Below are 57,671 nucleotides of genomic sequence, written 5' to 3'. Positions count from 1 at the left end.
AAGCGTTCACGTGTATTCACGGTGTTCACGTGCGCCGAACGTGAACACTTGCTCCATGTGAGATCGGATGGCCCTCCGGCTAAACGATATTCAACGGGTTTTTCTTGGCGTACGCTATCTTAAACTCAAACATTTCGGCCATTTTACCGGCCCTCCACTTGGCTTCGTCAGCCTTTTCACCGGTGAACAGTTCGTCAACAGTGTTTGAGAACAGTGCCAGCCAATGAGCAAAGTGCTGATGATCTACCGGTAATTTTGCATGAGGCGGAAAAGGGCTCCCAAAATAAGTGTGCTCGCTCAATAATACAGTTTGCCAAAAGCGGTACATTTTTTCAAGATGTTCCGGCCATCTGCCTTCAATACGCTCGTTAAATATTGGCCCTATCAAATCATCTGCCTGTACGCGTTGATAAAAGGTATCAACAAGCAGCTTAATATCATCAATGGTCAATATTTCTGTTTGGGCTTGCATACTGTAAAGTTAAGTAATAACATAAAGCGCTGCGTGGCCAAAAAGTCCGGAAAATGTAAAGTTTACTATCCTATGCAGTCGATCGGCTCCAGCCGAGTGACCCTTATTATAAGGCCTCCGGCCGCATAAAGCTATGATCGGCGGCAAGATGCCGCCAAATATTCGTCACTCGGCTGGGAGCCGGGCGACTGCGGTATAACGTTACGGTCGGCGGCAAAAAATATCTACAGCTTCTTTATCTCAACATTCCTGAACCACACATCGGCGCCATGGTCCTGTAAAGCTATACGGCCTTTTTTGTAAGTACCAAAGCCGGGCCATTCTTTAAATTTGCTGCCGGCCACCAGTTTTTTCCAGTTATCATCCCATAGGGTGGTCGATAGTACTTTTTCATCGTTCACCAGGATATCCAGTTTACCGTTGTTAGCGATCACTTCGGTTTTATTCCACTCGCCGGCTGGTTTAACTACATCTTTTGATATTGATATCAGGTCGTACAGGTCTCCCGCACGATGCTTGATCAGCTTGCCGTCTTCGTTTTCCTTGTTATCGGCAATCTGGGTTTCGGGGCCGGTTTGCCACGGGTACTGGTATTTGGCGGTATCTTCATGCACATAAAACATAATGCCGCTATTTCCCGCGCGCGATATTTTCCACTCAACCTTCAGGTCAAAGTTTTCGTACTCCTCATTCGTTACAATATCGCCGCCATCGGCGCTTTGCCAGTCGGCTTTTTTAGACGCATCAAGGTGCAATACGCCGTCCTTTAGTTTCCATGCCTTACCCACGGTAGCCTTGCCGTAAGCATGCCAGTTGCTCATGGTCGAATCCTGCAGTAGTGCGGTGTAATCGGTTGTAGTGCTGTCGTTGCGGACGGTGGTGGTATCAGCAGCGTTATCGGCCTTTTTAACCGATGAATTACAGGCGGCTATGGTTACAGCGCCGGCAAGCAGCAAAAAGTTTATTTTTTTCATATTTAAGTTGATATCGATTATAAATTTCCTTGTTTTATTTCGTTCGCGGCAAAAGTTGCAGCCCGGGCAGTTAGCGCCATGTACAATATCGACGGGCTTTGGTTGCCGGTGCTGGTCATGCAGGCGCCATCGGTAACAAATACATTTTTACAGGCATGCAATTGATTGTTAGCGTTTAACATCGATGTTTTTGGATCCTTACCCATGCGTACGCCCCCCATTTCGTGTATGTCAAGTCCCGGTGCTTGTTTGTTGTTATATTTGCGGATGTTTTTAACGCCCGCTTTTTCCAGCATTTCGGCGGTTTGCGTTAAAAAGTCTTCAATCATCAACTCATCATTAGGGTGATACTCTACCGAAGTAACCAGCAACGGAATACCCCATTGATCTTTTTCTGTTTCGCTAAGGCGTACGTGGTTGCTCTCAACCGGTACGGTTTCCCCTTGCAGGTAAGCAAATACGTGCCAGCCGCCTGGTTCGCACAGGGCGTCTTTATATTGGGCTCCTACCTGTCCTGCATCGGTATCGTTAGGGTGCTGATCGCGGTAGGCGTTCATGAATGTAGTGTAACCGCCATAAAAGTTGGTATCGCGTTTATGCAAATTGCGGAAATTAACCAGTATTAGGTCGGTGGGGTTACGGCCATAGTAATATTTATCCAGGTACCCATCTAAAGTGCCCGAAACTGATGCCCGGTAGTTGTGGAACGCGATGTATTTGCCCAGCACGCCGCTATCGTTACCCAATCCATTAGGGAAACGCTTAGACTTTGAGTTGAGCAATATCAAATTAGTATTTAAGGCCGATGCATTCAGGAAGATAACTTTTGCGTGAAAATCGATGGTTTCCTTGGTATTGGCATCGATGATGCGCACGCCTGTAGCCTTCCCAAGTTTTTCGTCATAAATAACCGAATGCACTACCGAATGCGGACGGATAGTGAGGTTGCCGGTTTTTTCGGCCCAGGGCAGGGTAGATGAGTTTGAACTGAAGTACCCACCGAACGGACAGCCGCGCATGCACATGTTACGCGCCTGGCATTTGCCGCGGCCCTGGTCAAGGTGTACCTGTTTAGGGTCTGTTAAATGCGCCCAGCGGGCATGTACCAGGTGGCGGTCGGTGTAGTTATCTTTCAGGGTTTGTTTGATGTGCTGCAGCGGTACATTCATTTCAAACGGGGTTTGAAATTCGCCGTCGGGCATAGCCTCCAGGCCGTCCTTGTTACCGCAGATGCCGATAAATTTTTCGACGTGCGAGTACCAAGGCGCAACATCTTTATAGCCAATGGGCCAGCCAATGCCATAACCAAAACGCTCGGGTGCAGTAAATTCAAATTCGCTCCAGCGCTGCGTTGCACGCCCCCAGGTAAGCGATTTGCCGCCAACCTGGTAGCCGCGTATCCAGTCGAAAGGTTTTTCCTGCACGTATGGGTGGTCGGCGTCCTTCACAAAAAAGTGATCGCAGTCGTCGCCGTAGCCCGCTGCCTTGGTGATGAGCGGGTTCTCTTTGTATTGTTTAAGGCTGACGCGCCCCCTGTACGGAAAACCCCAGGGCGGGGTGGTGGCGGTTGGGTAATCTTTAAGGTGTTTTACATCGCGGCCACGCTCTAAAACAAGGGTTTTCATCCCCTGCTCGCAAAGCTCTTTGGCAGCCCAGCCGCCGCTGATACCCGAACCAATAACAATAGCATCGAAAGCGTTCGCGGCAGTATTGCCCGGATTAGAATTTTCAGAATTTACCGACATGAAGTTTATAATAATTGGTAGCTTAAAGATGCGAAAATTATTGGTGAAAGAAAAGCTTTTTCGTGGTTGTTAGCGTGATGTCAACAACCACGAAATAAGAAAGGGTTTTGCGATTCCCTCCCAACGGGAGGGCGCAGGGAGGGGTTTAATAAAGCGGACTAAACCCCTCCCTGCCACTACACCGCCAGCCGCACCCCTCCCCAAGGAGGAATTTGTTTTTTTGCCGTCCCTTTTTTGCCCTTGTTGGTGTTGTCACCAACAAGCCGCCATGCAGCCGGAAATCTACCGGTAACCGTTTTGATGTTGTTGGTGACAACACCAACAACGGCGGGGAACAACGACAGAGTAGGCTATTGCTCAGAAAAATAACTTGCTAAAGCCGCTATCCCCGGGCTTTCGCCGGTGTTCATGTAAATATTTGAGGTAGCATTGGCCAGTATCAGGCATTCACCGGTAGCTAAGCCAAGCAACTTACCCATGCAATACCCGGCGTTAAAGTTATCCCCCGCGCCGGTAGATATTTTTGGATCGGCTATAAAAGCAGGCTCGGCTACATAGGTACCGTCGCCATCCCAGGCTACAGAAATTTTGGCGTTATGAATGATGAGCGTATCGATAGCAAGCGTCGTAAAAAGCTTATTGCCAACGGCCTGCAGGTCGGCAGGAGGGGTATCGGTTATCAGCGTTTTATAAAGGATATTTGCTTCGTTGCGGTTTAGGCTTAGTGTGGCTTTACCATATGTGCCAAATTGTTCGATGAGTTTTATGGCCGATGATATAGCCTCGTGGCTTCGTTTGGAGCAATCTGAAAGATCAAAAAAGAAGTGTTTCTGACCGGATAATATGCCCGGTAAAATATCCGTAAGCAGGCCGTGCCACATGCTGTTGCTGTGGTCCAGCTCGCTCCAGTTAACCAGGCAAACAAGATCAGCAGTGCCGAATATCGCCTTAAGGTTCGCCAGCCCAACCGTTTGTTTAATGATAAGCCAATCGGCGTGGTTCAGGTCGGTCATTTGCGCCAGCATGATCTTGCCGTCGGTAAACTCCATAGCTGTAGTAAAACCAGGATTGGTATAGCTATATAACATGCAATTAGCATGCATACCTGCGAAGGCGGGCGCCACATGTGGTACCCCGAAGGCGCCTACACAATTTACACTCGTCCCCATACCAGCCATGGCATTGACCATAATAGGCATATTGCCGCCCAGTTTTTGCACCAGTTCCTCGCTTTCCAGGCTAAAGCCCGAACCGCTTTTACTGCTTATATAACTACCAAACTCGCCAATGGTGCGAAAAAATACGGTGCCTGCATTGTCGGTTTTATAATTAACCACCTTGACGATCGAATCTACAAAGCCATCAAAGCCTGCGGCTACCTTTTTGCCGGCCAGTAATTCAGGGGCGTTTTGCAGCGCCTCTTGTATTTGCCTTATCTTTTCACTCATACTACGACGCGTGTTCCAGTTGCGATGCGGCATCTTTATCAAGCAACACTATGGCATTGGGCAGTTTTTGCAGGATAGATGCCGGTACTTCGGTGCTTACTGTTCCCTGCAGGCTTTCGGCAATAATGCCAGCCTTTTTCTCGCCAGATGCGATCAGTACCGCCTTGCCTGCTTCTGAAAGGTGCCTTAAACCCAGCGTTATCCCTTCGGTCAACACTGTTTCTTTATCAAAATACTTTTGTCCAACTTGTACGGTTACCGAATCAAGTGCCGAGCGGTGGGCATACAGGTCAAAGGGTGTGCCGGGCTCGTTCAAGCCCAGGTGACCATTCATTCCAATACCCACCATCATGATATCCAGCCCGCCTTTGCTGCTGATGAAGTTGTTGATGCGTTCGCATTCGGCATCCAGATCGGCAGCCTTGGCATCAAACAAGGTAACATTGGTTAGTTTGGTATTCAGCTTATCAAAAAAGTTTGTTTTAAGGTAATATTTGCAGCTGCCCTGGTCGGTCTCGTCCATACCAACCCACTCGTCGAGCCCTATGAAAAAACATTGGCTCAGATCGATCTTGCCTTCGTTAGCCCATTCAACCAGATATTTTAACGTACCGGTAGGCGAATCGCCCGAAGGGAAACACACTACGGATGCAGGTTTTTCTGCTAATTGCTGCGCAACCAGTTCGGCTGCTGCTCTCGACATATCGTCGTAAGTCTCGTATACTGAAATTTTCATATTATTCTTGTTTGGGATTAAGCCAAAGGTCAATGGGGCGGTCAACTTTTGGGGTAAAAGGCAGGCTTATCTTTTTGCCTTGCCCGGCAGATGCATAAGCAGCATATAGTATCTCTAACACCGCGCGGCCATCTTCGCCGGTTACCAGCGGGGTTTTATTTTCGCGTACACATTCTATAAAGTGTTTCAATTCGTGCGGGTAGCCCTGGTTATACACTTCCTCAAAAATAGTAAAGCTCCACCCGGCAGAAGTATCGGCTTTTTCCATCGCGTAACCATAGCCTTCGCGACTATAAGTAAGCGCCGAGTTGCCCATAAACAGGTCGGCATAAATAACACCGCCCTTGCCGTATATCTCGCAGCGGTCGTCCATGCCGCCATGTTTGGCCCAGCTATCCTCGGCAACGCAGGTAACGCCGTTCTCAAACTCTACTATCACCACTGCGTTATCTTCGCCTTTGGTGCGGCCGGTATGGTAAACGGTGTTCATGGTTGCATAAACGTCTTTCACTTTTGCGTTGCCAAGCATCCAGCGAAACCAGCCCATAGCGTGGCAGCCCATATCCATCAGTACGCCGCCACCCGCCAGGTTTATATCGTAAAACCAATCGGTATGCGGGCCTGAGTGTTTTTCGGCTTGTTTAAGCATGTATACTTCGCCAACGGCGCCTTCCTTAACTACCTGCCGGGCGCGCTCGTATTTTGGCGCGAAGCAAAGCTCTTCGGCATACATCAGTTTTACGTCATTGGCTTTGCAGGCGGCTATCATTTCGTCGGCCTCTTCTAAAGTAACGGCCAGCGGCTTTTCAATAATAACGTGCTTGCCCGCATTAGCGGCTTTAATAGTGTTAACGGCATGGAGGTAATTAGGTACGCAAATATCTACCACCTGGCAATCGGTTTCGGCAAGCAGTTTATCCACCTCATCAAAATATGCGGGGATGTGGTGTTTTTCGGCAAATGCCTTTGCCTTATCAAGGTTACGGGCATATACAGCCACGATCTCGGCCTCGGGTATAAAACGATGGTATGATTCTACGTGGATGTCTGATATAAATCCGGCACCCAGGATGGCCACTTTAGTTTTGGTCATGGTTTATAATGGATATTAGTTTGTTAGCTGAAAAGATTTTTCTAATTTGATATTGTTTGATGCACCGCCTATCATCAGTTTAAATTCGCCGGGCTGGGTAATCAGTTCCAGGTTGTCGTTGTAAAAGACCAGTTTTTCTTTGTCGATCGTAAAGCTGATATGTTTTGTTTCGCCGGGGGCAAGCATCACTTTTTTAAAACCCTTTAACTCTTTTACCGGCCTTAAAGGGCGGGCCACCATATCGCGTATATAAAGCTGCGCTATCTCTTCGCCGGCCACCGTACCGGTGTTTTGGAGATCGAACGATACCGTCAGGCTTTCGTTCTTTTTAATGGCGGTTTTACTGATGCTGATATTACTGTATGCGAAGGTAGTATAGCTTAAGCCGTAACCAAAAGCATATTGCGGCGTGTTAGGCAGATCGATATACGACGAGCGATAGAACGTATCGTTATCGCCCTGCGCGGGCCTGCCGGTATTAAGATGGTTATAATAGATAGGGATCTGGCCCTCGCTGCGCGGAAAGGTGATAGGCAGCTTGCCCGCCGGGTTGTAGTTGCCAAACAGCACATCGGCTACCGCGTTACCCATCTGGCTGCCCAGCCACCAGGTATAAACAATGGCGGGGGCGTGGTCGGCCGTCCAGTTAAATATCATGGGCCTGCCTGCCATTAACAGCACCACAACAGGTTTGCCGGTAGCCACCACGGCCTTTATCAGATCTTCCTGCACCCCGGGGATGTGGATATCAGCCTTGCTGCGCGCCTCGCCGGTCATAAAAATATCTTCGCCCACGGCCATCACTACCACATCGGCTTTTTTGGCGGCTTCAACGGCCTCTTTAAAATCGGTAGCTACGCTATCCTTTATCTTGCAGCCTTCGGCGTAATAAATTTTGGCACCGGGCACTTGTTTCTGGACGCCTTCATATATGTTAACCACGTTGTCGTTAGGGTCAACATCGGTAGACCACGCGCCTTTCAGGTACCATTTCTCTTTAACCAGGGGACCTATTAGGGCAATGCTCTGTATGTTTTTAGATATTGGTAAGATGTTTTTTTCGTTCTTTAAGAGGACGATACTTTTGCGTCCCATATCCCTTGCAGCTTCGATGTTTTCCGGCCGGTTCATGGTAGCCTTTTCGCGGGCCGGGTTAATAAATTTATACGGATCATCAAACAAACCCATCTCAAACTTTTTGGTAAGGATGCGCCTAACTGCCTCGTTAACCAGGCTGATGCTCACTCTGCCATCCCTAACCAGCTTGGCCAGGTTGCCAATGTAAGCCCGGCTTTCCATATCCATATCGTTGCCTGCCTTTATGGCAACCTCGGCAGCCTCGTAATTATCCTTTACAAAGCCATGCGGTATCATCTCGCCAACCGAGTTCCAATCGCTTACTACAAAGCCCTTAAAGCCCCATTTGCCTTTTAGTATATCGCGCTGAAGGTAGCTACTGCCGGTGGCGGGTGTGCCGTTCAGGTCGTTAAACGAGTTCATGAACGTGGCGGCACCTGCATCTAAAGCCGCTTTAAACGGGGGTAGGTAAGTTTCCCAGAGCGTGCGCCTGCTCATGTCAACGCTGTTATAATCCCTGCCGCCAATGGCAGCGCCATACGCCGCGAAGTGTTTTACGCAAGCCATCACGGCATCTATATTGCCCAATCCCTTTCCCTGAAAACCTTTTACACGCGCCGCGGCTATCAACGAGCCAAGATATGTGTCCTCTCCGGCACCTTCCATTACACGGCCCCAGCGCGGGTCGCGGGCAATATCAACCATAGGCGCAAACGTCCAGTGGATGCCTGCCGCGGCGGCTTCTGTAGCGGCAACACGCGCCGAACGCTCCATGGCGGCTATATCCCAGCTCGCGGCTTCGGCCAGCGGGATAGGGAAGGTAATGCTGTAACCATGGATCACATCCTGCCCAAAAAGCAAGGGTATCTTAAGCCGCGACTGCATAGCCGCTTCCTGGAAAGCGCGGGTGTGGTTGGTGCCCATAATATTAAGTACAGAACCTACTTTACCCTGTTTTATCTCTTCTAACTTGTTGCCCACATCCTTAGTGATCGGTCCCGTTGCTTCCCAGTCGCCATTTAGCTGGTTCATCTGTCCAACTTTTTCCTCAAGGGTCATTTTGGCCAGCAATGCCTCAACCTTTGCGGCAATTGTTTTTTGCTGCGCGAAGCAAGACACGATGTTGAAAAGCACAACAAAACCAATAAAAAATGCTTTAAATTTCTTCATATTTTTAAAGATATTTCATCTTTTTGAGGTATGCCACCCAAACTACGTAAGCCTCGGGTTTAAGGTGCAGGCCCTCAAAGGTGTATTTGGCATCCAGCCGGTTTTGCGCATCTGTAAACAGCGGCTGCAAATTAATGTAAGTATATCCCAAACTTGCCGCTTGTGCCTTTAGCATGGCATTCACCCGTGGGATGTGCTCGCCCTTATCGTAATGCTGCGGGAAGTTTTTAATGGTAGGGTTTATAGGTAAAACGCTTTCCACATATATTTGGGTAACCGGGCTTTTAGCCTTCACCTGTTTTATGATCTTAAAATAATTATAGGCGATAACCGAGTCGGGGATATCTTTGCCAATATCATTTATACCCAAAAGGATGAACAGTTTTTTGGGCTGGCGGTTGATGATATCGTCCAGGCGTTTAAGTACCCCGTAAGTAATATCGCCGCCGATGCCTCGGTTTATTACGGTGGTATCGTTCAGCAGCTTTGCCCAGTTGCCCATTTCGGTAATACTGTTGCCTAAAAATATAATGCCGCCCTGTGTGATGGGTTCTTTTTTAAAAACTTCCAGCCGCTCCGTAGTATGGTCGGGGATAAAGGGGATGGTATCAAACAGGTTTTGGTTCGATGGCCGGGTTTGCGCATGTGCAAAAGCAGGCAGCAATAAAAGCAGCAATAGGTACTTCTTCATTAGTTTATGTTGGTGGTTAAAAATACAATAATTGTGTGAACCGGGGCTAAACGGATTGCCGCGATCGATAAGATTTTTTTAACTATGGTCACGCGCCTCAACATCCACAAATCCTAAAATCTGTCAATCCGGGTCAAAACACAATCCATTTGCTAAACGTTATTCGCTTAACAGTAACCAATATGGAATCAATAACCGTAATTGTAGAAACGCCTAAGGGAAGCGGCCTTAAGTATGATTATGAGCCGAAATTAAAAGCCTTTAAGCTAAAAAAGGTGTTGCCTGCGGGAATGGTCTTCCCTTTCGACTTTGGGTTTATCCCGGATACCAGGGGAGACGATGGCGATCCGCTGGATGTGGTGGTTATAGCTGAGCAGGGTACCTTTACCGGTTGTTATGTAGATTGTCGAATTATTGGCGCTATAAAAGCCAGCCATACTGAACGTGATGGCAGTACTATGCGTAACGACCGCTACCTGGCCGTGCCGGAGGTATCAAACCTGTTTAAGGATGTTAGCTCGCTGATGCAATTGCCTGATGCTATCCTAACGCAGCTGGAAAGCTTTTTCGCGAACTATAATGAACTGGCCGGCAAAAAATTTGAAGTGATAGAAAGGGTGGGGGCAGAGGAAGCTTATCAAACGATAAAGGGCTAAACTCTTTACAAATAATAAACAATCTTAAATACAATAATGTTGCATTTGTGATTATATTTGCAGCATGATATCACGGTTAAAAGCAATAAAGCTGGATAATGTGGGCATGACGGCCTCTACGCTTTGTGCTATACATTGCGCGGCGGTGCCTGTATTTTTTACCAGTCTGCCTTTAATTGGGCTGGGGTTTTTGGCCAACCCATGGGTGGAGTGGATCATGATCATTATTGCCTTGGTGGTAGGTATATCGTCCATTGGTACATCTTATTTTAAAGAGCATCACCGTGTTTTGCCGCTGTTGCTCATGCTTGCGGGCTTTGTCACCATTATTATCGGCCATTTGTTTATCACCGGCTGGGCAGAGGCTATTGTGGTTCCGGCGGGCGGATTTACCATAGCGGCGGCGCATTTTATCAATTATAAATACGCGGGCACCTGCAATGCCGGCGATAGCTTTTTCCACCTGAAGCACGGTCATGATCACGGCAAAAACAAAACTGTTTAGTGGTTTTTTATAAATTTGAAACAAAATGGCACAAGTAAAAAATAATTACCAGTTTGAGGATATGCTGCAAAAGCATAACCTAAAAAAAACCGCGCCAAGGTTAAGGGTGTTGTCTATGATGTATTCAAAAAATACGGCCACCTCGCAGCCTGACCTGGAAAGCGTGATGAACGATATTGACCGTGTAACGCTTTACCGTATATTAAACGTGTTTGAAGAAAAGGGCATTATTCATAAAGTGTTCGATTTGAACGGAACGGCAAACTATGCTGTTTGCCACTCAGATTGCCAGGAGAACCACCACCACGACGAGCACCTGCACTTTAATTGTACCCTATGCAAAAATGTGTACTGTATAAACGAGCTGAACATGCCGCATTTAACCCTGCCTGCGGGTTTTCAGGCGCAGGGCTTTACCCTTTATGCATCGGGCCTATGCCCTAAGTGCAGTAAAAAGGGCGCGGTTAAAATAAACTAACTTATTGCAACTACATTGCTTTTTTTGCTGCTCCATCAGGCGGCTTTTTTAATCCGATATTCTATGGAAACCCGCGAAATAATTACCATCACCATTGTATTAGCCGCCTTATTTGCCTACATCAATCACCGATTTATTAAGTGGCCCCCTACCATTGGGATTATGGCCTTATCGCTTATATCATCGGTATTACTTGTTTTATTAGGAAATTCCCGGTCCCTGCTTTCAGAAAAAGCAATACAATTGGCCAACTCGGTAGATTTTCAGGATGTACTGATGAACTTTATGCTGAGCTTTTTACTTTTTGCGGGAGCTATTCATATAGATGCCGGTAAGTTGAAAAAAGAACGCTGGCCGGTATTGCTGCTGGCAACGATCGGGATTTTGATATCGACTGCCTTAGTAGGCGTGATGACATGGGGTTTGTTTCAGCTGTTTGCCCTGCCCATTCCGTTTATTTATTGCCTGCTGTTTGGCGCATTAATATCTCCAACCGACCCGATAGCCGTAATGGGGATATTGAAGCAAGCCAGGATACCATCCTCACTGGAAATAAAGATAGCCGGAGAATCACTTTTTAATGATGGGGTTGCCGTAGTGATCTTTATCAGCATTGCGCAGATAGCCCGCTCTGTAGGCGGTGATTTTTCAGCGGCCGACGTTGGCAAACTTTTTTTACAAGAGGCTGTTGGTGGATTAGTGTTTGGCGCATTGCTCGGTTACCTGGGTTTTCTGGCGCTACGGTCTATCGATGATTATAAAGTAGAGGTTTTGCTTACGCTCGCCCTTGTTATGGGCGGATATACGCTGGCATCTCACCTGCATGTTTCAGGGCCATTGGCGATGGTAGTGGCAGGTATTATTACCGGTAACAAAGCAAAAGAGGAAGGCATGTCTGATGAAACGCGTGATTACCTCGATAAATTCTGGCATATGATAGATGAAATATTAAATGCGGTGCTGTTTCTGTTTATCGGCCTGGAGATGCTTATCATAAAGATCAATTCAACAGTGATGATCATTGGGGGGATCACCATTTTGATCGTGCTGTTAGCACGCTGGCTTTCGGTTGTTTTCCCGGTAATGCTGCTTCGGTATAAGATCAAATTCGAGAATAACGCCATCGCTATTTTAACATGGGGCGGTTTAAGGGGCGGTATTTCCGTTGCGCTGGCGCTCTCTCTCGGCAGTAACATGTACCGAGACGAATTTGTACTTATAACCTATATTGTTGTAGTGTTTTCGATACTGGTTCAAGGGTTAACAATAGGCAAGCTGGCACAAAAGCTACAGGCAAAAAGCGTGAAATAATTATGAGTGATTTTTTACACCGCATCAGATATTTTCTTACCCATAGGTTTAACCTGCAGGAGGATAAGGCTGAGGAGCAGGATATTATTTCATCTATACGTAAGAATATAGATTTTCGCGGTGCAAACCTTTGGGCGCTGATCTTTGCCATATTTATCGCTTCTATAGGGCTAAATGTAAATTCTACCGCTGTTATTATTGGCGCTATGCTAGTTTCGCCAATAATGGGGCCGGTAATGGGTATTGGCCTGGGGGTGGGCATCAATGATCTTGAAATGGTTAAAAAGGGCGGGAAAAACCTGCTGGTAGCAACCATCATTAGTATTATTACTTCCACTATTTACTTTTCTATAACCCCGCTTCACGACGCGCAATCTGAATTGCTTGCCCGCACCTCGCCGTCTATTTGGGACGTATTTATTGCACTATTTGGTGGTATGGCCGGAATGGTAGCTGCTTCAAGGAAAGAAAAAAACAACGTTATACCAGGTGTTGCAATAGCTACAGCCTTAATGCCACCTTTATGTACAGCGGGATTTGGGCTTGCCATGGGCAACTGGTATTTCTTCCTGGGGGCTATCTATCTTTACTTTATTAACAGCGTATTTATCGCTATTGCCACTTTTTTAATGACCAGGTATCTAAAAATGCGCAAAAAAGCGTTTGACGACCCCGGGGCGGAAAAGAGAGTAACAAGATACGTTGTGATAATAGTTTTGGTAACCTTATTACCGAGTATTTATATGGCTTACCGCATTGTAAATAAAAGCATATTTGAAAATAACGCGCGCAGATTTGTAGAGCAGGAGTTTGATTTCAAAAATACACAGGTGGTTTCTAAGTCATTTACCTATACGGCCAAGCAACAAAAAATCGACCTGCTGCTGATAGGTGCCGTGCTTAAAAAACCTGTTACAGATTCTCTGAGGCACCTGATGAAAAAGTATCGCCTGCAAAATGTGCAGTTAAATATCAGGCAGGGGCTAAATGCAAAACAGGAGCTTGATCTTTCCCAGATCAAAGCAAGCATACTTGAAGATGTTTACAGTACAAAGTTAACAACCGATACTGTTAAAGTGCCACAAAGAAAAATCAATTTAGACAGTTCGGTACTTACAGAAATAAAAGCGCTTTACCCGGCGGTACAATCTTTTGGCGTAAGTAAAATTGCTGTATTACGCCCCGATACAACATTGGTAGATACGCAGAAGGTTGCCCTGGTGCGTTTTGCAAAACCGCTAAACAAACCGGATGTTGTGAAGTTGCAAACGTGGTTGCAAAAGCGTTACCAGTCGCCACAACTAAAACTAATTTCGCAATAGCCCGATTATGGCAGGTAACTTTGCTTACTGTTAAGAAAATAAAATATTGTAGCTGTTAAGCTTTAGTGAGATATTTTAGTCACTATAAAGTATTAGCTTATTATTTTTGCAGGCTAATACGTAGGTAGTTAAATTAGCGTTCCCTGATTATATAAATGAATAAAAAATATTTCGGCCCGGTATTTACTGTTGGCATTTTATGTTTCTATATGCTGCTTTGTTCGTTTACGCCTGCGGCAGACACCCTTAAAAGTAGCGGCTTTAAGCTAAAAAAAATTATTATTGATGCCGGCCACGGCGGCAAAGATGCCGGTGCAAAGGGGTTGTCATCGTTAGAGAAAAACGTAGCCCTGGCCATCGCCAGGAAACTGCAAGCGGCTATACAAGCGCAAATACCCGATGTAGCTACAGTAATGACACGTTCTGACGATACTTTTATCGAGTTAAGGCGCCGCTCGGATATCGCCAACAAATCGCAGGGCAATTTATTCATATCAATTCACTGTAACTCATCTGCCGAAGGCACCGCTTACCGGGCGCGTAAGCAAAGCGGTGTTATGTTATTAGTTTATGGTTTAAAGCGCGCCGGCGAGCAGCTGGAGGCGATGCGCGAGAACGCGTCTATCCTGATAGAGCAGGACCAGCAAAAATATGAGGCGCTTGACGCCACCGACCCCGCTAATGCTATTATCCTGGATGCTTTTACCAAAAAATACCGCAAACAAAGTATCCACTTCGGCGAATTTTTAAATCAGGAATTTACCGAAACAGACGGTCGCCCTTCGATAGGCGTGCGCGAGCAAAGCCTTTACGTGCTGGCCAACAGCGCTATGCCCGCTGTACTTATCGAAACCGGTTTTATCAATAACCCTGAAGAAGAAACGTACTTGAATTCGGAAGAAGGGCAGCAACAGATCGTGCAAAGCATTATCCGCGCTATAATGGCCTATCGTGCAGCACTTACCATTCAATAAAAGGCGTCTGCCACCTTTTCTGAAGATTATGGTCCTCGAGTGGTACAAAAGTAGTTTATTGCTTAATTCCCTCCCTGGGGAGGGGTGTGTAGGTATGTGAAGTGGCAGGGAGGGGTTTATTTGCCCTGCTTACGCCAAACCCCTCCCTGCACCCTCCCGTTGGGAGGGAATCGCACAACCCAATGCTTATGTTTATTATATTATTTTCCTTATGAAAAAGGGCAGGGTGAGGTTAAACAAGTAAGTGAGGTGAGGCCTCATACAATAAGCTAATACAAATTTCACTACTTTTTTAAAACTAATAAGCATAAAAGGCATATATTAGTTAACGGCCGGCTTGCCGGCTTTTAAACCGTATATACCTGCTAATGCCTTACTATCAGCACTATTCATTTGACCTTTGGTTAACACTTATCAAATCAAACCCGCAGTTTAAGATACAACGCGCGCATTTTTTTCATCAAAATTTTAATAATACCGGTAAGTCCGTTGACGATATCGCCTTGATCTTTCGGCAGGTTGACCTGATGTGCAACGCCGTGAACGAAAAGACCGGCAAGAACATCGACGCTGATGAAATGTACCTGATGGTGATCAGCCTTATCAATGGCAATCGGTTAAATATTGATGATATCGACTATGCACAACTGCACCTGCAAATGGAGGAATTGCTGTTTACCTATCCGCCGCAGCCCTATTCAGATGTAACAATTGAAGCGCTGCAGCATCTAAAACAAAAAAGCGGGGCAACTTTTAGTTTGTTGAGCAATACAGGATACATCACCGGGAAAACTTTACGAAAGGTATTGGCACTTTACGGGCTTGATAACTATTTCGATTTTCAGCTTTACTCTGACGAGGCTGGCATGTCAAAACCAAATCACGATTTTTTTAAGCTGATGCTAAACAATATTGATATATGTAATGCCGGCAAAAATATCCCCTTAACCAATATCATTCATATAGGCGATAATGCTAAAAATGATGTAAAACCTGCTCAGGAAATTGGAATAAGCTCAATGCTTGTTAATGTAAACAGTGCCACTATATTAAGCCTTGTAAGTTAATGACAACTAACACATACTCTTTGCACCATATACACCACGACACTACTTTTGGCTTTAATGCCGACGATTATAGTCGCTTTAAATTTGGCGACGGCGCAGTATCCAAAGATTTTGGTACCGCACTGGCCGAGGGGTTTATTAACGATTACCTTGCCGATAACCCTATATCACAGCAGATAGTGGTGATTTCAAGCCCCTATTCGTTTATCCCGACGGCGACTTTTGCCATGAAGGATTGGTTTGTTTACAGCCTTAACCACTGGCTGGCCGGGCAGGGCCTGCCCGTTGTGCAGGAAACCAAGGTGCATCGTACCATTACTTATAAAGAAGACTATGGCGAACTGAATGCCGAGCAAAGGATGAACCTGATAGGTAACGATCAGTTCCATATCGATAAAGTTTTTTTACAAGGTAAAACGCTGATATTTTTGGATGATATACGCATTACCGGCAGCCACGAGCGCATGATCATGAAAATGGCTAAGGCGTATGGTTTGGATAATGATATCCACATGCTGTACTTTGCTGAACTGATTAATACGGATATTCACCCCAATGTAGAGAACTACCTGAACTACCACCAGGTGAAAACGATTTTTGACCTGGAAGGGATTATTAAAAGCATCGATTTCCGGATCAACACCCGTATAGTTAAATATATTTTGAACTATAGTTTTGATAGCTTTTGCGTGTTTATTCAAAACCAGTCGGTGCAGTTTACAGAGCAGCTTTACAATATGGCATTAGGCAACGGTTACCATACCATTGAAGCGTATGCGCAGAACCTTAACTTTATTAAAAAACTTTTACTTTTAGATAATTATAAACTAATACAATATGGCAATTAATCTTCAAAAGGGGCAGCGCGAAGCTATCGACGCTCCTAAATTTACAATAGGTTTAGGCTGGGATACCAACACATCATCAACCGGGGCGAGCTTTGACCTGGACGCATCGGTTTTTGTGATGGGCGATAATAAAAAGATATTGAGCGACGAGCATTTTGTGTTTTATAACAATTTGAAATCGCCTGATGGCGCTGTTGAGCATACCGGCGATAACCTTACCGGCGCTGGCGACGGCGATGATGAGCAGATCAAGATAGACCTGACCAGAATTGACCCGCGCGTAACCGAAATATGCGTGGTAGTAACCATACACGAAGCCGAAAGCCGCCGCCAGAACTTTGGCCAGGTACGCAATTCGTTTGTTCGCATATTTGATGCCGCTACCAATACCGATATACTGAAATACGAACTGGAAGAGGATTTCTCGATAGAAACAGCCGTTGAGTTTGGCCGCATTTACAAACGCGATAACAAATGGAAATTTGAAGCGGTGGGCGTGGGCATGAAAGGCGGCCTGCAGGATTATTTAAATAAATACAATTAAGCTGAAAGGCTAAAGCAGAAAGCTAAAAACGGAAAGAACACAAAGGGCTTTTAGCTTTAGACTTTCTGCTTTCAGCTCTTAACTAAATTAAAAAGCAATGGCAATAAATCTTCAAAAGGGGCAACGCATAAGCCTCGAAAAAAGTAACGGCAGCAAGCTGCAAAACGTTTGCGTAGGTATAAACTGGGGCGCTATAGAAAAGAAAGGTCTGTTTGGTTTCGGAGGCTCAAAAGAAGCGGTTGACCTTGATGCCAGCTGCGCTTTGTTCGACGAGAACAAGAAACTGATAGATGTGGTTTATTTTGGTAATTTAAAATCAAAAGACCAGGCAGTACGCCACAGCGGCGATGACCTTACCGGCGATATGGGCGGCGACGACGGCCTGGATAACGAGGTGATCACGCTTGATTTTTCGGCACTTAACCCTGCGGTAAAACATGTAGCTTTTGTGCTGAACAGTTTCAGGGGACAGGATTTTGGTACTATCCCTTTTGCGTCTATCCGTATTTACGAAGGCACGCCAAAGCGGGTGAACGAGATATTTGCCACCTATGATATTGCTAACGGATCGAATTTCAGGGGCCATGTATCAATGGTGATGGGAATATTTTACGTAAAAAACGACGAATGGAAATTTAACGCCATTGGCGAACCCACCAAAGACCGCAAGCTGGAAGAAACCGTTAACACGGTGATGAGGAATTATTTATAACTTAAAGCCTCACCCCAACCCCTCTCCAGAGGAGAGGGGCTTTAAGAATTTTTAGAACCCTCTCCTTTGGAGAGGGCAGGGTGAGGCCTCACATAAAAAAAACTAAAAACAATGGAAACCAACCTAACCAACGAGGGTGCGGGCCTGCCTGATTTTACGCCGCCACCTGCTACGGCGCCAAACGCTAACGCCCCGGTTAAACTTGATAAAGAAGGCAATGTTGATTTAACCAACATTACCCCTGCCGAGGTACAGAAATACAGCGAAAAAGCTAAAGACCTGAACCCGGCCGATGTAAACTCCATACTAAACTATGGTGCCGACCTGCAACAGGGGATGGAACGTTACAGCAATACTTTCCTGTCATCCGTACGTACGTTTGATGCGGGCGAGGTGGGTACGCTGATAACCGACCTGCTGCACGAGTTGAACTACATTGATGTAGATGAGCTGGAGCAAAACGCCTTTATGAGGGTGTTATCGCGTATCCCGATTATCCGCAGCCTGGTTATGGATACTAAAAAAATGTTTGCCAAATACGACCTGGTGGTGAGCAATGTAGATAAGATAGTAAATAAAATAAAGGCCGGCCGCGTAAACTCCATCAAGGATAATGCATCGCTGCAAACCATGTTCGACAGCAATGTGGACTTTATCCACCAGATGGAAGAACTGATCATAGCGGGTCAGTTAAAATATAAAGAGCTTAACGAGCAGTTAGCCGTTATGGACGGCAATCCATCGGCCTACCAGGATTATGAAATTGCCGACCTGCGCGATTATGTTAACCGCCTGGATAAACGCCTTGCCGACCTTAAAGTGGTACGCTTCATTATGTTGCAATCGCTGGCGCAGATTCGCGTAGTGCAAAACAACAACACCACCATTGCCGAAAAGGCACAGTCGATAGTATCAACCACCATCCCGGTTTGGAAAAATCAATTGACCATAGCCGTGGCATTGAACAGGCAAAAGGCCAATGTTGAGATGCAGAAGAAGATATCGGACACAACCAACACCATACTGCAAAAAAATGCCGAACTGCTTAAGCAAAACAGTATTGATGTAGCCCGCGAGAATGAAAAAACTGTGGTATCTTTGGACACTTTAAAACGTACCACACAATCGTTAATTGAAACCTTAACCGAAGTTAAGCGGATACACGACGAGGGTACACAAAACAGGAAAACGCTTAATACGGAGTTGCAAACTTTAGAGACCGAGCTCAAAAAGAATGTAACCAATACACGTTAACCGGCATATGGATGAAAACAGGTTAAACATATTAAATGCATCAACACGGGTTATCAGCAAACTGCAGCTGTTATCGGTGTTTTTTAATAACGATGTAATTTATAAGATTTACCTGCGCACCCAAGTACTGCACCAGCTATTTCAAACAAATCCCGAGCTTGATATTAACCAACTGGAGATGTTTCATCTCCAGTTTACACAAACCCTTATCGATCTGCTTAAAAAGATCAAGAAGAACAACGAGGCCCAGGCCGACCTGCTGCTTGATGAGGTTGCCTTAAACAACCAGCTGATAGACCAGATGGACGATTCGGTTTACACCGAGCAAAACTACCAGAACGATAAGCAGCGGCAGGCGCTTAAAATGAGCCAGTCGTTACGTAAGCTGTTCCAGGTGCTTTCTGATAATTCGGCAGAGTACCCGTTTGTGGGCAATATCAACAAGTTTAGCTCGCATTTTTCGGGCGATTACTTTTTTAGCATCTCTACTAAACTGGTTTATGAGCTGCTGCAATACAACCCGGCTGATGTTTATACAAACGAATATGCCACCATTCAGCGCAAGCTGATGGGAAGCCTTTGTAAGTATGATTTTAAGGTTGATTTTTATTGCGGCCTGCGCGCCAACGATATTGTGCTGGAAATTTACCGGTTTAAGGATGTAAACAAATACTTCCTGTTTTCGCCGCTTAACAATGTGCTGTTGTTTTGCGATGTAGCCAAACTGGGCGACCTTGACCTGAAGAACACCGTTAGCAAACGCGAGCGCATGATGCGCGAGCTGCGCGATAAAAATGTACAGCTAACCGGCAAGGCCGGTTTATTAAAAACCCATCTGCCCGAAAATATCATAACCTTGCTGGCCGAGGACTATAAGAAAATAGCCGACGTGAACTTTTTAGCCCATATGAACACGTTTGACGTGCAGGCGAATATTTTAAAAACCATGTTAAATACAGATATAATTTAAACACTGATTACAAATGGACCTATTACATACACTACTTGGCGAGGATATAAAGGCCGGCCTGTTGGTTGTGCTGAACCTTATTGTTATCGAAAGCCTTTTATCGGTTGATAATGCGGCTGTACTGGCCACCATGGTGCTCGATCTGCCAAAGCATCAGCGCAGCCGCGCGTTGCGTTATGGCATAATAGGCGCGTATGTTTTGCGTGGCGTATGCTTGTTTTTGGCGGCGTGGCTGGTAAAAATATGGTGGCTGAAACCATTGGGCGGTTTGTACCTGCTGTACCTGGCTTTCGATTATTTTAAAAAGAAATTAGCGGCTAAAAACGATGACGGCGGAGAAGAAAGCGTTGATAAAAGCAAAAATTGGTTATACAAATCAACCGTCGGTTTAATAGGCACTTTTTGGGCAACCGTAGCTTTGGTAGAGCTGATGGACCTTGCCTTTTCCATAGATAACGTATTTGCTGCCGTGGCCTTTACCGATCATGTGTTCCTGATCTACACCGGTGTTTTTATCGGTATATTAGCTATGCGTTTCGTAGCGCAGGCGTTTGTTAAGCTGATGGAGAAATTCACCTTTTTAGAAACCGTTGCCTTTTTGGTGATAGGGGTGTTGGGTGTTAAGCTGACGGCATCCTTATACGTGCATTTCTTCCCGGAAGCTGGCTTTTCCAATTTTATGGAAGGCGAAACCGCGGATATTGCCGTATCGGTATTTACCGTTGCGGTATTTATTATCCCGGTACTTACCTCTATCTTTTTTAACTTCCCTAAAAAGAATATCATCAAACCCGAGGTTGCAGAAGATGCCGAAGGCGTACTGGATAAAAGCTAATAAATGTGCAGATTTCAGATATGCAGATGAAGATCACTATCCCGATAGCTATCGGGACAATATTCACTAAATCAATAATTAATTGAAACTTATCGCATCAATTTTCGGGATAGGGTATGTAAAGGGGGGCGGCACGCTGGCCGCTATTGTTACCTGTCCGTTTATTTGGCTTTTATGGCAGCAGCCGGGTTTGCAAAGCCCCTGGTACCTGGTGGCAATAACCGCAATAATAACCTTGTTAGGCATTTATGTGGGTGATAAGGTTGAGCCTTTTTGGGGAAAAGACAGCTACCGTGTAGTGATAGACGAAGTTGCCGGCATGCTGGTTACCATGCTTTTTATACCGCCTCATTTATATTATCTGCTGATAGGGCTGGTACTGTTCCGCTTTTTTGATATTGTAAAGCCGCTCGGCATCCGCAAAATGGAAGCCCTGCCCGGCGGTACCGGCGTAATGATGGACGATGTGGTGGCAGGTGTGTATGGTAATATTGTATTGCAGATAATAGCGCATTTTATTAAGTTTTAAGACGTTTACAACTACTTATTAAGTATAATTATTACCTTAGTTTAAACTTAAAACTTTTATCAGGGTATGCATTTTTTTACCTATCTCGCGCTCTTCTTGCTTGCAATGCGCCTGCGCAAGTCAATAAAGTTAACCCCAGCCGCTTCAAAATGGAACATGGCTTTATATGGTGTAGCTTTAGGCACTGTAGGCTTGTTCTTTTTGCTTGACGATTTTATACCAAGCGATGAAGTTAACGGAATTGTGATTGCCCTTGTATTGTTAGGGGTAGTGCAATTTCTGAAACGCGAACCGGATTTTGAGCGTTTCAGGGTTTTAATAAATGCACACTACCCTTTAATAGTAGTAGCTGTTGTAGCCAATGCCGTTGAACTGGCAACCCAAAATTTTGAGTTTTCTCACAACTACGATAACTATTGGCAAACCGCTCAATTGGTCGCTTTCGGATGGATATTTCTGCGTGTCGCAACGTCCAAAAAGCAACAAAGCGAGCTCAAGCGCATAAGCGAACGTAAAGATGAGCTGGAGATACTGGTAGCCGCACGCACCGCAGAAATAACCCAACAGCGTAACGAACTGCAGGAAACCGTTAAAGAATTACAGGCTACGCAGGCCCAGCTGATACAACAGGAGAAGCTGGCATCGTTAGGAGAGCTTACCGCCGGTATAGCACACGAGATACAGAACCCGTTGAACTTTGTAAACAACTTCTCGGAAGTAAGTATGGAACTTATCGACGAGATGGAAGAAGAAATGGCAAAAGGCGATATAGAAGAGGCCAATGCCATCGCGGCTGATATTAAGCAAAACCTCGAAAAGATCCGTCATCACGGCAAGCGTGCCGACGGTATTGTTAAAGGCATGTTGCAGCACAGCCGCGCCAGCAGCAACGTGAAAGAGCCAACCAACCTGAACACCATAGCCGACGAATATTTTCGCCTGGCATATCATGGCTTGCGTGCCAAAGATAAATCGTTTAATGCAGAGCTGGTATCAAATCTGGACCCCAACCTGCCATCCATCAATATGGTATCGCAGGATGTGGGCCGTGTGCTGCTGAACATGTTCACCAACGCGTTTTACGCCGTGCATCAAAAACAAAAGATCATTGGCGGCGATTTTAAACCACGCGTAGAGGTTTCAACCCGTACCATAGTAACCCCTAAAGGACAGGAGGCCGAGATCATGATAAAAGATAATGGCAGCGGTATACCCGATGCCATTAAAGATAAAATCATGCAGCCATTCTTTACCACCAAACCGGCAGGCGAGGGTACAGGGCTTGGCCTTTCTTTGAGCTATGATATTATTGTAAAGGCGCATAAAGGCCATATCAACATTAATAGCAAAGAAGGCGAAGGGTCGGAGTTTATTATAACTTTGCCCATTGCCTGATGAATATGTAAATAAATCAATCACAATCCTGATGGCTATCGGGACACTAAATCAATAATTATTTTCGCATGAAAATATTAGTCGTAGACGACGAAGCAGACGTTCAGCCGCTTTTTTTACAGCGTTTTCGGAAAGAGATCAGAAATCACGAGGTGGAGTTTGACTTTGCGCAATCGGGCGAGGAAGCGCTTGATTACCTTAAAGATAAACACTCCGAAGTCGTGCTTATCCTGTCGGATATTAATATGCCGGGCATGAGCGGTATCGAACTGCTTACACACATTCGCGAGGATTTCCCCACGCCGCCGCCGCCCGTGGTAATGATGATAACCGCCTATGGCGACGACGAAAATTACAAACAGGCGATGGATAAAGGGGCGGATGACTTTTTGACCAAGCCTTTGGACTTTAATCTATTAAAGGAAAAATTAAAAACGTTATAGTGTGCAGATTTAAATTTGCTGAACAATAAATCAATTAACTGATAAATCAAAATGGCTAAGATACTGGTTGTGGATGACGAGGCTGACCTGGAGATACTGGTAAAACAAAAGTTTCGCCGTAAGATCAGGGAGGGCGAATATGAATTCATCTTCGCGCAAAACGGCGAAGAAGCTTTAGCGCGTGTTAAGGAAAACCCCGATCTGGATATCATCCTGTCTGATATTAACATGCCGGTGATGGACGGCCTTACGCTGCTCACTCATCTGCCCGAAGCCAACCCTACACTTAAAGCCGTTGTTGTATCGGCCTACGGCGATATGCAAAACATCCGCACCGCCATGAACCGCGGGGCCTTCGACTTTATCATGAAGCCGGTGGATTTTGACGACCTTGATGTTACCATGCAAAAAACCATATCGTATGTAAGGCAACTGCAGGAAACCTTAAGGGCGATTAAAGAAAACAACATCCTGAAGATGTATGTGGACGAGAACGTGCTGAATTTTATGACGCATAAGGAGTTTGAAGGCAGCCTGATGAAGAACGAGCTGCTGGAAGCTACCGTAATGTTTGTAGATGTTTGCGGTTTTACGGCCATTACCGAGCATGTTGCGGCTAATACTGTTGTTACCCTGCTTAATGGCTTGTTTGATAGGATAGTTAAAGAAATTATAACACAGGGGGGCCATGTTGATAAATTTATGGGCGATGCTATTATGGCAGTATTCCGTGGCGAATTTCACCTTGACAGGGCCATTGATGCCGCCCTTTCAATTAAGTCGCAGCTATCAAACGAACCTGAAATTGACGCCGGCAACGGCAAAAAGTTCAAGCCTCAGATATCTGTGGGTATCAATAGTGGCGAAATGGTGTCCGGCAATATCGGATCAGCATCGTTAAAACGATTAGACTACACTGTCATAGGCGATTCTGTTAACCTGGCGCAACGCCTCCAAGGCATAGCCAAAGCCGGACAGATCATCATCACCGAGGAGGTTTACCATAAAACCAAAGAGTCGTTCAAATGCCGCGAAAACGGCGAGTTTACCCTAAAAAACAAGCTAAAGCCGGTTATTACTTACGAGGTGATTGAATAGTATTGAGTATTAAGTCGAAAGTCTCAAGTTGGAAGTGAAAAAATTCGCCTTTGTTGGTGTTGTCACCAACAAACCGCAATGCTAATCAATCTCCGCTGTAATGCCTTACGCCTTTGTTGGTGTTGTCACCAACAAACCACCATGCATCCAACCTTGCAAATTAGCCATCGTAATAATAGTTGTTGGTGTTTTCACCAGCAAACCACCATGCATCCAACCTTGCAAATTAGCCATCCTAATAATAGTTGTTGGTGTTGTCACCAACAAACCGCAATACTAATCAATCTCCGCTGTAATGTTTAAGAAAATCAAACTCATCTATTCCGCATTCATAAAACTTAGCTGACGAGTACCTATATTCCTCAGGAAATTTTGCTAAACGCCATTTATCCTGTAAAGGATTATTATGAATATAATCCAATTTCTGCAAAAATACTTCAGGATTCCACAAATCGATACTTAATGCATTTCTTTCCCAAAATTGATACTTCCTATCCTTAGCATTGGTTAAGAATGACGACAGCCTCACATCTTTGGTGTCTATTAACCTGAATTTCATTTGCTGCGCAGTAAATTTCAAGAACCGCATCTGAATAACATCTTGTTTAAATCCATCTTGTATCTGCCATATCAAATGAATATGGTTTGGCATTATCACAAAGCCGTATACCACAACGCTTTTTTCTATAGATAAAAAATGAAGGCTTTTTATAATAATATTTTTAAAAGTGTCTTCTTTTAACAGCGGTTTCCACTCTAAGATAGTTGCGGTAAAAAACTGGGGATGATGATCGAAATTGATATGGCCATTCATAACTAATATCGTGCATGTTCATTGCATATACAATAGTTGTTGGTGACAACACCAACAACGGCGGCGAGACTTATCTAATGCGTCTTAAGTCGAAAGTCTCAAGTTGAAAGTGAAAAAACTAAAGGCTACCGACTTTTAACTTAAGACTTATCTAATGAGTCTTAAGTCGAAAGTCTTAAGTTGAAAGTGAAAAAATTAAAGACTACCGACTTTTAACTTAAGACTTATCTTAGTGCCTTGCTCTGCGTTTTAGAACCCCGCCTGCGGCTTCTTTAATGATGCTGGTAAAGATGAACGCCTTCGGGTCTATTTCGTGTACCATGTTTCTCAATCGCCTAAGCTCTAAGCGGGTAACCACGGTAAATACTATATCCACAGGGTGGCTTACATCAAAACTTTCTTTCAGAAAACCGCGTTCGCCTTTATAAACGGTAATGCCCCGACTAAGCTGTTTCACCAGCATCTCTTTAATTGCCGCATTTTGGCCGGATATAATGGTTACACCGGTGTACTCCTCTAAACCTTCTATTACAAAATTAATAGTGCGCGACGCGGTATAATAGGTAATAATGGAGTATAATGATGTAGGCAGCCCTACCTTAACCGCCGCTATCAGGAAAATAACGATGTTGATACCCAGGATGATCTCGCTGATGGTGAAGCTGATGCGTTTGCCGGTGTAAAGCGCCAGTACTTCGATGCCGTCAAGCGCGCAGCCGCCGCGTATGGCCAGGCCTATGCCCGTGCCCATGAACACGCCGCCGAATATGGATACCAGCAATTTATCAGATGTTATTTTTTCGGGATAAGGGATATAAAGCAGGCACAGCGCCACGCCCACTATAGCCAGGAAAGTTTTTACCGCGAAGGATTTATTCACCTGGAACGCCCCCATGATAATAAAAGGGATATTCGCCAGGATGATAACGTAAGCAATGTTTATGTGATAAAGCTCATGTATCAGCAGCGAAATACCGGTTACCCCGCCATCAAAAAAAGCGTTTGGTACCAAAAAGCTTTTTAAAGCAAACCCACAAAACAAAATGCCCGCAAGAGTATAAACGGTATCTAAGAGGCCTATTTTTATAGCGTTGTTACTGGTCATTAAGGTTGAAGTTTTGTTTTGCAAAGTTCGTAAATTTTCGTGTTTTTTTGGCTCCCGGTTATTTACTGATGTACTGGTGAAGTAGTGGTGACCTTGCAGGAACCTTACCTGCATTTTATCCCACTCTTCCGCGTTGTTTATGATGCCGAACGCCTGCATTTCGCTAAACAGCCTGCTGCCGGTTGAAATAAAGTCTTCCCTGCCCAGGTAATCCAGATCGGCGTCGCAAATGATCTTTTCCAGCAGGGTGGTTGGTTGCTGGGGTAACTGCGTAGCCATAATCAGCGTACATATCTTTTCTATATCATCCGCGTTGTAACCAAATTGGGGCAACGCGTGGCGTGCAATGTTACACGATGCCTGTTCATGCTCATGTATTTGCTGTATGTAGCCGCAATCGTGGTAAAGCGCAGAGATTAGCAGTATTTTGGTGTCAGCTTCGCCGATACCTTCCTGAGCGGCAATAGCGTTTGCCGAGTGGTAAACATCAAGGGTATGATCAGTATTGTGATAGCTGAACTGCACAGGCAATTCGCGCTGCAACCTCTCTAATATGTATTTGCCTTCGGGGCTGTCAAGCATAATAAACGCTGAGTTTGGTACCGCTAAGATATCAATTTGAAGAGAATAGTGGTATTAACCCCTCTTAGCAATTTTACTCACCTCGATACCGATCGCTATCGGGGCAAGCCTGTCTACCCCCTATACTGCGCAAAGAGGGTGGGTATTAAATAAAGAAAGTTTATTCCTCTTGCCGCTGCAGACGAAGAAAGAGGGCCGCGCACGAAGTGCCGCGGGGTGAGTAACTCACCAGTTTGTAAACCTATTATTCCTCTCCATCACAGAAGGGTCTTAGTGAAGCCTTTTGTCACCATTCCCTGATTAATGTACCCGCCGCGTCATATAACCACTTATAAGCCGCATCAGGTGTTTTTAGCACTAATTTTGAACAACATCTAATAAAAACGGATGTTATCAATCAACTTATGCAATAATTATGAGCGCAAATAAATTATCAGATATAAAATACTCCGTATTAGACCTGGCCACTGTTGTTGCGGGTAGTACTCCGGCCGATAGCTTCAAAAAAAGCATGGAAGTTGCGCAGCTTGCCGAAAAGGTTGGCTACACCCGCTATTGGTTTGCTGAGCATCACAACATGATGAACGTAGCCAGCTCTGCCACGGCCATATTAATAGGCCATATAGCAGGCGGGACCTCAAAAATCAGGGTAGGTTCGGGCGGTATCATGCTGCCAAACCATTCGCCGCTCATAGTGGCCGAGCAATTTGGTACGCTGGCGTCTCTTTATCCGGGCAGGATAGATCTTGGTCTCGGCCGCGCCCCCGGTACCGACCAGACAACCGCCTTAGCCATCCGCGGCGAAAATTTTAACGCCGCCCATAATTTTCCGAGGGATATTGTGAAGCTTCAAACCTATTTCTCTGCCGACAACGTTAATAGTAAGGTAAGGGCCATCCCCGGCGAAGGATTGGATATACCTATATGGGTATTAGGCTCCAGTACTGATAGCGCCAGGGTGGCGGCTGCTATGGGCCTGCCGTATGCTTTTGCAAGCCATTTTGCGCCGACCTATTTTTTAGAGGCCATCAAAATATACCGCGACAATTTTAAACCCTCGCAACATTTGCAAAAGCCCTATGTAATGGCCTGCGTTAATGTGGTTGCCGCCGACACTGATGGCGAGGCCGAATACCTTGCAACGTCTGTGAAGCAATTTTTTTATGGGGGTGGTAACGGGCAAAAGGCAATTGTTGCCGCCGCCTGTAAAAAGTATGGATGCGGTTTGGAATGTATTTGAAGAAGAGGCCGTAATGCAAATGCTTGCCTATTCGTTTATTGGCGGCCCCGACAAGATCAGGGCCGAATTAAGCGCCTTTACAGAGCAAACGGAAATTGACGAAGTGATGGCTACCACGCATATCTTTGATCATCAATCCAGGATGTACTCATACAAGGTTTTTGCCGATGTGATACGCACATCCGCGTATGCTCCCTTATCTTAAACAGGCTTATATAATATGAGGCCCGCTTTCCATCCCCGGTATAGCGGGCTTTTTTGTGGATTATTGTTATTATTCTTATAATACCTACAACAAACAGGCGTATTAAATGTAATTTAGTCTGTAATATATGATTTTCGGCACAATATCTACAAATGAGTAAAGTATTTACAATAACAGAGGGACTGGAAAACTTAGGAGCCATGAGCACTGGCGGGCAGGGATCGGTATATAAAGGCCGGCGTATGGGGCCTGTTTACACGGCCATAAAGCTGCTGCCGACACCTATCCACACCGAAAGCGAAGACGATAGAAATTTCCGTAGTTTCCGTAACGAGGTAAGTAAGCTGCAAAAGGTTAACGAGCAGCCTAACCCCAATGTAGTGAAGATATTAAGCTCGGGCATTACCGATAGCGGGTCGTTCCCTTATATCGAAATGGAATATATTGAAGGGCCTGATCTTTGCGAGCTGCTGAAAGCCCCGCACGACAAGATATTTATGCTTAAAGAGGCTATTCGTGTGGCCGACCAATTGGCAAGTGCGCTGGCTCATTGCCATAAGGTAGGCGTAAAGCATGGTGATATTAAAAGTAATAACGTAAAGTATAACATTCATACAGGTAATTACGTACTGCTGGATTTTGGCCTCGCTATCCTGACGGACGAACAGCGCCGCACCAGCATACGCCATGCCGGGGCAATTGAATTTATGGCCCCTGAACAGCACGAAGGGAAAATGCTGCCGCAGACCGATATTTACAGTTATGGCATTATTTTATACGAGCTGCTTACCGGCGGCGTCCCATTCCCGCTGCGGGGCGGTGGCGATGCCGGCCGTAACGCGGTGATGCTGGCGCATATTGAATCGCCGGTTCCCGATCTGCTCGATGCCAGGCGGGCCGCTTTGCCCGATAGCTGGAATGACGAGAAAAAAGCACGCGAGATGCAAGTGCCTCAGTGGTTGATAAAACTGATAGAGAAATGTTTGGAAAAAGACCCGGCAAAAAGGTTTACCGACGGTACCAAACTGCACGAGGCTATCGTAACAGGCAGTTTAACAGGAAGCGACAGTTTTGATATTGCAGGCGGCTTAAGCAATGCCGCATTGCGCAGCGAGAATGAACGCCTGCATAATCAACTGATGCAATACCAGCAGGCCGGCCCGCCACCTGTGCCGGCAGAGCCAATAGAAGACGGATCGCGGGTTTCGTTATCAAAGCCGTATTATTATACAATAATGATATTGCTGGTAGTATTTATGGGTTTTTCGGTTTATGCTACTTTCTTAAAGCGGCAAAGTAATCCTACCGGCCAGGTTAAACAGGATTCCACCGAAACAAAGCCGGATACAAGCTCCGGTACGCCAGATTACGGCTCAAGGTTCCCCGCTGACAACGCTGCTGAGCAGGACACAACGCCTGTAAAGCGCGATTCGGTAGTTAAAAAACCGGTAGTAACCCCGCCCAACCCGGCACCCGACAGCAGCGGCGCCAGCGAAGCGGATACCGTGTTAAAATCTGACCAGTACACTAATTATCCCCAGCAGGATACGGATCAATAATATCAAACATCTGCAATGAAATTGTGTTCACTTATACATAATTGTGGCAGCTTTAGAAAAAATTAAATGGCATCAACACCAAATTTTTGGCAGCGCATTGGCATACAAGACTGGTTTTTAACCAACGAAAGCACCGAGAAGGCAAAAGCCAAAGCACTTACGCCCGATACAGTTTACAGTTACATCGTAGAAAAATTTAAAGATTCGATAAAAGACCTTTCCTTTGCGGACAGGGTAGTATTTTATCACGAATTTATCATCAGTTTTAATGCCGACGATTACAAAGAGTTTGTTGCAGATAAGCAAGGTATCTTCGGGCTTATAGTACAGGAAACGGTAGCCAAGTTTTATGAAATACTAAAAGAATATCGCGTAGCGGGTAAAACTGTAAAACCATCGGGTTCAAAGTGGGTGTTTCGCCTGGTATCACACCCTGACTATGCCAGAGGCGATAAGGGCTTTATTGGCAAATTACTGCCGGATAATAATCAAAAAGAGCAAAACCTGCGGGTAACCTTTATCCCACGACAAACCGGTATTGCCCAAACGTTTGATGTAAGCCAAGAGGCCTTAAAGGGCTTTACTTATTACAGCGAAGGTTATTTTGAAATACCATATGAGGAAGAACTGGAGCCCGAAGAACAAAAGGCAGCCAAAGCCCAAAGTGTTATTGCCCGCCTGGAAACCATTATCCCCGACCAGCAGTTTGCGGGTAAAAAAGTAGAATACCTGATGAAGGACGACGATATTATTATATCGGGCAGTGAGGAAACGCGCGAGGCTTCAAACATATTCACCATCCCGAGCGACTGGGTGAATGCGCCGCACCTGCAAATACGCTACAACAAAGCCGATGGTAAGTTTTACCTGGCATCATTTGGCGAAATAACCACACTAAATGAAGTAACTATTCAGCGAAGCGATGTAAACTCGCCCCAATGGGTAGAGTTGCCGGTAAATTCGCGCATGCTGCTCAATGGTATCATCGGGTTAAACCTGTTTAAAGCATAGATATTCATGTCACAAATATTATCCATAAGCTTATCAGTAATTGGTTTCTGCCTGCTGGCAACCCATTTTATTGATATTAAAAATTCAGGTAAACGCAATGGCTGAAAACTATTTTGGATTAACCGATACCGGTAAGGTGCGCAGCAATAACGAGGATGCCTTTATTGCCCAGCCAGTTATGAGTAACCGCATGGTGCTTGTTGCCGTAATTGATGGTGTTGGCGGCTATAACGGGGGCGAAGTGGCTGCCGCTATAGCCAAAGAGGTGTTTATTGACCGTTTGAACGGATTGCAGGGCGAGATAATCCCCGCCATGATTGACGCTTTTAAGCTGGCCAGCCAGCAAATAGCTGATAAAAAGCTACAGGATAAAGATCTGGAGAGCATGGCTTGTGTAGCCACTATGGCTTTGGTTGATGTAGAGAACAACCAGTTTTTTTATGCCCACGTAGGTGATACCCGCTTGTATTTGCTGCGCGATAACTCATTGGTTAAAATATCTAAAGACCACTCCTTTGTAGGTTTTCTGGAAGATAGTGGCCGCCTTACCGAAACGGCTGCCATGAACCATCCAAAACGCAACGAAATAAATAAGGCCCTGGGCTTTACCAACCAGATAGATACCGACGAAAGTTTTATAGAGACAGGTCAGTCGCCTTTTTTACCCGGCGATATGCTGCTGCTTTGCAGTGATGGCCTTACAGATATGGTAGATAAGGCCGGCATATTAAATATCATCACTCAAAATGCATCATTACAGCACAAAGCCACCGAATTAATAGCCGCTGCCAATGCCAACGGAGGAAACGATAACGTTACCGTGGCGCTGGCGCTAAACGATAAGCCGCAGCAGCGCGCGCAGGCCACTATGCCTGCACCATCGCAAGCAAAACAGGCAGATGACGGTACGGATGGTATTAAACCAACCCGGCAACGGCAATATATAGAAGAAGAAATATCAACTAAACCAAAAATGGGCTCTAATAAAAATACAGGCTTAATTTTAATATTGAGCTTTTTGTGTCTGCTTTTTCTGGCGTCAACCATTTGGCTATACTTAACCAAACAACGACAGACAACCCCGCTTGAAAGCGCAGCCCCGGCTGCCCAAAAGATGCGCAATGCTGAGGAAATTAAACTCCAGGATGCCATTGACGCCTTTAAAGGCGATACCCTGGTACTTTCTGACACCTCATTTAAACAACCCATTGTTATCACTGATACGCTGCATATCGATCAGGATACACTATACATTAAGGTAAGAGGCAATATTACCCTGCAGCGCGATACCACTTTTAATGGGCCGGCCTTGTCAATAGCTCCGGGCAACAAAGCAGTGGTGCTGGAGAACTTGAAATTTAAGGATTTCGCTATCGGTGCCGAATTGGGGAATAGCAGCCTTACGCTAAAAAACGTTGAGTTTATTAATTGCAGGCTGCATATTCAGCGTAAATATAGATTGCCCGATGGCAAACCGGTAACGGCCGATCTGCCGGTTGCAAAAGTAGATACTAACGTTAAGGCATCAACAAAAACCCCTGCTAATGCAAATGGAAGCCGATAAAGTACAATCTACAGGCAGGTGGAAGGAACGCGTGTTCCTGTTATTAATAAGCGTATTGCTGGTGTTCTTGTTCTTCAGGCTATATTCGGTTTTGCAGTTGCGCTTTGCCGATGTGGATACCCGCCTGCAGGACGGCACCATGATAAACCTGAACGCTAAAGATCCTGCCGGCCAGCTCAAAAAGTTACTTACCAAAGGTTATTATTTTGAGGATAAACGCGATATAGACCTGATAACGGCTACTGTTGCCGGCAACATAGGTACAGGCCAAAAAATTGATAATATAGGCGAACTGAATAAACGCAAGTACTTTATTATAGCCGATGATGCTTTTGAAAAAGGGGGCGAATCATTTAAAAGCAGGGTAAATGCTTCCAGGGCCTTGTTGGGTTATACCGGCGATGATTCGGTAACATTTGTTCGCGAAAGAACAAACCCGCTGCAGGTACCTTCGTCTACAGACTTAGGTATGGGCGGGTATAGCATTACAGGTGCTATCACCGAAAAAAAACAACCCGTGGCTGGTGTATTGATACGCCTTGAAATGATATTACCGCAGGATAGCATTTATAACGACGAAGAAGTTGAGGATATTAAGCTTATTACCGAGAACGGTAACGGCTTTAAAAAAGTTTACCTGCCCGATAGCGCCGGAAAGCGCCATTTACAAGAGCTAACCGCTTATGCCCGTACCAACCAGCAGGGGATAGCCGAGTTTAAAAACCTGCCCGCAGGTAAGGCTTTTAAATTATTGCCGTTACAGCCCGGCTATCAATTTGGCAGATCCCAAGGGGTGCAAAATTTAGATGAGGACGTAAGCCTGACATTCAGCCGCCAGCCGCACACCATCAGGTTGTTTTCTACCAGGGATTTTAATATTCTGAAAAAAGAAAGATCGTTGATCGTTAGAACGCCGGCAGAATTTAACCAATGGTTCCTGATCATAGCAGGAAGCTTTATAGGTGCATTTTTATTCGTGCATTTGCTGCTATCGTGGAAGTATCGGGCTTCGGACCAATTGATACTGCCGGTGGTAATGATACTTGCCGGGCTGTCGTTCCTGACGCTATTGAGCCTGCAGGACCCTTTACGCGACAGGTTTTTAGCAAAGGACATGCTGGTTTACCTGGGCATTGGCCTGGTAGCCATGCTGGTGATGCTGCAATTTAAGCTGCGCCGCTTTACGCCTGACTCTTGGATATACCGCATGCTGGTGTTTAAACATAACCGCAACGCGGCAAACGGCTGGCCCTGGGTGGTGTTGGCGGCTACGCTGCTAGCCATGACCATCAAGTTTGGTACCGGCCCCGAAGGCAGTGGCGTAAAGGTAAATTTGTTCGGGTTTCAGCCCAGCGAAATTGTAAAGTACCTCATCATACTTTTCCTGGCGGGATTTTTTGCCGCTAACGAAAAGTTGATCAGCGAATACAGCAGTTGGAGCAAACGCTGGCAATTCTTCTCGTTCGCGCTGATAGCCATATTGGTAACCCTGCTACTGTTCCTTCTGCTGGGGGACCTAGGCCCCGCTATGGTAGTGTGCTTCACCTTTATTGTGCTGTTCTCGTTCTCGCGGGGCGATTTTATGTTCATGGCGGGGGCGGTAGTACTATATGTCATCGTATCGTGGGTGGTAAAAAACGTTTGGTTATCGGCATTGATAACTGCCGGTATAACCGCCCTGTTCATGCTGTTTAAACGCCGGTCGCTAAGCGAGTCGGCTATCATGGTGCTGGTAATCATGGCGGCCTTTTTAACTATCGACCAGATACCCTATTTAGGAAAGCTGTTTCCCGGTCCCGTGCAACGACTGGTAGACCGTAAGGCCATCTGGCAGGATGCCTGGAACAACGAGGTTTACGGCGGCGATCAGGTAGCTAACGGCCTTTGGGCCATGAGCAGCGGAGGCGTAAGCGGCCAGGGAGTAGGCGAGGGCTTTGCGAAAACCATTCCCGAAGCACATACCGATATGATATTGCCATCGATGGGCGAGGAGTTCGGATGGACTGGGATCGTCTGTATCTTCCTGCTTTTTTTGGTGTACCTGCACCGCGCCATCATTATAGGCCGGCGAACGGGAACGCCGTTCCTGTTCTACCTTTGCGCGGGGATAGGCATATCAACCTTTGTACAGTTTATGCTGATAGCCGGCGGCTCTACGGGGGCGTTGCCACTGTCGGGGGTATCGCTGCCGTTTCAGAGTTATGGCGGGTCATCGTTGGTGGCCAATTTGCTTGCATCTGGCTTTTTGCTTTCCGCATCGCTGGTACAGGGTACGCCTGTGCAAATGAGTTACATATCGCGCCAGCAGGATAAAAACCTGGTACCCGCGCTTATAGCGGCCTGCGTGGCTATTACCCTGCTAACCGTTAATGTATCGCGCTATCTTTTCAATAATAAAAAATGGGTGGTGCAGCCCGCGCTTGTAGCCGATAAAAGCGGCATGCGCATGTTTAGCTATAACCCGCGTATTGCCATATTAATGAACCGCCTGCAAGCGGGTAACCTGTACGACAGGGATGGCGTAGTGCTGGCAACCAGCAAGCCCGAGCTTATTAAAAAGCAACACCGCGAATTGGTAAAGGCGGGCGCTATTGGTTACAACATTGATTCGGCTATGCATAAGCGACTTGACAGATATTACCCTTTTGACGAGCAAATGTTTTTTTGGACGGGCGATGCCAATACGGGCGTTTTTAACGGCAGTCCCAACGGGTACTTTGCGGAATATGAACATGCTGCCGAACTGCGCGGCTTTAAAATGCCGACCGAAAAATTCAACGTTACGGCCAACCGCTACCAGGAAGACCGCTTTTTGGCGCGCGGTGTAAAGGAAATGACGGTGGTGAAAAAAGATTACAGCGCTATTGCGCCGCTGCTTATCGCCGGCATAAACAGTAAGGAGGTGGAAGCTTTTAAAAACCGTAACCGCGATGTAAAACTGACCATGGATGCAGGCTTGCAAACCAGTATCCAAAACTCCATAGCCCAGGATACATCGCTGCTGGATAACCGGGTATCGGTGGTGGTGATGGAATCAAATACCGGGGATGTATTAACCTCAGCCATGTACCCTTTACCCCCGGTACACGATTGGGAAAAGCTGACTATGAGCTACTACGACCAGAACCAGTTAGCCGGGTGGACAACCACGCAGGACTTGGGCTTTACCCTGGCTACCCAGCCAGGCTCAACAGCAAAGTTGGCTACCTCCATCGCGTCGTTCAATAAATTGGGTTTGGCTGCCGCCGATAAAAAATACAATGTAGCCAGTTATGAACGCATCCGTACCAAAGGGTTCGAACCCGATGAAACGGGTCTGATAACATTGGAACGCGCTGTAGCAAAATCAAACAACGTTTACTTTATAAAGCTGGCCAACCAGGAACACCTACAGGAAGATATGGCTACCGTTTACCTTAAAACCGGTATGTTTTTACATGGCGTGGGCGGTTACTATTATGGTCGCGATAAAGAGAATGCCGCCCAGGAGGAAAAATGGCGCGAGCTTTGGCGCAAAACCGAGTTTAATACCAGGCCGCGTTACGATCCTAATAATATCCGAAAAACAAGGGCCAAGGGCATTTCGGGTATGGCTTGGGGGCAGGGCGAGCTGATCGCTACGCCTGCATCGGTTGCGCGCATGGCTGCTGGTATAGCCAATCACGGTGTTATTTTGCAAAACCGTTACGTGCTTAAGGTAGCCGATTCGACAATATCCGTAAAGCCAGGCGTTAAACTAACCAACGACCCTAAGTATGCTGCACTGCTGCGCCAGTATATGATAGAGCAAAGCGCGCCAAAGGAATGGACGCTTGGTATTGCCGTTGCCGGTAAAACCGGTACGCCGGAGCGTATCTGGAAAAAACAACAGATAAACGATGGCTGGTACGTTTTCTTTGCACCAAAGGCTAATGGTGTAGGCAATATGGTGGTTTGTATCCGTATAGAATCTACAAAGGGATCGTCGGACGCGGTAAAACTGGCGGGGAAGCATGTAATTCCATTCCTGCGCGAAAAAGGCTACATTAAAAGCATCAAAGAGCAAACAAGTGAATAAGGCTGTGGTTTAGCATAATATAAAAGTTATAAACTCGGGATCTGTGCGATTCCCTCCCAACGGGAGGGTGCAGGGAGGGGTTTAACGAAGCGAGAAGCAGTATATTAAACCCCTCCCTGCCAACTGCGCAGGCGGGCACACCCCTCCCAAGGGAGGGATTTGAGAATTATAAGTAAATGAACATGTTCAATTTGTTTAAAAGTGATAAGGAAAATAAACCGGCGGATGTAAAAAGTATCCGCTACGAATTGCTTCAGTTTATTAAGCATGAATTGCAAAAGGCCGAGGGCGGCGAGGGCGGAAATATTAAAGGGCTTAATCTTTACATTTCCTGCCCGGCATCAGAATGCGCGGTGTACGAGGCGGCTGTTTACGCTGAAGCCCCCGAGGTTTTTAAAGACGAAATACAGCGCATTGCTGATGATTACGCAGTTAACCTGCCCGAAAGCTGGCAAATGGATGTGATATTGAACGAGGGCTTTCCGCCTGAGGCTGTACGCGCCACGAAGTTGGATGCCGCCTTTTTTATTAAAACAAGCAAGAATTTTATTAAACAAAGCGCGGTGGCTTATGTGAGGGCTTTGAGCGGCGAAACAGATAAGCCTGAGTACAACATCACCTCGGAAGATGAGAAAATAAACATTGGCAGGGATAAAAAAGCGCAGGCCGATGATGGTTTTTTCCGTACTAACCATATCGCTTTCCCCAGCGACAGTGCGAACGAAAGTAATAAGTATGTGAGCCGGCAGCATGCTCATATCGAGTGGAATAATGATGCCGGCAGGTTTATGATATTTGCCGACGAGGGCGGTGTGCCACCACGTAATAAAATTAAGATCCGTTCGGAAAAAAGCGAGGACGTAATAAAGCTGAGCTCGACCCACATTGGGCACCAATTGCTTGAGGGCGACCAGATCATCCTGGGCGAATCGGCGGTTTTAGAGTTTAGTTATCAACCGGCAACGAATGAGTAAAGTTTTTACCATAACAGATGGACTTGAGAACCTTGGAGCCCTGCGAACGGGCGGACAGGGATCGGTGTATAAAGGCCGCCGTATGGGGCCGGTACTTACCGCTATTAAGCTACTGCCTACTCCCATACACTCCGAGAGCGACGACGACCGCAATTTTCGCAACTTTAGTAACGAAGTGGCCAAGCTGCAAAAGGTTAATGAAGAGCCCAACCCAAACGTAGTAAAAATATTAAGCTCGGGCATTACCGATAGCGGCTCGCTGCCGTTTATCGAGATGGAATACATTGAGGGGCCTGACCTGTGCGAACTGCTGCAGCCGCCCCATTCAAAGGTATTCATGCTTAAAGAGGTTATCCGCGTGGCCGATCAACTTGCGAATGCGCTTGCCCACTGTCATAGTGTAGGTGTAAAGCACGGCGATGTAAAAAGCAATAATGTAAAATATAATGTACATACCGGCAATTACGTTTTGCTTGATTTTGGCCTTGCGGTAATGACCGAGGAAGAGCGCCGCAGCAGTATACGCCATGCCGGCGCCATAGAGTTTATGGCACCCGAACAGCATGACGGTTCGATGCTATTGCAAACGGATGTATACAGCTATGGTATTATACTTTACGAGTTACTTACCGGGCAGGTGCCGTTTCCGCTTAAGGGTAACGGTGAAACCGGCCGCAACGCTATTATGCTGGCGCATATTGAATCCCCGGTACCGGATCTTCTTGAATTGCGGAGGAAAAACCTTCCTGACGATTGGAGCACGCTGAAACAAACGCAGGAAATGCAAGTACCGCAATGGCTTTTAGACGTGATCAGTAAATGTCTGCAAAAACAACCCGAAGCGCGATATGCAAGCGGGGTAGAACTGCACGAGGCAATTATAAATGGCAGCCTTTCGGCGGATGGTAAGCTGAGCACAAATGCTATACAAGCCGAAAACGACCGGTTGCAGCACCTTATCACGCATTATCAGCAAACCGAGGCCGAAAAGGACAAACAGTTGGAATCGTTAAAAGCATTGGCAGCACAATCCGGAGCACGCTTTAATAATCAAAAGGGTGTTTTTGAGCGCAATAAGGCGCTTATATTGGTTTCTAAACCGGCGTTGGCAGGATTAGTGACCCTGACAATTGTACTTTCGGCTGTTTTCTGCTATTCCTTTTTCAAAAAGGACAACGCTAAAGAGGTGGTGTATATCGAGAAAACCGATTATCTTAAACCCCCGTTTGTTACCCGATATTATAACCAGGACAGCGTTATGAAAGCTGCTGCAGCAAAAGCCGCCGCCGTCAAAAAGGCCGCTTTAAAAGCTAAGAAGCCGACGATAGTTACGCCGCCCGTGACACAGGAAAAAAAGAAAAAACGCAAGAAATTTCTCGGAATATTTTAATTTCTACAACGCATTCCTAACTATTTTTGGCAGAGGCGGAAGCCTGGCTAATATATCTTATATTTAAATTCGAAATATCTGAAAATCGGCATGCGCTGGTGGAATTATAGCCGGTGCACGCCGGAGACGACCCGTTTTTGAGGGTCTTGATACAAACAGCTCCTTGCTGCTGCATCTTTAAAACGTTATAAGTCAATAGGGCGTGAAACATAACATATGAAAAGAATCCTGCAGTTAATGATGGTTGCCTGCATTAGCCTTGCCGCGAGCGCGCAACCCCATAAACCTTTTAAAGTACTGGCGTTGTATGAAAATGGCGGACACCATATAGAATACTCCCGCCGCGCAAAAATTTGGCTGGACAAACTTGCTGCACAAAAGGGTTTTACCATTGATTACATTCAAAATACCGATAAAATTGACAGTACTTTTTTGAACCAATACCAGCTTTTTATACAATTAGATTATGCACCCTACGCCTGGAACGAAACGGCTGCAAAAGCTTTCGAAAAGTATATAAACGAGGGCAGGGGAGGCTGGATAGGCTTTCATCATGCTACGCTTTTGGGCGAATTTGATGGTTACCCAATGTGGAATTGGTTCTCGGCATTTATGGGTGGCATCAGGTGGAAGGATTATATAGCCGCTTTTGCAAACGGTAAGGTAAATGTTGAAGACAAGCTGCACCCGGTAATGAAAGGCGTGCCCGCATCATTCCTTATAAAGCAGGAAGAATGGTACACCTGGGATAAAAGCCCGCGGCCCAATGTAGATGTGCTGGCGAGTGTTGACGAGTCGACATACGATCCGCGGCAGCCGAAAGTAAAAATGGGAGACCACCCCGTAGTGTGGTCGAACCCTAATTACCGGGCGCGTAACGTTTACATATTTATGGGGCACTCCCCAAACCTGTTTGATAATACGGCTTATACAAGGTTATTTAGCAACGCCATTTTTTGGGCCGCAGAAAAACAGCCTTATTCCCCTCCTCCCCGGAAATAACGGGTAAAATGATTATTCTTCGGCAGCGTTTATGTTCAGGCTCCTGAACAGATCGGCATCCGGCTGCTGGTCGGTATTGTGGTATTTTCCGTTTAGCAGGCTTTGTCCTGTCACACCCGGATTATTGCCGTAGCCAAGCGGCCAGCTTGCCTTGGTGTTTGATATGTTCAACCCCGCCAATGAAGCAGCCTGCAGGCAAAAATCGGTACAATTGTTATTGCTGAGGTGATACTCGAGATCGTTGTATTTTTTGGTGAGCGAAAGTATTTTTTCAAAGCTCTTCTTTGAGATAAACTTACCCACTACCTCATCCCATTGATGGCCGGCATCAGTTTTAAATTGCGATTCGGACGAAGGATCCCAGGGGGTGGCAAATAATATTTTTTCCTTTTTTGGATAGAACCCGAACGAACACGACACGTATGTAGAGTCGGCATTGTATTTAATAAGCGTAATAAAGGTGTGGCCGGTATTGCTAAAAACAAACACTTTGGGTTTACCCGATACCGGCTGTTTTACATGAAATAACAGGGCGTAAGCAACTGTAGGCTTATGATCGTTAAAGGTAGCGGCTATACGCCTGTAATTGGTGTATTTACTTTTCTGGTTTTTAGCAATCTGCCGGGCCTGCAGGTTAAGCAACGAATCGTCCTTAGCGTTGATAGGCAACGCCTCCGGCGTATAATCATCTGCCTCTGCAGCTTCGCCGCTTTGTTTAGCTTTCTTATTGGCCTTGTCAATGGATTTAAAAAAGCACTTCATAGCCAGCGGATACAGTTTTAACCTGGCAAAAAGGTTGGCAAAACGGTACAGGGCTTTGCTGTTCTTCTCATTTTCGGCTATGGTATTGTTAAGCTCGAGCTGCTTAAGGTAGCTCATCAATTGTTTACGCTCCTGGGACTTGCTTAAATTGAGGGCTATTGTTTTTTGGAGCGAATTATCGTCGTCGTCTTCAAAGATGCTGGTTGCCGGGGGCACTGCAAAATCCGCGACTTCTTTAATATCATTAAGTATAAGGGAGGTGTCGGCTCTTTCGGGCCTGAACGGCATTGATGCCGACAATTGTGCACGGGCGGTAAGCGCGCCATGAATTAACAGCACTAATAATATCGGCTTTAAAAAAACAGATCGATTAGGGTTTTTCATTTTAACATTGTGAATTGATAAGGCAACGCGTTTAGGCGGGGGGACTCCTATCAGCAACAATAATATGAACGTTTAATGCCTAAAACATTCAAGATTTATGCATATCTGCTAAATATAGTAACTAATATATACCATGCAAAGCATGCACAAGGTTTTTACATTAAAAAACATAAACCAGCCAGTTTTTTTGTTTGCAAGCTAAGTTTTATAGCTATTAATTAAATGAATATTTTTTAAGCAGCATTGTTGTGATGCGTATTACTTAGTGTAATTAATACATTATAACTCGTCGCTGTTTGTAGAAGATGTGTTGCTTGTAAATTCCCTTTATACCCGTTTTGGATAGATATAAACATTTTATAACTTAGGTCGTTTTATAAGCAAAGTGTATTTAAACGGTTATTGGACAATAAGTTTCGAAAATATTTAATTTAAAAAAAACCGTGATGTACGTTGCAGCACTTTCAAATCTACATAATGGACGCTAAAACATTTGATCTTCACAATCAGCGCATGAAAGTTTCAGGGCGCTTTAAGCGGTGTATTTTAAATTCCTCAATATTATAGCAGGGCATGGCATCAATCTCACCGTTCTGTGCCATCAGGCCAAACCCGTTTTACGCCGACCAACTGGTTTTTCCCGGCGCCGACCCCATAGTTGTACTCGACCACGGCAAGCCCGAGGAAAAGCTGCTACCCCTGAAGCAAACACTGGAAGCCGGCGCCCGCGTGAGGCCCGAGATACCCGGGAACCAGCAAAAAGCCTTCGAAAACATCAGGTTTAACCTGGAGCAGCAGCTGTCGCAAGGAAAACTCTGGCAGGAGCAACAGCCCGCCATATACGTTTATGAGGTTATCACAAGAAGTTACCGCCAAACCGGTATATGGGCTTTAACCCATCTTGATGATTACCGCAACAACCACATACTTACACATGAACACACCTTTAATGACAATGTAAGACGGCAAAAAATTTACCGGGGCAATACCGGTATTGAAGGCAGCCCGGTATTACTTACTTATACGCCCAACCGTGTTATAAATCGCATAATTGCCGATGTTCGAAAGCAGGATCATGATATATTAATGGGCGATAAGGATTGGTTGCACAAGCTATGGAAAATTGAGGACGAGACGTTAATAGCGCAGCTAACAGCAGCGTTTGCGCAGATAACACCGGTTTACCTTTCCGATGGTCATCATCGCCTGGAGTCTGCCCTGCAATTGGCCGATGAGCAAAGGGAACAGGGTGTAAAACCTTTCGACTGTATCTCATCGCTTTATATGTGCACCGACCAGTTGCGAATAGAGGAGTATAACCGCGTGGTGATTCCGGACGAACATATACCTACCGGCGAACTTTTGAAAAAGATAGAAGCGGATTTTTATATTACTGAGTCGCCGGAAAATGCGCCCGTAAAACCAAAGGATAAACATTCCGTGGGGATGCTGGTGAACGGGCGCTGGTTTATTTTACAGGCCAGGGTGCATACCTATCAGCATGTAACCGGTGCAAACGCGCTTGATGCCGCTATTTTACAGCGCGTTGTGTTTAAACCCATATTTGGGATTATAGACCCTAAAACAGACAGCCGGTTAAAGTGCGCTGGTGGCGAAGGATCGATAAAGGACATATTGACGATAGTACAGCACTATCCGCATGCCATAGCCTTTATGCTCGGTCCGCTCAGCGTAACCGAACTGATGAACGTTGCTGATGCCCGGGAGGTATTGCCGCCCAAATCAACCTGGATAGTGCCCAAAGTGCCTTATGGATTGTTGATAAACCGCCATATCGGTTAAAAGTATTATTTACCGGTTTCCATGTGCGGCGCATCAACAGGTTTTGATTCCGACGAGCCCTTCTGCCTCAGGAAGATGGTGAGCACCACGATAGATAACACTGATAAAAACTCGCTTTGCCAGTTTTGGAACGTTTCGAACCAAAAACGTGGCCCGGCTATGTATTGGGTAATGGTTTGAAAAGCTTTGCCTTTTACGGCCTGCTCGGTATTGTTGTCCATCCAACTGCCGTAAAGGTGCATCCCCCAGCTAAAAAAGAAAAGCGCAAAAAATGCGATGGATAGGGAATGGCTGTATAGCTTAAGCCAGATACCGCCTTTACGCACCGGCCACGGCGCATCCTTTTTATTGGGGTTGGGTTCGCGGTCAACGTCTTCCTTTTCATCAAGGCTCTTAGACTCTGCCGAACCTTGCTGACGCAGCCCTACCGTCATTACCACGTAAAGCGCCATCTGTAAAAACTCGCTTTGAAAGTTCTCAAAAGTTGACGATACAAAGTGCCCGGTATGCAGGTAGGTTAAAAACGGTATCTCGTTAGCATGATCGTCGGCAAGTTCCTGGTTATGTTCCTTCCAGCCGGTGAGCGCCTGTGCGCATAGTGTAACTATAAACAATGTTAAAAAAACAATGCTGAGGCTGTTACGATAAAGGAAACTTTTATTCTTCATTTAATTTATATCAGATGTTTACATTGATTTATTTGGCAAAATTTGAGTGTGCCTTAATTTAATTACAGGCACAGGCAAATAATTAACTTTGATGTAATTAATACCCTTATAACGTAAAATTTGTTTTACCTTATACCACTTTCCGGAATAGCGGGATTTTGAAACCACGTGCCTAAAACAGGGTAAGGCCGAATTACGGGTGACATGCTGCATACACATAGCAGCCTGAACTTCGAAAAGGATTACGACGAACAGCGAGGGTTAGCAACGGGTCGAGCTTGCACAGTATTAAAAAATCGTATAAGTTATTTAGCGGGCAGTTAAATGTTAACTCGCTGCCGGGCCAGGGTGCCGTGGTAAACATCGATCCTAAACCTATGCAGTAGTTGCGTGTTATATATTATTGTTTAGATAAGGCGTATTAAACTTTTAAATTAACCTGATGATAGATATTATACTGGCGGAAGATCACAACATAGTGCGGAACGGCGTTATATCGTTATTAGAAAAAGAGCCCGACATTTATGTAGCAGGCTCGGCTACCAACGGCAACGAAGTTTTGTCGCTGCTTGAAAATGGTGTACACGCCGATGCGATACTTGCGGATATGAACATGCCCCATATGGGTGGGATAGAGCTTGTTGAAAATGTAAAAAAGCTTTACCCCCAGTGTAAAGTAATTATTTTGAGTGCGCTGGATAACGAGAAAGATGTAATAAAGGCTTTCCAGGCAGGGGCAAGTGGTTATTTATTAAAAAGCGTAAATCCTGCCGAACTGGTGTTTGCGGTAAAGCATACACAGCTCAATAATCTGTATATTTGTTCTGACCTCAGTTCAAAGTTTTTAAAACGACTGCTGACCATTCCCGATCCGTCTGCCCTGCCAAAATTGCGGGATATAGAATTTTCTGCAAAAGAAGTAAAGGTATTAGGCCTCATTACCGAAGGATATACCAACCAAGAGATAGCCGATAAGCTGTTTACCAGTAAGCGAACCGTAGAAAGCCAAAGGCAAGCCCTTATCGATAAAACGGCTTCGCGAAATACCGCAGCTTTGGTACGCTTTGCCATAATAAACGGTATTGTAAGTTAATCTACGCTTTAAAGTAAGCGCTTTTTATTATTAAATTATATTAATAATTAAATACCGTATTTATTTATCACTATAAGTTGTATAAATACGGAACTGTAAGAAATCATAGCCGGTACATTTGTTTTAAATACTGCCGTTATGAAAGTTCCCGCTACATCCGCCGTTCTGAAACTGGTGATTTCAAAAGGCTTCAGATATTGCTACTCACGTACAACCTGCGTTGATTCGGCAGAAGCCGATGTATGTATAACGCTAACCCCGATAGCAAAATCTCCCCACATCCGCAGGCTGCCAAAAGCCTACGATACTTTCTTTAATATCCTTAAAGAACCTGTGCAAATGGCCGCAGGGGTAGACAGTACCCTTGTTTACTTTGATCTGGATAAAAGCATTATAACCACATAACAACATGAAAAAGAAGAAAGTGCTTGTAATTGATGATAATGCCGACGTTTTGGATATTATGGAAGAGGCATTAAAGTACGAAGGTTTTTCTGTAAAGACATCAAATACCGCGGATGATTTGGTAACGCTTATTAATAATTATAACCCCGATATTTTATTGATAGATTATTTACTTAAGGGCATAAATGGGGGCGAGATATGTCACCAGGTGAAAGTAACCCCGCAAACAAGTCAGCTGCCTGTAATCATATTTTCGGCATACCCGAGGGTGCTTTTATCGCTTGGCAATTATGGGTGCGATAAATTTATACCCAAACCTTTTGAACTAACCGATCTGGTTAAAAATATTAAAACTATACTATCGGCCGGATTCAGATCTAATGAGCCGGCCATTTACTAACAGCAACTTGCTCAACTAAAATGTTTCAAAATTCAGGAATTAACAAAGCCATTCTGCTCGGTCTTATCGCTAATAAACCAGCATGGAGAATAATAGAAAAACAAAAATGGCTGTGCTTTCAGCTTGTAACTGACGAAGTATTTAACCGGCAAAAGGTAAGTCAGCAGCATGCCGAATATCACAGCATCCGCGTGGTCGAAAGTTTGGCAGCTATCGAGGTAGATAATTTAAAAGAAGGAGCCGAAGTTTACCTGGAGGGGAAAGTAACCACCCAGGCAAGCGTAGATCAATTAGGCATAAAACGGTACGATACCTTTATTGTAGCCGGCCGGCTTAATATAATGAAGCTCCCCGAAGAAGGTGAAATGCCGCAACACAGCTTCAGGTCCGAGTTTTACTAACCAATACTTGATAGTCCATCTGCCATCATTTAAGCTATTGCCGCCGACTTTTCAGAAGCGGATATTGCCATTATGTTTTAATTGACTATTTTTAAGCGGCAACAGCTTTTATAATGACCTTTAACCTACTTCAAAGAAACAAGCAGAGTATAATTTACGGCGTATCGTTAGCCGGGCTGTTGTTATTGCTTAAATGGCTGGAGTGGCATTTTGTTATTATCAATAACGCGGTTGAACTGTACACCGGGGGGATAGCTATAGTTTTTACGGCTTTGGGTATCTGGCTTGCCACCAAACTTACGGGGCCAAAGCTAAAAACCGTGGTGGTTGAAAAAGAAGTTTTTGCCAATCCAAATTTTACATTTAACCGCGATGTAGCCGATAAGCTTCGCCTAAGTAATCGCGAACTGGAGGTTTTGCAATTAATAGCTAACGGGTTAAGTAACCGGCAAATTGCCGACCGCCTGTTTGTATCGTTAAACACTATTAAAACCCATACCTCAAACCTGTTTTTAAAACTTGAAGTTGAACGCCGCACCCAGGCTATTGAAAAGGCAAAACGGTTGCACCTGATACCCTGAATCTGCAGGATATACCCGTTTTTTTAAAAATCACCCAAAAGTATGACCCTGAAAACAAACTGTTAACCCACTTTTGAACCAAACTTAAAACTTTAAAAAAATGAAAAGGATAATTTTAATCTGTGGTTTAATTGGCGGTTTAATAAGCGTTGGCTGGTTTCTGCTTAGCGAGCAATTGCTTACGCTTAATATAAGCATGAACGCCCGGATGTTTTTTGGGTATGCAACCATGATAGTGGGTTTATCGGTGATTTTTGCAGGCATCAAAAACTACCGCGATAATTATAACAACGGCGTTATCAGCTTTGGCAGGGGATTAAAGATAGGGCTTTTGATAACATTAGTTGCCTCAACAATATATGTTATTGTATGGATGATAGATTACACATTTTTTGTGCCCGACTTTTTTGATAAATACAAAGCGCTGATGCTGGCGGATATGAAAGCGCAGGGAGCCGGCGCCGCCGAGATACAGGCTAAGATGGCTGAAACAGACAATTATATAGAAATGTATCGCAACCCGCTTGTGAATATAATGTTTACCTACATGGAAATAGTGCCGGTGGGTTTGGTGATCTCGATAATTGCCGCGCTGATCCTGAAAAGAAGGCAAAAACCGGTTGAAGCTGCCTGATCAGGCAAATAATAAAAATAAATAAGCCTTCAGGAACTCCCGAGGGCTTATTTGTTTGGCGGAGAGGGAGGGATTCAAACCCCCGGTACCTGTTACAGTACACCTGATTTCGAATCAGGCACATTCGATCACTCTGACACCTCTCCGGATGCATTACCTTAACAAAAGTTCCGTCGTTGCGGGATAAAATATACCCGGTAAATGCTTGCGGCGGCAAATATAAAAAGTTATAAGAATATAGGGCAAGTGTTATCAATTTAAATTATTGATGGTTTTGTGGCCGGTGTGTGCAAACCTCAGGGGGTAACAAATGTTACTTTGTAAAACGTTTATGCCCGGTTCCAAAACTCCTATCTATACCGCCCTGGCTGCAAACCTGTTAATAGCGGCTACAAAGCTGACAGCTGCGTTTGTTACCGGCAGCTCGGCCATGGCATCCGAAGGCATCCACTCGTTGGTTGATACTAGTAACGAGGTACTGCTGCTGCTGGGCTTGCGCAAAAGCCAGCGTCCGCCTGATGAAAAGCGCCCTTTTGGATATGGAAAGGAACTGTACTTTTGGGCGTTTGTGGTATCCTTGCTGTTTTTTGCATTAGGAGGCGGGTTCTCAATTTACGAGGGCGTCCATCATTTGCTGCACCCCGAACCAATTAATAACCCAATATGGAACTATATTGTGCTCGGCATCGCCTTTGTTTTTGACGGCGTTTCGCTCATTACCGCCCTGCGCGAATTTAACCGGCAAAGGGGCGACACCCCTTTTTGGAAAGCGGTAAAACAAAGTAAAGACCCATCTACATTTGTTGTGCTTTTTGAAGATTCGGCAGATGTAATAGGTATTCTTTTGGCATTTACGGGTATTGTTTTAAGCCAGGTATTAAACAATCCGTACCTGGATGGCGTGGCTTCTATCTTGATCGGTTTGCTGCTTACAATGGTAGCGGTGTTCCTGGTGCGTGAGAGCCGGAGCCTTTTGATGGGCGAGAGTGCCGGTAAAGCCGAAATCAATGAAATGATACTGATGATCGAATCGGACGATGCCACCCTTAGCGTGGTGAGTAGCCAGTCGATGTACCTGGCCCCCGAAGAAGTGATAGTACAATTGCGTGTTAAATTTAAACCAGATGTGCCCAGCCAGGAGATGGTGATCGTTATAGACCGGCTGCGAACTGAAATTCAGCAGCGTTATCCTCATTTCAGGCACCTGTTGGTAGAACCGGTGTAATCCATTTTACGCTGCTTTTTCCGGCCATATCGTTGCCGCCAGCTCTTTTACCTTATTGCTTTTCGGAATTTAATTTTTAGTTAAATATCATTTTTAAATCCCAGTAGTTATCACGAGTACAATGTGGCCCATAACCGCTTCCACAAATTGTAGCGTTGGGGGTAGAATCGCTTCCCCTTAGTTTTAGTGTTATAAGGTATCCAAAAACAAAAAACAGCCGTTGATTTTATTTCACCAATGTTTTGGTAAGCCCGGTGTCAGTATAACTAGACACCGGTTGTCATAATAAACGAACGGTTAACTGCCCGCCCATGATGAGATCTTTAAAAAAGGCATCATTTTTAGCACGGAAATTACAAATCTTATAACGATATGAAATTATTTATAAGTTAATTAACGTTTGGCTTTGTTATTGGTTAAAATAGCGTGTTAGCACCACAACATTTTATGCAAAACAAACTGAAAGTATTTACCTGGCATATACATGGCAGCTACCTTTTTTATCTGTCGCAGGGCAATTACGACATATACATACCAACAAAGCCCGAAAAGACCGAAGGTTATTATGGAAGGGGAGAGACCTTCCCTTTTGGTGACAATGTGAAAGAAATACCTGCCGAAGAGGTGAAGTACCACGAGTTTGATTGCGTTGTGTATCAAACCAACAATAACTACCTGGTTGATCAGTACGAGATATTGACTGCGGAGCAGCGCGAGCTGCCTCGAATTTATATTGAACATGACCCGCCGCGCCAACACCCTACCGATACCAAACATGTTGTGGATGATGAAAACATGGTGTTGGTACATGTTACACATTTTAACCGCTTGATGTGGGATAGTAACAAAACGCCAACCCGTGTTATCGAGCATGGGGTGACCGACCCTGGCGCTATATACCAGGGCGACCTTGACCGCGGAATTGTAGTAATTAATAATTTACCCGCCCGCGGCCGTTTGCTGGGGCACGATATATTTATGCACGCCCGTAAACATGTACCGCTTGATCTGGTAGGCATGGGCACAGGCGAACTTGGACTGGGGGAGGTGCTGCATCCGCAGTTGCCAAAATTTCAAAGCCGTTGCCGTTTCTTTTTTAATCCGATAAGATACACCAGCCTTGGCCTTGCTATATGCGAAGCCATGATGATGGGCATACCCGTAGTAGGGCTTGCCACAACAGAGTTATCTGCAGTTATCGAAAATGGCGTGTCAGGGTTTATACACACCGATGTAGAATACCTGATAGACAAAATGAAATTATTGATCAGCGAGCCGCAACTGGCCCGCGAAATTGGCACCAGAGGCAGGGAAGTAGCTTTACAGCGCTTTAGTATAGGGCGTTTTACCAACGATTGGGAGACCCTTTTTAACGAAGTCACCGCGAAAAGCCAAACCACTGCCGCCCAAATAGTATAAATATGAAATATCAAACAAAAAGAGTTGCGCTGATAAGCGAACATGCATCACCATTGGCAAGCCTTGGCGGCGTTGACACCGGCGGCCAAAATGTGTACGTTGCACAGTTGGCCAGGCACCTTGCAGCACAGGGGTACCTGGTTGATGTATTTACCCGTAAAGACAATCAGGAACTTGAGGATGTGATTGACTGGCTTCCGGGAGTGCGTGTAATAAATATACAGGCAGGCCCTGCAGCAAACGTTATAAAAGAGGAACTGCTGCAATATATGGATGAATTTAAAGGTAATATGGTGGCGTTTATCATAAACCGGCACCTGCATTACTCTTTGATACATGCCAACTTTTTTATGTCGGCGTATGTGGCTATGGGTATTAAAAAAGAGCTGGATATACCATTTGTGGTAACTTTTCATGCATTGGGCCATGTGCGTAAAATACACCAGGCGCAAGCCGACAAGTTCCCTGCTGAGCGCTTGCTGATTGAGGAACAGGCCGTACAGGAGGCCTGCCATATTATTGCGGAGTGCCCTCAGGATATGGACGATCTGATACAATATTATAATGCACCCGAAAGTAAGGTCAGCATAATCCCGTGCGGTTTCAGTTCAAAAGAGTTTTACCCTGTTGGCAAGTCAACTGCCCGCAAAATATTGGGCTTACCGCAAAATGAACATATTATACTGCAACTTGGGCGTATGGTGCCGCGTAAAGGTGTTGATAATGTTATACGCGCTTTAAGCAATTTAAAAGGCCTTGAAAAGCCGGTTAAACTTTTAATAGTGGGCGGCGAGAGCGAAATTTTGACTGAAGAATGCTGCCCTGAATTTGCGAGGTTAATGCGCGTAGCGCGTGAACATAATGTAGTGGATTCTATCATATTTACCGGCCGCAAAGACCGCCACCTGCTTAAATTTTACTATTCAGCCGCCGATCTGTTCATCACCACCCCCTGGTACGAACCGTTTGGAATAACACCCTTAGAAGCGATGGCTTGCGGCACACCGGTAATAGGTGCCAATGTGGGCGGGATAAAATACAGCATTGCCGACGGCGAAACCGGGTTATTGGTAAACCCGCATGACCCCGAAATACTGGCGGATAAGATCAGCAAGGTAATTGATAATGGCGAACTGTTAAGCCGTATGGGCGAAAATGCGATATACCGGGTAAATACCCATTTTACGTGGGCAAAGGTTGCAAAAAGGGTTATCAGCTTGTATGATGCGCTTATCCCGGCCGCCGGCGAAGCCGAACTGATAACCGGGGAATACCAGGCAGCTTAACCATGAACAAGGCAATTTTTTTTGATAAGGACGGTACTCTGATACCCGATATCCCTTACAATGTAGACCCTGAAAAAATCACATTGGAAGATAAGGTAACAGAAGGGCTGCAAAAGCTGCAGTATGAGGGGTTTAAGCTCATCATCATATCAAATCAGTCGGGCGTGGCGCGGGGATACTTCGCTGAGGATAAATTGCTGGCCGTGGCAAACCGCATGGAAGAACTGTTTACTATCAATAATTTAAAGTTAGACGGGTTTTATTACTGCCCCCACCATCCTCAGGGTAGCGTGCCGGGATATGACAAGGAATGCGATTGCCGTAAGCCTGCGCCCGGCATGCTGCTGAGGGCGGCGGCTGATCATCGGATAAGCTTAAACGATTCGTGGATGATAGGCGATATTTTAAACGACGTGGAGGCCGGCAACAGGGCCGGCTGTAATACTGTCTTAATCGACAATGGTAACGAAACAGAGTGGATAGAAGGGCCGTACCGTAAACCAACTATCGTGTGCCAAACCATTAACCAGGCCGCAAACTTGTTGCTATTAAATAACGAACATGAACTGGCAGGGCTGTAAAAATATACTTTGCATCCGCCCGGATAATATGGGCGACCTGATCATGACGGGCGCGGCTATCCGTGCTTTAAAAGAAAGTTTTGGGGCAAAAATAACAGTATTGACCTCATCAATGGCAAAAGGTATCATAAAACATATGCCCGAAATTGATGACGCCATCATCTTTGACCTGCCATGGGTTAAAACGGCCGCAGCTCCAGGCCCCGAAAGTTTTAACAAAGTTGTAGCTGCCATTAAGCAATACAACTTTGATGCTGCGGTTATATTTACAGTTTATAGCCAAAACCCGGTGCCAACAGCAATGCTGGCCTATTTAGCTGGGGTGCCGCAAATATTGTCCTATTGCCGCGAAAACCCGTATCAACTCATTAATAATTGGGTACCTGATATTGAACCTTACCACGAAATTAAACACCAGGTACGGCGCGACCTTGACCTGGTAGCAACTGTTGGCGCGTACCCGCAACATGAGGCACTTAATCTCAATGCTGATGAGGCGTTGTGGCCTGCCATTCCCGGCAAATTAAAAAAAATAGGGGCAGACCTTGAAAAGCCTTTTCTGTTGCTGCATGCAGGTGTAAGTGAATTAAAGCGGGAATACCCCGTTGAAGGGTGGGCAGCAGCAGGGCAGCTATTAATTGAGCAGGGTTACCAGTTGATCCTGACAGGCTCAGAGGCAGAGCGGCAATTAACCGACGAACTGGAAGCTCGCATTGGGGCGGGTAGTTTTTCCGCCGCTGGTATGTTCACGCTTTCGGAGTTTATCTGTCTTGTTAAAAGATCACCTCTGTTAATTTCTGTTAATACAGGTACGGTACACATAGCTGCTGCTGTTGGCACGCCTGTAGTTGTGCTATATGCACAAACTAATCCGCAGCATACGCCATGGAGTGTCCCCCACAAAGTACTGCAGTTTCCGGTGCCCGAACAATTGCGCAGCAAAAATCAGGTTATTGCCTGGGTAAATACAATGCTTTACAACAAATCCGTTAAGCACCCGGCTCCAAACGATATTGTTGAGGCTGTTACCCAATTGCTTAACTCACCAGTGTCACAAACTCAACCGTTTCCCGGAATACCAAATGAAAATCGGGTGTTTGAAGCCAGTTGATGGTCCGATGTACACGGGTGTCTAAAGGCCCCCATCGCTGCGGTTCGCCGTCCATACTAATAACAATACTTGGTGTTTTAAATGCTGATGCGATATGCGATACCCCCGTGCAATTTGAAATGAGCATAGCTGCATTCTCTATGAGTGCACCCACTGCGCCCATAGATGTTTTGCCGGCAGTGTTTATAGGTTCGTAACGCATATGGCTGATAACTGAATCTACAATGTCTGATTCGTCCCTTGTGCCTGTAAGTACTGCCTTATAACCCTGCTCGATGCAATAATCGGCCAGCGCCGCAAAATATTTTACGGGCCATTGCCGCCATGCACCGCGCGACCCAGGGTGTATGCACACATAATTTTTTGGTTCGATACCCAGGTTAAGCTGGTCGAGGGAGTCGTAATCATTTGTCGTAAGGGGATATTCCATATCGTTCCCCTGTAACGGAATGCCCAAAAAATCCATGAGTGCCAGGTGCCTGTCTATTTCATGCCCATGATCCGGATAGGGCATAAATAAGCCGTTATCCGGCGCGTAATGTCCTTCTGTGGAATAACCGGCGGTGAAAGCAGCCCCAAAAAGTTCAACCATCGGGTTGATTACAGAGCCGTTACCCTGCATTTGTAGTGCGAGATCGAACTGTATCTTTTGCACATCATCAAGAAATGCGATAAAGGCAGCAGGGTTTAATTCTTGCTCGGGCAAACCGGGATAGCCGGGAAAGGATATGAACTTATCGAAATAATTACTGAATCTTTCAGTAAGCGATCTTGCCCAGGGCAAACCTATCAGAGTTATCTCGGCATCAGGGTATGCATAGCGCAGGGCCCGGACAGCCGGTATGGCACAAAGCATATCGCCTAACTGTAAGGCCCTGAAAATTGTTATCTTTCTGATCTGGGAAGCTGGTAATTTCATCATTCTAAATAAATAATACGCGGAACTTAAATGCACCATACCATTGCCAAAATACCGATACGAATGGGATGATAAAAGATGTGATAACCATTTCGGTGATATGATTTACGGAGAGCCTGGTTTTATAAAGCCGTTTAAAAATAAAATAGGCTGTTAAACCAAGCCAGCCTGCACAACCAACCAGCGTTACAGCCGACTGCCCGCTTACTATCCCCGCCAGCATCATTATAAAAGCCGTTATAATGCAATAATATAATACCGGGGTTGTCTGGCTTATCTTTTTGCGATATAATGTTGGGTGCTTTTTATAAAGCAGCGCGTTGTACATGGTTTTCTTTTGCTCCTTAATACTTACGCCCCATGCCGGGCTCCGCACCGGATGCACCACAATGGCGCTTTCTACTTTTTTTATAGGGATATTATTATCAATAAGCTTAAACTCCAGGTCGCTGTCTTCGCGCCAGGCCATACTAAACTGCTCGTCGAAGCCCCCGGCCTTTATCAGGGCATTTTTTGTGCAGGCGCAGTTAGCGGTTATAAAATCTGCGGTTTGCAAATGCGCGGTGTTCTGTTCATAATCTGTGGGGTTTTTACCAATGGGCACAATTGTTCTGCCGGTAATTGCAACATCCTGGTTGGGGTTACAGTGCTTGACAAGTTCCTGCAGCCAATGTGGGTCGGGCGTGCAATCGTCATCAGTAAAGGCGATAATTTTGCCGCGGGCGTTTAACCAGCCATAATTACGGGCCGCTGCAGGGCCCTTTTTTACAGTTAACGGCAGGTAACGCATCTGCGGATACTCGTACGCCGCCCATTTATTAACTACCTGTTTTGTTTGCTCGTCTGGTCCATCGCTTACTACAATTATCTCGTAAAGCCACTTATCAAATTTTTGCTGCAGCAGCGCCTGCAGGCAGTTAGTTAACAGTTTCGGCCGCCGATATGTTGGAATTACTATAGATACTGTTATTAGTTCCACTTTCTTTTTCAATTACAAATGATCCGATAATTAATGCATCAAAGGGCGACGACCAAAAGCATTCTACTGCATCGCGCGGGGTGCATACAATAGGCTTGCCCAGCGTGTTGAACGACGTGTTTACCAACACCGGCACGCCGGTTTTGCGTTCAAAGGCTTTAAGCAAATCGTAATAATCTTTATGCTGTTGCTCGTTAATGGTTTGGATGCGGGCCGTGCCATCGGTATGGCGTACTGCAGGTATTTTATCGGCCTTATCTTCTTTTACATCATAAATAAATAGCATAAAAGGTGAATACTCGGCATTGTTAAACCACTCGTGGGCTTTTTCCTGCAGCACAACCGGAGCCACCGGCCTGAAATCTTCACGGTCCTTAACTTCGTTAAGCCTGGCCTGCATAGCCGGGTTAATAGGCGATGCAAGAATAGAACGGCTGCCCAAGGCCCGCGGCCCAAACTCCATCCTGCCCTGGTACCACCCAATGATCTTATCTTGTGCCAGTATATCGGCGGTTTCTTCAGCGATGTTATCCAGCTTGCGGTAAGGCACCTTCCAAAGCTTAAGCTGTTTTTCTATTTCAACATCGGTATATTGTGGGCCCCAGTAGCAATGGTCCATCACAAAGGTTTTTTCATCGCTTTTGCGCTCCTGCGCATCCACCCACAGCGCGGCACCCAGAGCCGTGCCATCATCGCCTGAGGCAGGCTGCACCCAAATATTTTTAAAGAAACCTTTATCGCGTATGCGGGCATTAGCCACACAATTGAGGGCTACGCCACCGGCAAGGCAAAGGTTTTCTTCGCCGGTTTCCTGCTGTAGCCAGCCGGTAAGTTCAAGCATAGCTTCTTCCAGTACCAACTGCATCGAATGCGCAATGTTGAAATGGAAGGCTGTAAACTCTTCGTGGCGCAGCCTTTTAGGGCCAAACCGTTCCACCAGGTTCTGATTGTTTATGGTATACTGGCCGTTACTGCCGATATGTATGATCTCCCTGAAATCGTTTGCAAACTCGGGCTTACCGTATGATGCCAGCGCCATTACTTTATACTCGTCTGACGAATGCAGGAAGCCAAGATGAGTGGTTACATCTTCATAAAGCAACCCTAACGAATGCGGCATGTTTACCTGGCCTATCCTGTCCAACTGCTGGCCGCGGCCAATATTATAGGTAGTGGTGGCTTGCTCGCCCCGCCCGTCTACCGTCATCACTGCAGCAGTACGGAATGGCGAGCAGTTGAACGCGCTGGCCGCGTGTGCTATGTGGTGCTCAACAAAATGCCATTTTTCGCGGCCAATGTTACAGCCAATAAAACGCTGCTGCAAGTGGTGGGGCCAGCCATCCCTTAACTGGCCGGGGGCGTTAATGATAGAAGACAGGAACAAAGGTTCCCAGGGGTTGGCAAATTCATCGTTCAAATGTGAGCGGCCTTCCTCAAAAGGTATTTCGATAGTTTCTTTGCCGCGATATTTTTCGCCGATGATCAGGTATGGGTCAAACGAGTAAGCAATATGGTCTATATCATTGATATGTATGCCGGCAACCTTTAAACAATAATCTATTGCGTGAAAAGGAAGCTCCCAGGTTGAAAATGGTACCGGCCGCTTGCCGTGCTTGAAATGGGTAAAACGCTCTTCTTCAGTTGCAGCAAGTAAAATGCCGTCTTTTACTATACAGGCGGCCGAGTCATGAAAGGCCGCGTTGATCCCTAATGTAAACATCTGTAGCAGATTTAAACTATAATTCTATTAATAACTAATGTTGCAGCGGATCTGTAAGTGAAAAATACGTACTGTAATATATAAGCAACTCTCTTTTAACAGGATTACAAAATTATAGTTTTAGGAAAAATATTATTTATTTGATTAAACATTGATTCCTTTCGCTGGTTATTTTATCATCAACCCATTAATTACTAAACATCAAACTATGAAAAAGGTATTAGTTATATCAGCGATAGCCGTTAGCGCTATATTATCAGGTTGTAAAGGAAACCCCCAGGGCGCTATAGGCGCGAACGATAAGCCCGACAGTACTGTATATGAAAAGCAAAACGCCCCCCGTGAACGACCCGAGGCCTCGAAAAATGATACGAGTAAGAACGTAGGCCCCGGTAGCGATAAAAATCAGGTTACGGATTCCGAAAGCAAAGATAAACACAGGTAACCGTAAGTAATTCTTACCGGTTAATGGCTGCAACTATGTAACAGGTTACAAAAAACAGATAATTATGGCTTAGTGTGATTAACCGGATTGATAAATGATTTGCTGATAAAATGGTAACTGCCCGAACCTATGTGTTCTGTTCTATAACCTTCTTTTTCGTTGTAATCGGGCACATAAACGGTAGCGGTGGTATTGGCCGGTACTTCAACATCAAGGTTAAACGTATCGCCCTCTATTTTCCAGTTAGATACTAGTTTGCCATAAGGTGTTTGATAACTTGCATTAGCATAGGTTAATTTACCACCAACGGTTGGCTTGATAATTATCTTTTTATAGCCGGGGGCATAGGGGTCCGTATCAATGCCCGATGTAACCCGGTACATCCAATCGCCAATGGCGCCATAAGCGTAATGGTTGTAGGAATTCATGGTTGGGGTTTCGAAACTACCATCAGGTTTTATGCCGTCCCATCTTTCCCAAATAGTAGTAGCGCCCATTTTTATAGGGTATAACCACGATGGGTAAGTATCCTGCAGCAATAGTTTATAAGCAACATCGGCATAACCAAAGCGGCTTAAGGCATGGCATAGATAGGGGGTACCCAAAAAGCCGGTGGTTAAATGGTTATCATACCGGGCAATGTTAGCCGCCAGCCTTCCGGCGGCCTGTTCACGTAAATTATCGGGCAGCATATCAAACGCTAAGGCGAGCGTATAAGCGGTTTGCGTATCCGAGGAGATAAGGCCATTTGGCGTTACGTACTCGTTTAAATACGCCGCTTTTATTTGTTGTAATAAAATGGTGTAGTGGTCTGCATCCGCTTTATTGCCTAATGCAGTGGCCGCATTTATCAGTAACTGGGTTGAGTATGCGTAAAAGCACTGCGCTATTAAATACTTGCTGGTTATGGCCGACATACCATCAAGATCATTCTCTACGCTATAAAACAGCCAGTCGCCAAAGTGCCAGCCAGTGTTCCAAAGGTTGTTTTTCGAATGTTTCTGC

At 45.5% G+C, this 57,671-nt stretch carries 56 protein-coding genes and 1 tRNA gene (1 of these 57 only partly in view); 39 read left to right on the top strand and 18 right to left on the bottom strand.

The window, feature by feature from the left end:
- Positions 1 to 79: 79 nt before the first annotated feature.
- The 8 genes from GWR56_RS19225 to GWR56_RS19190 all read right to left on the bottom strand — a co-directional run bounded on the left by GWR56_RS19225 (position 80) and on the right by GWR56_RS19190 (position 9,406).
- A complete protein-coding gene (locus GWR56_RS19225; RefSeq protein ID WP_162432820.1) occupies positions 80 to 472 on the bottom strand; it encodes a group III truncated hemoglobin in 393 nt (130 codons plus the stop codon).
- A gap of 224 nt (positions 473 to 696) precedes the next feature.
- Positions 697 to 1,446 carry a DUF1080 domain-containing protein gene (locus GWR56_RS19220; protein ID WP_162432819.1) on the bottom strand — a complete coding sequence of 250 codons (750 nt, stop codon included), beginning with the start codon at positions 1,444 to 1,446 and terminating at the stop codon, positions 697 to 699.
- Between the two features lie 17 nt (positions 1,447 to 1,463).
- Positions 1,464 to 3,191 (bottom strand): GMC oxidoreductase, encoded by a 1,728-nt coding sequence (locus tag GWR56_RS19215; RefSeq protein ID WP_162432818.1) that lies wholly within the window; start codon positions 3,189 to 3,191, stop codon positions 1,464 to 1,466.
- Between the two features lie 350 nt (positions 3,192 to 3,541).
- Positions 3,542 to 4,639, bottom strand: coding sequence for a PfkB family carbohydrate kinase (locus tag GWR56_RS19210; protein ID WP_162432817.1), 1,098 nt, complete (start codon positions 4,637 to 4,639; stop codon positions 3,542 to 3,544).
- Position 4,640: 1 nt separating this feature from the next.
- Positions 4,641 to 5,375, bottom strand: a complete 735-nt coding sequence (locus tag GWR56_RS19205; RefSeq protein WP_162432816.1) for a glucosamine-6-phosphate deaminase — start codon at positions 5,373 to 5,375, stop codon at positions 4,641 to 4,643.
- 1 nt (position 5,376) lies between these two features.
- On the bottom strand, positions 5,377 to 6,468 hold the full coding sequence (locus GWR56_RS19200) for a Gfo/Idh/MocA family protein (RefSeq protein ID WP_162432815.1): 1,092 nt from the start codon (positions 6,466 to 6,468) through the stop codon (positions 5,377 to 5,379).
- A gap of 15 nt (positions 6,469 to 6,483) precedes the next feature.
- Complete coding sequence (gene bglX, locus GWR56_RS19195; RefSeq protein WP_162432814.1) at positions 6,484 to 8,715, bottom strand: beta-glucosidase BglX; 2,232 nt, start codon at positions 8,713 to 8,715, stop codon at positions 6,484 to 6,486.
- Between the two features lie 4 nt (positions 8,716 to 8,719).
- Positions 8,720 to 9,406, bottom strand: a complete 687-nt coding sequence (locus GWR56_RS19190; RefSeq protein WP_162432813.1) for a GDSL-type esterase/lipase family protein — start codon at positions 9,404 to 9,406, stop codon at positions 8,720 to 8,722.
- Positions 9,407 to 9,588: 182 nt separating this feature from the next.
- Between GWR56_RS19190 and GWR56_RS19185 the strand changes: the two genes are divergently transcribed.
- The 17 genes from GWR56_RS19185 (at position 9,589) to GWR56_RS19105 (ending at position 24,347) form a co-directional block, all read left to right on the top strand.
- Entirely contained in the window at positions 9,589 to 10,062 is a 474-nt protein-coding gene (locus tag GWR56_RS19185) for an inorganic diphosphatase (RefSeq protein WP_162432812.1), read from the top strand.
- 64 nt (positions 10,063 to 10,126) lie between these two features.
- Complete coding sequence (locus tag GWR56_RS19180; RefSeq protein ID WP_162432811.1) at positions 10,127 to 10,567, top strand: MerC domain-containing protein; 441 nt, start codon at positions 10,127 to 10,129, stop codon at positions 10,565 to 10,567.
- Positions 10,568 to 10,592: 25 nt separating this feature from the next.
- Positions 10,593 to 11,045 (top strand): Fur family transcriptional regulator, encoded by a 453-nt coding sequence (locus GWR56_RS19175; protein WP_162432810.1) that lies wholly within the window; start codon positions 10,593 to 10,595, stop codon positions 11,043 to 11,045.
- Between the two features lie 63 nt (positions 11,046 to 11,108).
- Positions 11,109 to 12,356 carry a sodium:proton antiporter gene (locus GWR56_RS19170; protein WP_162432809.1) on the top strand — a complete coding sequence of 416 codons (1,248 nt, stop codon included), beginning with the start codon at positions 11,109 to 11,111 and terminating at the stop codon, positions 12,354 to 12,356.
- A 2-nt stretch (positions 12,357 to 12,358) separates the two neighbouring features.
- Entirely contained in the window at positions 12,359 to 13,678 is a 1,320-nt protein-coding gene (locus GWR56_RS19165; protein ID WP_162432808.1) for a TIGR00341 family protein, read from the top strand.
- A gap of 155 nt (positions 13,679 to 13,833) precedes the next feature.
- Positions 13,834 to 14,652 carry an N-acetylmuramoyl-L-alanine amidase gene (locus GWR56_RS19160; RefSeq protein WP_162432807.1) on the top strand — a complete coding sequence of 273 codons (819 nt, stop codon included), beginning with the start codon at positions 13,834 to 13,836 and terminating at the stop codon, positions 14,650 to 14,652.
- Positions 14,653 to 15,020: 368 nt separating this feature from the next.
- Positions 15,021 to 15,719, top strand: a complete 699-nt coding sequence (locus tag GWR56_RS19155) for an HAD family hydrolase (protein ID WP_162432806.1) — start codon at positions 15,021 to 15,023, stop codon at positions 15,717 to 15,719.
- On the top strand, positions 15,719 to 16,567 hold the full coding sequence (locus tag GWR56_RS19150; RefSeq protein ID WP_162432805.1) for a phosphoribosyltransferase family protein: 849 nt from the start codon (positions 15,719 to 15,721) through the stop codon (positions 16,565 to 16,567). The genes GWR56_RS19155 and GWR56_RS19150 overlap by 1 nt, the downstream gene beginning before the upstream one ends.
- The gene (locus tag GWR56_RS19145; RefSeq protein WP_162432804.1) at positions 16,557 to 17,111 is read left to right on the top strand and encodes a TerD family protein; all 555 of its coding nucleotides are present in this window, start codon (positions 16,557 to 16,559) and stop codon (positions 17,109 to 17,111) included. The genes GWR56_RS19150 and GWR56_RS19145 overlap by 11 nt, the downstream gene beginning before the upstream one ends.
- 97 nt (positions 17,112 to 17,208) lie before the next feature.
- Positions 17,209 to 17,823, top strand: coding sequence for a TerD family protein (locus GWR56_RS19140; protein ID WP_162432803.1), 615 nt, complete (start codon positions 17,209 to 17,211; stop codon positions 17,821 to 17,823).
- A 111-nt stretch (positions 17,824 to 17,934) separates the two neighbouring features.
- Complete coding sequence (locus tag GWR56_RS19135) at positions 17,935 to 19,077, top strand: toxic anion resistance protein (RefSeq protein ID WP_162432802.1); 1,143 nt, start codon at positions 17,935 to 17,937, stop codon at positions 19,075 to 19,077.
- A gap of 7 nt (positions 19,078 to 19,084) precedes the next feature.
- Positions 19,085 to 20,047 carry a hypothetical protein gene (locus GWR56_RS19130; protein ID WP_162432801.1) on the top strand — a complete coding sequence of 321 codons (963 nt, stop codon included), beginning with the start codon at positions 19,085 to 19,087 and terminating at the stop codon, positions 20,045 to 20,047.
- 13 nt (positions 20,048 to 20,060) lie between these two features.
- The gene (locus tag GWR56_RS19125) at positions 20,061 to 20,882 is read left to right on the top strand and encodes a DUF475 domain-containing protein (protein WP_162432800.1); all 822 of its coding nucleotides are present in this window, start codon (positions 20,061 to 20,063) and stop codon (positions 20,880 to 20,882) included.
- Between the two features lie 82 nt (positions 20,883 to 20,964).
- The gene (locus GWR56_RS19120) at positions 20,965 to 21,411 is read left to right on the top strand and encodes a phosphatidylglycerophosphatase A (protein ID WP_162432799.1); all 447 of its coding nucleotides are present in this window, start codon (positions 20,965 to 20,967) and stop codon (positions 21,409 to 21,411) included.
- A gap of 66 nt (positions 21,412 to 21,477) precedes the next feature.
- Complete coding sequence (locus GWR56_RS19115) at positions 21,478 to 22,806, top strand: sensor histidine kinase (RefSeq protein WP_162432798.1); 1,329 nt, start codon at positions 21,478 to 21,480, stop codon at positions 22,804 to 22,806.
- Between the two features lie 68 nt (positions 22,807 to 22,874).
- Positions 22,875 to 23,249 (top strand): response regulator, encoded by a 375-nt coding sequence (locus GWR56_RS19110; protein ID WP_162432797.1) that lies wholly within the window; start codon positions 22,875 to 22,877, stop codon positions 23,247 to 23,249.
- Positions 23,250 to 23,300: 51 nt separating this feature from the next.
- Positions 23,301 to 24,347, top strand: a complete 1,047-nt coding sequence (locus GWR56_RS19105) for an adenylate/guanylate cyclase domain-containing protein (RefSeq protein ID WP_162432796.1) — start codon at positions 23,301 to 23,303, stop codon at positions 24,345 to 24,347.
- Between the two features lie 105 nt (positions 24,348 to 24,452).
- On the opposite strand, the gene GWR56_RS20735 is transcribed toward GWR56_RS19105, so the two are convergent.
- The 3 genes from GWR56_RS20735 to GWR56_RS19095 form a co-directional block, all read right to left on the bottom strand.
- A complete protein-coding gene (locus GWR56_RS20735; RefSeq protein ID WP_255456701.1) occupies positions 24,453 to 24,581 on the bottom strand; it encodes a hypothetical protein in 129 nt (42 codons plus the stop codon).
- A gap of 46 nt (positions 24,582 to 24,627) precedes the next feature.
- Positions 24,628 to 25,161: a transposase gene (locus GWR56_RS19100; protein ID WP_162432795.1), complete on the bottom strand. Its 534-nt coding sequence runs from the start codon at positions 25,159 to 25,161 to the stop codon at positions 24,628 to 24,630.
- A gap of 229 nt (positions 25,162 to 25,390) precedes the next feature.
- The gene (locus GWR56_RS19095; RefSeq protein WP_162432794.1) at positions 25,391 to 26,848 is read right to left on the bottom strand and encodes a YitT family protein; all 1,458 of its coding nucleotides are present in this window, start codon (positions 26,846 to 26,848) and stop codon (positions 25,391 to 25,393) included.
- A gap of 415 nt (positions 26,849 to 27,263) precedes the next feature.
- Here GWR56_RS19095 and GWR56_RS19090 point away from each other — a divergent pair, with 415 nt between their 5' ends.
- The 9 genes from GWR56_RS19090 to GWR56_RS19055 all read left to right on the top strand — a co-directional run bounded on the left by GWR56_RS19090 (position 27,264) and on the right by GWR56_RS19055 (position 39,850).
- Positions 27,264 to 28,088 carry an LLM class flavin-dependent oxidoreductase gene (locus GWR56_RS19090; protein WP_238395271.1) on the top strand — a complete coding sequence of 275 codons (825 nt, stop codon included), beginning with the start codon at positions 27,264 to 27,266 and terminating at the stop codon, positions 28,086 to 28,088.
- Positions 28,063 to 28,293 carry a hypothetical protein gene (locus tag GWR56_RS20665; protein WP_238395270.1) on the top strand — a complete coding sequence of 77 codons (231 nt, stop codon included), beginning with the start codon at positions 28,063 to 28,065 and terminating at the stop codon, positions 28,291 to 28,293. Before GWR56_RS19090 ends, GWR56_RS20665 begins: the two co-directional genes overlap by 26 nt.
- Positions 28,294 to 28,445: 152 nt before the next feature.
- Positions 28,446 to 29,852: a serine/threonine-protein kinase gene (locus tag GWR56_RS19085; protein WP_162432793.1), complete on the top strand. Its 1,407-nt coding sequence runs from the start codon at positions 28,446 to 28,448 to the stop codon at positions 29,850 to 29,852.
- 66 nt (positions 29,853 to 29,918) lie between these two features.
- Entirely contained in the window at positions 29,919 to 30,863 is a 945-nt protein-coding gene (locus tag GWR56_RS19080) for a hypothetical protein (protein ID WP_162432792.1), read from the top strand.
- Between the two features lie 97 nt (positions 30,864 to 30,960).
- A complete protein-coding gene (locus GWR56_RS19075) occupies positions 30,961 to 32,427 on the top strand; it encodes a PP2C family serine/threonine-protein phosphatase (protein ID WP_162432791.1) in 1,467 nt (488 codons plus the stop codon).
- Positions 32,414 to 36,484, top strand: coding sequence for an FtsW/RodA/SpoVE family cell cycle protein (locus GWR56_RS19070; protein WP_162432790.1), 4,071 nt, complete (start codon positions 32,414 to 32,416; stop codon positions 36,482 to 36,484). Before GWR56_RS19075 ends, GWR56_RS19070 begins: the two co-directional genes overlap by 14 nt.
- A gap of 182 nt (positions 36,485 to 36,666) precedes the next feature.
- Positions 36,667 to 37,458: an FHA domain-containing protein gene (locus GWR56_RS19065; protein WP_162432789.1), complete on the top strand. Its 792-nt coding sequence runs from the start codon at positions 36,667 to 36,669 to the stop codon at positions 37,456 to 37,458.
- Positions 37,451 to 38,848 carry a serine/threonine-protein kinase gene (locus GWR56_RS19060; RefSeq protein WP_162432788.1) on the top strand — a complete coding sequence of 466 codons (1,398 nt, stop codon included), beginning with the start codon at positions 37,451 to 37,453 and terminating at the stop codon, positions 38,846 to 38,848. Before GWR56_RS19065 ends, GWR56_RS19060 begins: the two co-directional genes overlap by 8 nt.
- A 216-nt stretch (positions 38,849 to 39,064) precedes the next feature.
- Positions 39,065 to 39,850 carry a ThuA domain-containing protein gene (locus GWR56_RS19055; protein ID WP_162432787.1) on the top strand — a complete coding sequence of 262 codons (786 nt, stop codon included), beginning with the start codon at positions 39,065 to 39,067 and terminating at the stop codon, positions 39,848 to 39,850.
- Positions 39,851 to 39,862: 12 nt separating this feature from the next.
- Here the strand turns inward: GWR56_RS19055 and GWR56_RS19050 are convergent, their stop codons facing one another.
- On the bottom strand, positions 39,863 to 40,996 hold the full coding sequence (locus GWR56_RS19050) for a hypothetical protein (protein ID WP_162432786.1): 1,134 nt from the start codon (positions 40,994 to 40,996) through the stop codon (positions 39,863 to 39,865).
- 573 nt (positions 40,997 to 41,569) lie between these two features.
- Between GWR56_RS19050 and GWR56_RS19045 the strand changes: the two genes are divergently transcribed.
- Positions 41,570 to 42,799 (top strand): DUF1015 family protein, encoded by a 1,230-nt coding sequence (locus GWR56_RS19045; protein ID WP_162432785.1) that lies wholly within the window; start codon positions 41,570 to 41,572, stop codon positions 42,797 to 42,799.
- Between the two features lie 5 nt (positions 42,800 to 42,804).
- Here GWR56_RS19045 and GWR56_RS19040 read toward each other — a convergent pair whose 3' ends face one another.
- Positions 42,805 to 43,467 carry a DUF6766 family protein gene (locus tag GWR56_RS19040; RefSeq protein ID WP_162432784.1) on the bottom strand — a complete coding sequence of 221 codons (663 nt, stop codon included), beginning with the start codon at positions 43,465 to 43,467 and terminating at the stop codon, positions 42,805 to 42,807.
- Between the two features lie 442 nt (positions 43,468 to 43,909).
- On the opposite strand from GWR56_RS19040, the gene GWR56_RS19035 reads away from it, so the two are divergent.
- From GWR56_RS19035 to GWR56_RS19010, 6 genes are all read left to right on the top strand, one after another.
- Positions 43,910 to 44,560: a response regulator transcription factor gene (locus tag GWR56_RS19035; RefSeq protein ID WP_162432783.1), complete on the top strand. Its 651-nt coding sequence runs from the start codon at positions 43,910 to 43,912 to the stop codon at positions 44,558 to 44,560.
- Positions 44,561 to 44,698: 138 nt separating this feature from the next.
- Positions 44,699 to 44,965 carry a hypothetical protein gene (locus GWR56_RS19030; RefSeq protein WP_162432782.1) on the top strand — a complete coding sequence of 89 codons (267 nt, stop codon included), beginning with the start codon at positions 44,699 to 44,701 and terminating at the stop codon, positions 44,963 to 44,965.
- Between the two features lie 4 nt (positions 44,966 to 44,969).
- Positions 44,970 to 45,365 carry a response regulator gene (locus tag GWR56_RS19025; protein ID WP_162432781.1) on the top strand — a complete coding sequence of 132 codons (396 nt, stop codon included), beginning with the start codon at positions 44,970 to 44,972 and terminating at the stop codon, positions 45,363 to 45,365.
- Between the two features lie 20 nt (positions 45,366 to 45,385).
- Positions 45,386 to 45,766 (top strand): single-stranded DNA-binding protein, encoded by a 381-nt coding sequence (locus GWR56_RS19020; RefSeq protein ID WP_162432780.1) that lies wholly within the window; start codon positions 45,386 to 45,388, stop codon positions 45,764 to 45,766.
- Between the two features lie 113 nt (positions 45,767 to 45,879).
- Positions 45,880 to 46,347: a response regulator transcription factor gene (locus tag GWR56_RS19015; RefSeq protein WP_162432779.1), complete on the top strand. Its 468-nt coding sequence runs from the start codon at positions 45,880 to 45,882 to the stop codon at positions 46,345 to 46,347.
- A 100-nt stretch (positions 46,348 to 46,447) separates the two neighbouring features.
- A complete protein-coding gene (locus GWR56_RS19010; RefSeq protein WP_162432778.1) occupies positions 46,448 to 46,981 on the top strand; it encodes a DUF4199 domain-containing protein in 534 nt (177 codons plus the stop codon).
- A 56-nt stretch (positions 46,982 to 47,037) separates the two neighbouring features.
- On the opposite strand, the gene GWR56_RS19005 is transcribed toward GWR56_RS19010, so the two are convergent.
- A tRNA-Ser gene (locus GWR56_RS19005) sits at positions 47,038 to 47,127 on the bottom strand.
- 185 nt (positions 47,128 to 47,312) lie between these two features.
- Here GWR56_RS19005 and GWR56_RS19000 point away from each other — a divergent pair.
- The 5 genes from GWR56_RS19000 to GWR56_RS18980 all read left to right on the top strand — a co-directional run bounded on the left by GWR56_RS19000 (position 47,313) and on the right by GWR56_RS18980 (position 52,603).
- Entirely contained in the window at positions 47,313 to 48,206 is an 894-nt protein-coding gene (locus GWR56_RS19000) for a cation diffusion facilitator family transporter (RefSeq protein ID WP_162432777.1), read from the top strand.
- A 447-nt stretch (positions 48,207 to 48,653) separates the two neighbouring features.
- Positions 48,654 to 49,625: a glycosyltransferase family 4 protein gene (locus GWR56_RS18995; protein WP_162432776.1), complete on the top strand. Its 972-nt coding sequence runs from the start codon at positions 48,654 to 48,656 to the stop codon at positions 49,623 to 49,625.
- A 2-nt stretch (positions 49,626 to 49,627) separates the two neighbouring features.
- Positions 49,628 to 50,911, top strand: coding sequence for a glycosyltransferase family 1 protein (locus GWR56_RS18990; protein WP_162432775.1), 1,284 nt, complete (start codon positions 49,628 to 49,630; stop codon positions 50,909 to 50,911).
- A gap of 2 nt (positions 50,912 to 50,913) precedes the next feature.
- On the top strand, positions 50,914 to 51,492 hold the full coding sequence (locus GWR56_RS18985) for an HAD-IIIA family hydrolase (protein WP_162432774.1): 579 nt from the start codon (positions 50,914 to 50,916) through the stop codon (positions 51,490 to 51,492).
- Complete coding sequence (locus GWR56_RS18980; RefSeq protein WP_162432773.1) at positions 51,473 to 52,603, top strand: glycosyltransferase family 9 protein; 1,131 nt, start codon at positions 51,473 to 51,475, stop codon at positions 52,601 to 52,603. The genes GWR56_RS18985 and GWR56_RS18980 overlap by 20 nt, the downstream gene beginning before the upstream one ends.
- Here the strand turns inward: GWR56_RS18980 and GWR56_RS18975 are convergent.
- The 3 genes from GWR56_RS18975 to GWR56_RS18965 are packed head-to-tail and all read right to left on the bottom strand — an operon-like array spanning position 52,530 to position 56,221.
- On the bottom strand, positions 52,530 to 53,525 hold the full coding sequence (locus GWR56_RS18975; RefSeq protein WP_238395269.1) for a glycosyltransferase family 9 protein: 996 nt from the start codon (positions 53,523 to 53,525) through the stop codon (positions 52,530 to 52,532). The genes GWR56_RS18980 and GWR56_RS18975 overlap by 74 nt on opposite strands.
- 1 nt (position 53,526) lies before the next feature.
- Entirely contained in the window at positions 53,527 to 54,501 is a 975-nt protein-coding gene (locus GWR56_RS18970) for a glycosyltransferase family 2 protein (protein WP_238395268.1), read from the bottom strand.
- Positions 54,440 to 56,221, bottom strand: coding sequence for a carbamoyltransferase C-terminal domain-containing protein (locus tag GWR56_RS18965; protein ID WP_162432772.1), 1,782 nt, complete (start codon positions 56,219 to 56,221; stop codon positions 54,440 to 54,442). Before GWR56_RS18965 ends, GWR56_RS18970 begins: the two co-directional genes overlap by 62 nt.
- Positions 56,222 to 56,429: 208 nt before the next feature.
- Here GWR56_RS18965 and GWR56_RS18960 point away from each other — a divergent pair, with 208 nt between their 5' ends.
- Positions 56,430 to 56,666 carry a hypothetical protein gene (locus GWR56_RS18960; RefSeq protein ID WP_162432771.1) on the top strand — a complete coding sequence of 79 codons (237 nt, stop codon included), beginning with the start codon at positions 56,430 to 56,432 and terminating at the stop codon, positions 56,664 to 56,666.
- Positions 56,667 to 56,728: 62 nt separating this feature from the next.
- On the opposite strand, the gene GWR56_RS18955 is transcribed toward GWR56_RS18960, so the two are convergent.
- Positions 56,729 to 57,671 carry the 3' end of a glycoside hydrolase family 78 protein gene (locus GWR56_RS18955; RefSeq protein ID WP_162432770.1) on the bottom strand. It continues 1,733 nt past the right edge of the window, so 943 of the gene's 2,676 nt are visible here — the last part of the coding sequence; its start codon lies off the right edge, out of view — the gene reads right to left on this strand; it ends in the stop codon at positions 56,729 to 56,731.

This window comes from Mucilaginibacter sp. 14171R-50, from assembly GCF_010093045.1.
Lineage (GTDB): Bacteria > Bacteroidota > Bacteroidia > Sphingobacteriales > Sphingobacteriaceae > Mucilaginibacter.
The sequence above is the reverse complement of the archived record's forward strand: the minus strand, read 5'-3'. Positions and strand labels throughout refer to the sequence as shown.

Excerpts from the sequence above, each read along its gene's own strand:
- GWR56_RS19085 (WP_162432793.1), top strand. The coding sequence starts at position 28,446 with ATGAGTAAAGTATTTACAATAACAGAGGGACTGGAAAACTTAGGAGCC.
- GWR56_RS19170 (WP_162432809.1), top strand. The coding sequence starts at position 11,109 with ATGGAAACCCGCGAAATAATTACCATCACCATTGTATTAGCCGCCTTA.
- GWR56_RS19125 (WP_162432800.1), top strand. The coding sequence starts at position 20,061 with ATGGACCTATTACATACACTACTTGGCGAGGATATAAAGGCCGGCCTG.
- GWR56_RS19110 (WP_162432797.1), top strand. The coding sequence starts at position 22,875 with ATGAAAATATTAGTCGTAGACGACGAAGCAGACGTTCAGCCGCTTTTT.
- GWR56_RS19075 (WP_162432791.1), top strand. The coding sequence starts at position 30,961 with ATGGCTGAAAACTATTTTGGATTAACCGATACCGGTAAGGTGCGCAGC.
- GWR56_RS19140 (WP_162432803.1), top strand. The coding sequence starts at position 17,209 with ATGGCAATAAATCTTCAAAAGGGGCAACGCATAAGCCTCGAAAAAAGT.
- GWR56_RS18965 (WP_162432772.1), bottom strand. The coding sequence starts at position 56,221 with ATGTTTACATTAGGGATCAACGCGGCCTTTCATGACTCGGCCGCCTGT.
- GWR56_RS19135 (WP_162432802.1), top strand. The coding sequence starts at position 17,935 with ATGGAAACCAACCTAACCAACGAGGGTGCGGGCCTGCCTGATTTTACG.
- GWR56_RS19225 (WP_162432820.1), bottom strand. The coding sequence starts at position 472 with ATGCAAGCCCAAACAGAAATATTGACCATTGATGATATTAAGCTGCTT.
- GWR56_RS19060 (WP_162432788.1), top strand. The coding sequence starts at position 37,451 with ATGAGTAAAGTTTTTACCATAACAGATGGACTTGAGAACCTTGGAGCC.
- GWR56_RS18975 (WP_238395269.1), bottom strand. The coding sequence starts at position 53,525 with ATGATGAAATTACCAGCTTCCCAGATCAGAAAGATAACAATTTTCAGG.
- GWR56_RS19065 (WP_162432789.1), top strand. The coding sequence starts at position 36,667 with ATGTTCAATTTGTTTAAAAGTGATAAGGAAAATAAACCGGCGGATGTA.
- GWR56_RS19150 (WP_162432805.1), top strand. The coding sequence starts at position 15,719 with ATGACAACTAACACATACTCTTTGCACCATATACACCACGACACTACT.
- GWR56_RS19160 (WP_162432807.1), top strand. The coding sequence starts at position 13,834 with ATGAATAAAAAATATTTCGGCCCGGTATTTACTGTTGGCATTTTATGT.
- GWR56_RS19205 (WP_162432816.1), bottom strand. The coding sequence starts at position 5,375 with ATGAAAATTTCAGTATACGAGACTTACGACGATATGTCGAGAGCAGCA.
- GWR56_RS19165 (WP_162432808.1), top strand. The coding sequence starts at position 12,359 with ATGAGTGATTTTTTACACCGCATCAGATATTTTCTTACCCATAGGTTT.
- GWR56_RS19025 (WP_162432781.1), top strand. The coding sequence starts at position 44,970 with ATGAAAAAGAAGAAAGTGCTTGTAATTGATGATAATGCCGACGTTTTG.
- GWR56_RS19105 (WP_162432796.1), top strand. The coding sequence starts at position 23,301 with ATGGCTAAGATACTGGTTGTGGATGACGAGGCTGACCTGGAGATACTG.
- GWR56_RS19040 (WP_162432784.1), bottom strand. The coding sequence starts at position 43,467 with ATGAAGAATAAAAGTTTCCTTTATCGTAACAGCCTCAGCATTGTTTTT.
- GWR56_RS19145 (WP_162432804.1), top strand. The coding sequence starts at position 16,557 with ATGGCAATTAATCTTCAAAAGGGGCAGCGCGAAGCTATCGACGCTCCT.
- GWR56_RS19100 (WP_162432795.1), bottom strand. The coding sequence starts at position 25,161 with ATGAATGGCCATATCAATTTCGATCATCATCCCCAGTTTTTTACCGCA.
- bglX (WP_162432814.1), bottom strand. The coding sequence starts at position 8,715 with ATGAAGAAATTTAAAGCATTTTTTATTGGTTTTGTTGTGCTTTTCAAC.
- GWR56_RS19095 (WP_162432794.1), bottom strand. The coding sequence starts at position 26,848 with ATGCTTGACAGCCCCGAAGGCAAATACATATTAGAGAGGTTGCAGCGC.
- GWR56_RS19055 (WP_162432787.1), top strand. The coding sequence starts at position 39,065 with ATGAAAAGAATCCTGCAGTTAATGATGGTTGCCTGCATTAGCCTTGCC.
- GWR56_RS18995 (WP_162432776.1), top strand. The coding sequence starts at position 48,654 with ATGCAAAACAAACTGAAAGTATTTACCTGGCATATACATGGCAGCTAC.
- GWR56_RS19155 (WP_162432806.1), top strand. The coding sequence starts at position 15,021 with ATGCCTTACTATCAGCACTATTCATTTGACCTTTGGTTAACACTTATC.
- GWR56_RS19030 (WP_162432782.1), top strand. The coding sequence starts at position 44,699 with ATGAAAGTTCCCGCTACATCCGCCGTTCTGAAACTGGTGATTTCAAAA.
- GWR56_RS19185 (WP_162432812.1), top strand. The coding sequence starts at position 9,589 with ATGGAATCAATAACCGTAATTGTAGAAACGCCTAAGGGAAGCGGCCTT.
- GWR56_RS20665 (WP_238395270.1), top strand. The coding sequence starts at position 28,063 with ATGGATGCGGTTTGGAATGTATTTGAAGAAGAGGCCGTAATGCAAATG.
- GWR56_RS19130 (WP_162432801.1), top strand. The coding sequence starts at position 19,085 with ATGGATGAAAACAGGTTAAACATATTAAATGCATCAACACGGGTTATC.
- GWR56_RS19210 (WP_162432817.1), bottom strand. The coding sequence starts at position 4,639 with ATGAGTGAAAAGATAAGGCAAATACAAGAGGCGCTGCAAAACGCCCCT.
- GWR56_RS20735 (WP_255456701.1), bottom strand. The coding sequence starts at position 24,581 with ATGGCTAATTTGCAAGGTTGGATGCATGGTGGTTTGCTGGTGAAAACA.
- GWR56_RS19190 (WP_162432813.1), bottom strand. The coding sequence starts at position 9,406 with ATGAAGAAGTACCTATTGCTGCTTTTATTGCTGCCTGCTTTTGCACAT.
- GWR56_RS19175 (WP_162432810.1), top strand. The coding sequence starts at position 10,593 with ATGGCACAAGTAAAAAATAATTACCAGTTTGAGGATATGCTGCAAAAG.
- GWR56_RS19220 (WP_162432819.1), bottom strand. The coding sequence starts at position 1,446 with ATGAAAAAAATAAACTTTTTGCTGCTTGCCGGCGCTGTAACCATAGCC.
- GWR56_RS19000 (WP_162432777.1), top strand. The coding sequence starts at position 47,313 with ATGCCCGGTTCCAAAACTCCTATCTATACCGCCCTGGCTGCAAACCTG.
- GWR56_RS19215 (WP_162432818.1), bottom strand. The coding sequence starts at position 3,191 with ATGTCGGTAAATTCTGAAAATTCTAATCCGGGCAATACTGCCGCGAAC.
- GWR56_RS18985 (WP_162432774.1), top strand. The coding sequence starts at position 50,914 with ATGAACAAGGCAATTTTTTTTGATAAGGACGGTACTCTGATACCCGAT.
- GWR56_RS19070 (WP_162432790.1), top strand. The coding sequence starts at position 32,414 with ATGGAAGCCGATAAAGTACAATCTACAGGCAGGTGGAAGGAACGCGTG.
- GWR56_RS18980 (WP_162432773.1), top strand. The coding sequence starts at position 51,473 with ATGAACTGGCAGGGCTGTAAAAATATACTTTGCATCCGCCCGGATAAT.
- GWR56_RS19080 (WP_162432792.1), top strand. The coding sequence starts at position 29,919 with ATGGCATCAACACCAAATTTTTGGCAGCGCATTGGCATACAAGACTGG.
- GWR56_RS19015 (WP_162432779.1), top strand. The coding sequence starts at position 45,880 with ATGACCTTTAACCTACTTCAAAGAAACAAGCAGAGTATAATTTACGGC.
- GWR56_RS18960 (WP_162432771.1), top strand. The coding sequence starts at position 56,430 with ATGAAAAAGGTATTAGTTATATCAGCGATAGCCGTTAGCGCTATATTA.
- GWR56_RS19035 (WP_162432783.1), top strand. The coding sequence starts at position 43,910 with ATGATAGATATTATACTGGCGGAAGATCACAACATAGTGCGGAACGGC.
- GWR56_RS18990 (WP_162432775.1), top strand. The coding sequence starts at position 49,628 with ATGAAATATCAAACAAAAAGAGTTGCGCTGATAAGCGAACATGCATCA.
- GWR56_RS19045 (WP_162432785.1), top strand. The coding sequence starts at position 41,570 with ATGGCATCAATCTCACCGTTCTGTGCCATCAGGCCAAACCCGTTTTAC.
- GWR56_RS19180 (WP_162432811.1), top strand. The coding sequence starts at position 10,127 with ATGATATCACGGTTAAAAGCAATAAAGCTGGATAATGTGGGCATGACG.
- GWR56_RS19050 (WP_162432786.1), bottom strand. The coding sequence starts at position 40,996 with ATGAAAAACCCTAATCGATCTGTTTTTTTAAAGCCGATATTATTAGTG.
- GWR56_RS19020 (WP_162432780.1), top strand. The coding sequence starts at position 45,386 with ATGTTTCAAAATTCAGGAATTAACAAAGCCATTCTGCTCGGTCTTATC.
- GWR56_RS19115 (WP_162432798.1), top strand. The coding sequence starts at position 21,478 with ATGCATTTTTTTACCTATCTCGCGCTCTTCTTGCTTGCAATGCGCCTG.
- GWR56_RS19010 (WP_162432778.1), top strand. The coding sequence starts at position 46,448 with ATGAAAAGGATAATTTTAATCTGTGGTTTAATTGGCGGTTTAATAAGC.
- GWR56_RS19200 (WP_162432815.1), bottom strand. The coding sequence starts at position 6,468 with ATGACCAAAACTAAAGTGGCCATCCTGGGTGCCGGATTTATATCAGAC.
- GWR56_RS19090 (WP_238395271.1), top strand. The coding sequence starts at position 27,264 with ATGAGCGCAAATAAATTATCAGATATAAAATACTCCGTATTAGACCTG.